This is a genomic window from Dickeya sp. ws52, from assembly GCF_007210685.1.
GTDB lineage: Bacteria > Pseudomonadota > Gammaproteobacteria > Enterobacterales > Enterobacteriaceae > Dickeya > Dickeya chrysanthemi.
Genome location: NZ_SZVX01000017.1, coordinates 57672 through 106002 on the forward strand (window position 1 = coordinate 57672; position 48331 = coordinate 106002).

A 48331-nucleotide genomic window follows, 5' to 3' on the forward strand; every position below is an offset into this window, starting at 1 on the left:
CATGCAGCAAAACATTACCGTGGTCTATGATCCGACCGGAAAGCTGAGCTACAAGCTGGTGGCGGAAAAAGCGGAACACTACAATGCAGAGCAAGTGAGCTGGTTTACTCAACCGGTAGCGACCATGTTCAATGAACAAGCGATCGCGACCTGGTCGGTGCGCGCTGATCGCGCCAAGCTAACCAAAGACCGTATGCTTTATCTGTATGGTCACGTTGAGGTCAATAGTCTGACCAATGATTCGCAACTGGAGCGAATTAAAACGGATAATGCGCAGATTAATCTGGTTACGCAGGATGTGACCTCGGATGACGAAGTCACCCTGTACGGTGTCAACTTTACTTCTAACGGACTGAAAATGCGCGGGAACCTGCGCAGCAAAACCGCCGAGCTGATCGATAAGGTAAAATCCTATTATGAAATCCAACCAAAAAATTAATGTCTTACACAGCATTCTGATCGCCAGCTCGCTTTTTGCCGTCAGCATTCCGGCACTGGCGTTGACCGGAGACACCGAGCAACCCATCCACATTACCTCCGACCAGCAAGCGCTGGACATGCAGGGCAATGTGGTGACGTTCACCGGCAACGTCCTCGTCACGCAGGGTTCAATAAAAGCACAAGCCGACAAGGTGGTCGTCACCCGTCCTAACGGCCAGCAAGGTCATGAAGTGATCGAAGGCTATGGTAACCCGGCCACCTTCTACCAAATGCAGGACAACGGTAAGCCGGTGAAAGGCCATGCCCAGAAAATGCGTTACGAGATGGATAAGCAACTGGTCATCCTGACCGGCGATGCTTACCTGGAGCAACTGGACAGCAACGTCAAGGGCGACCGCATTACTTATCTGGTGCAGCAGCAACAGATGGAAGCCTTCAGTGATAAGGGTAAACGCGTCACGACCGTGCTGGTTCCGACACAGTTGCAGGACAAAGGCACGCAGAATGGTGCCAAGCCGGCCGGCAAACCCGCCAAACAACAGTGAGTAATGTGCTAATCCATGGCAACACTAATCGCCGAAAATCTGGCCAAGGCGTATAAAGGCCGCAAAGTGGTGGAAAACGTCAGCCTGAATGTCAATTCGGGCGAAATCGTTGGGTTGCTCGGGCCCAACGGCGCCGGCAAGACAACCACCTTCTACATGGTTGTCGGTATCGTCCCGCGCGACGAAGGCCGCATCGTCATCGACGATGAGGACATCAGCTTGCTGCCGCTGCATGATCGCGCCCGCCGCGGTATCGGCTATCTGCCGCAGGAAGCGTCGATTTTCCGGCGACTCAGCGTGTACGACAACCTGATGGCGGTGCTGGAAGTCAGAAAAGATCTGACCCGGGAACAGCAGCAGGATCGCGCCAACGAACTGATGGAAGAGTTTCATATTGTTCACCTGCGCAATAGTCTGGGACAATCGCTGTCCGGCGGTGAACGTCGTCGGGTGGAGATCGCCCGGGCGCTGGCTGCCAACCCCAAATTCATCCTGCTGGACGAACCCTTTGCCGGGGTAGATCCTATCTCGGTTATCGATATCAAAAAAATCATTGAACATCTGCGCGATAGCGGGCTGGGGGTACTGATTACCGACCATAATGTCCGCGAAACGCTCGATGTCTGTGAGCGTGCTTATATCGTTAGTCAGGGCCAGCTTATTGCCCACGGCTCTCCGATGGATATACTGGCGAATGAGCAGGTAAAACGAGTCTATCTGGGCGAAGGCTTCCGACTCTGATAACGTCATGTATTAGGTTGATAATTCAAAAGGAAGTTAACCCACGTTATGAAGCAAGGTTTGCAACTCAGGCTCAGCCAGCAACTGGCTATGACACCGCAGTTACAGCAGGCCATCCGCCTGCTGCAGTTGTCCACGCTTGAACTCCAGCAGGAAATCCAACAGGCGCTGGAAAGCAACCCGTTGCTGGAGCAGGCCGATATTCATGACGAAGTGGAAACCCAGGAAAGCAGCGACAGCGAAACGCTGGACACCCGCGAGGCGCTGGAGCAAAAAGAGATGCCCGACGAGTTGCCGCTCGACGCCGCCTGGGATGAAATCTACACCGCCGGTACGCCTTCCGGCACCAGCACCGACTACCGTGACGAAGAGCTGCCGGTCTATCAGGGTGAAACCACTCAGACACTACAGGATTACCTGATGTGGCAGGTGGAGCTGACGCCGTTTTCCGATACCGACGCCGCCATCGCCACGTCCATCGTGGATGCGGTGGACAGCACCGGTTACCTGACGGTGTCGCTGGACGATATCCGCGAGAGTATCGGTAATGACGAGGTGACGCTGGAAGAGGTGGAAGCGGTGCTCAAACGCGTACAGCGTTTTGACCCTGTCGGCGTGGCCGCCCGCGATTTACGCGAATGCCTGCTGGTACAGCTGTCCCAGTTCGACAGCGGCATTTCCCGTCTGGCTGAAGCCAAGCTTATCGTCAGCGAATACCTTGATCTGCTCGCCAACCATGACTTCCGCACCCTCATTCGTACCAGCCGCCTCAAAGAAGAGGTATTGAAAGAAGCGCTGGCGCTGATTCAATCGCTCGATCCGCGCCCAGGTCAGTCGATCAATACCGGCGAATCCGAGTATGTGATTCCGGACGTACTGGTACGCAAGATACAGGGACACTGGACGGTGGAGCTCAATACCGACAGCGTACCCCGGTTGCAGATCAACCAGCAGTACGCCGCCCTCGGCAACAGCGCGCGCAACGACAGCGACGGGCAGTTCATCCGCAGCCATCTGCAGGAAGCCCGCTGGCTCATCAAGAGTCTGGAAAGCCGTAACGATACCCTGCTGAAAGTCACCCGTTGTATTGTGGAACAACAGCAGGCGTTCTTCGAGCACGGAGAGGAATTTATGAAACCCATGGTGCTGGCGGATATCGCTCAGGCCGTGGAGATGCACGAGTCCACCATTTCCCGCGTAACGACCCAGAAATTTCTGCACAGTCCGCGCGGTATTTTTGAGCTGAAGTATTTCTTTTCCAGTCACGTCAACACCGACAACGGCGGCGAGGCATCATCCACCGCCATCCGTGCGCTGGTGAGAAAACTCATTGCAGCGGAAAATCCCGCTAAACCGCTAAGCGACAGCAAACTGACCTCACTGCTTTCCGAACAGGGAATCATTGTGGCTCGCCGCACTGTCGCCAAGTATCGAGAGTCTTTATCTATCCCGCCGTCAAACCAACGCAAACAGCTGGTTTGACCCCTACATGAGAAGGAAGACGATATGCAGCTTAACATTACCGGACACCACGTCGAAATTACGGATGCTCTGCGCGAATTCGTAACCTCAAAATTCGCCAAACTTGAGCAATACTTTGATCGTATCAATCAGGTGTACGTGGTATTGAAAGTGGAAAAGATCCTGCACATTGCAGATGCCACCATCCACGTCAACGGAGGTGAGCTGCATGCCACATCGGAAGCGGGCGATATGTACGCCGCCATCGATCTGCTGATCGATAAGCTGGCGAGACAGTTAAACAAACATAAGGATAAACTGAAACAGCACTGATTTCGCCGTTTCAGGTGCAGGGACAGCGACCAGCCTGCTGCGTGGCGGGCTGGTAACCGAAGGCAACAGTGTCGTTAAGTGAACGTATCATGAACAACGAGCCCGTTATGCAACTTAGCGCCGTCCTCCGTAAGGAGTGCACGCGTAGCGCTGTCCACTGTCAGAGCAAAAAGCGCGCGCTGGAAATCATCAGTGAACTGGCCGCCAGACAGCTCAACTTGCCGCCGCAGAGGGTGTTTGAAGCCATTCTGACCCGTGAGCGCATGGGCAGTACCGGTATCGGCAACGGTATCGCCATTCCGCATGGCAAGCTGGAGGACGACAATACGCTCGGCGCAGTCGGCGTCTTTATCCAGTTGGAACAGCCGATAGCGTTTGACGCCATCGACAACCAACCGGTCGACCTGCTTTTTGCCTTGCTGGTTCCTGCCGAACAATGTAAAACCCATTTACATACCTTATCGCTCGTCGCCAAACGGCTGGCGGATAAAACCGTATGTAAACGCCTGCGCGCAGCGCAAGATGATGATGAGCTGTATCAGATAATGACGCAAGCGGATCTGCCCGACCAACCCTGACGGCTGGCGGCGCCCGTTTTAAGCGCTATCCGGCGTATGAGCGGGAACAGCGCATATAACAACAATATGTCATAACAATACGTGCGACGTCAGGCGCAAGCCTGACAGAATGCCGGCTTAGCCGGGAAAATGAAGTTAGCTAACTGTGGCGGTGGACATTCACCATCCTGCTGCCAGGGGGGAGTCGTCAGATGGTGCTGATGATTGTCAGTGGTCGTTCAGGTTCGGGAAAATCCGTAGCACTGCGCGCGCTGGAAGACATGGGTTTCTATTGTGTAGATAACCTGCCGGTGGTATTGCTGCCCGAACTGGCGCACGCTCTGGCGGAACGGAACATCTCCGCGGCGGTCAGCATAGACGTGCGCAACCTGCCGGAAACGCCGGAAGTGCTGGAACATGCGCTGACCCGCCTGCCTCAAAGCTTTTCGCCCCAACTGCTGTTTTTAGACGCCGATCGCAATACGTTGATCCGGCGCTACAGCGATACCCGGCGTCTGCATCCGCTCTCCAGCAAGAACCTGTCGCTGGAAAGCGCTATTGATGAAGAAAACGATCTGCTCGAACCGCTGCGTTCCCGTGCCGATCTGATCATCGATACCTCGGAAATGTCGGTGCACGAGCTGGCGGAAATGCTGCGTACCCGTTTACTGGGTAAACGCGAACGTGAACTGACCATGGTGTTCGAGTCATTCGGCTACAAACACGGCATCCCGATTGATGCCGACTACGTGTTTGACGTACGTTTCCTGCCAAACCCGCACTGGGACCCGAAATTACGCCCGATGACAGGGCTGGATAAACCGGTGGCGGCATTTCTCGACCGGCATACCGAAGTCCACAATTTCATCTATCAAACCCGCAGCTATCTGGAACTGTGGTTGCCGATGCTGGAAACCAACAACCGTAGCTATCTTACCGTCGCTATCGGCTGTACCGGCGGGAAACACCGTTCCGTTTACATCGCCGAACAACTGGCGGATTACTTTCGCTCCCGTGGCAAAAATGTACAGTCGCGCCACCGTACGCTGGAAAAACGTAAATCATGACCGTCAGGCAGACCGTTGAAGTAAAAAACCGCTTAGGGATGCACGCCCGCCCGGCAATGAAGCTGTTCGAGCTGGTGCAAAGTTTTGACGCTGAGGTATTGCTGCGCAACGAAAGTGGTACTGAAGCCGACGCCAGCAGCGTTATCGCCATGTTAATGCTGGATTCGGCCAAAGGTCGCCATATCGAGGTGGAAGTCACCGGTCCGGATGAAGAGCAAGCGCTGGCGGCGGTCATTCAACTGTTTGAAGCTGGATTTGACGAAGATTAATCCGGCATTTTCTCTCATTCTGGTGCAAGCCGCCGTCTGTGATCCCGGTCTATTCCTGTTTATGCGGTAAGTTTTTATGCGGTAACGTCCCCGCATCCCTGTTACCATCGGATTAACTTATCCCCCGGCCCTTACGGCAGGGGGTTGTTATCTGCTATTGCAAAAACTGGAGAAACATATGGATAAACCGCACCTGACGATTAGCGAGCTGGATGCCGAACGCCTGGATGCGCTGCTGGAGCAACCTGCTTTTGCCGATACAGAGGTAGCGCAGGCTCTGAGCGAGGAACTCGATCGGGCTGATATCGTCCAGCCGATTGAGATTCCGGCCGATGTGGTCACCATGAACAGCAGGGTTCGGTTCCGCGATCTGCTTACGGCGGAAGAACATATTCGCACGTTGGTCTATCCGGCCGGTCTCAAAGACAGCCGGGAGCAAATTTCAGTGATGGCGCCGCTGGGGGCTGCGCTGCTCGGTATGCACGTCGGCAACAGCATTGCCTGGCCGCTGCCGAATGGCGATAAAACGCGAATTGAAGTCATGGAGTTGCTCTACCAACCGGAGGCGGCGGGCGAGTATCACCGCTGACGCGACGGTATCCTCTCATGGCTGCCCAATATCATACCGAGGGCAGCCATGTCGGCGAATGCCGCGAGAGAACGTTATGCGCCGGCGATTTTCATCGACGGCAACAACACCGATCCGCACTGAATATTACTGCGCGTTTCAATGTCATCGCCGACGGTGACCATATTACGCAGCATATCTTTCAGGTTACCGGCGATGGTGATTTCACTCACCGGATACTGAATCTCGCCGTTTTCAACCCAAAAACCCGCCGCGCCGCGTGAATAGTCGCCGGTGACCGCACTCACGCCTTGCCCCATCAGACTGGTGACCAGCAACCCGGTCCCCATTTCCTTGAGCATACCGTCAAAATCCAGCCCGCGCCCGGCAATGCGCCAGTTATGAATCCCGCCCGCATGGCCGGTGCTCTTCATGCCCAGTTTTCGGCTGGCATAGGTGGTCAATAACCAGGTTTGCAGCACACCGTCTTTGACGATATCGCGCTGTGCGGTACGTACGCCTTCGCTATCAAACGGCGTGGACGCCAGCCCTTTACGCAAATGCGGCAACTCCTGAATGGTCAGCCATTCCGGTAGAATCTGCTGACCCAGGCTATCCAGCAGGAAGGTGGATTTTCGGTAAACACTGCTGCCGCTGATGGCGCCGACCAAATGCCCGAATAACCCGGTCGCCACCTCGGCGGCGAACATCACCGGCGCTTCCATAGTGGCTAATTTGCGCGGCGCCAGGCGTGCCAGCGTGCGCCGGGCGCACTCCTCACCGACCCACGACGGCGCTTGCAGGTCGTCGAGCGCACGGCCGATGGTGTAGGCGTAATCGCGCTCCATATCGCCGTTATGCTCGGCAATCACGCTGACCGACATGGAATGGCGGCTGGAGCAGTAGCTCTGCAACATACCGTGGCTATTGCCGAACACCTTGATGCCATAATGGCTGTTAAAACTGCCGCCTTCGGTGTTGGTGATGCGTTTATCGGCTTTCAGCGCCGCCTGTTCAGCAGCGGCGGCCAGCTCGATGCCGCGATCGGCGTCCAGCTCCGCCGGGTGGAATAAATCCAAATCCGGAGCATCAAACGCCAGCAGGTCTTTATCGGCCGGACCGGAATACGGGTCAACCGACGTGTAGCGGGCAATATCCAGCGCCGCCTGTACCGTACGCGCGATGGCGTCCGGGCTCATGTCGGTGGATGACGCGCTGCCTTTGCGCTGTTGATAGTAGACGGTGATGCCGAGTGCGCCGTCACTGTTGAATTCGACGTTTTCAACTTCACCATACCGGGAGCTGACACTTATCCCCGTTGTTTTCGTGACGGCGACTTCCGCCGCATCAGAACCGGCACGGGCCAGCTCCAGCGCCTGCGATACCGCCTGTTCCAGCACTTTACGCTGTTCTGCAACCTGAGTGATTATTGTCATCGATTTGCCATAATGAGTAAGAAAACATTCAGATAATCTATGATGCAACGAATGCCGTCCGCCTGCTATTCGTTACCTTACCTCGGTTTTACCACGAGGTAGCCTGTGATTGAGTCTAACAGGATCGGCGGACAATTTCGCACTCAGCCCATAACCTGATAGGATCAGCCTCTTTTATTGGGGAGCTACCATGAACAAACATCCCGAAGACTGGCAGGACGAGATCCCTGACGCCAGTCAGGACGATGAAGACGAAGAGATAATCTGGGTCAGCAAAAGCGAGATTAAACGCGATGCCGAGGCCCTCAAAGCGTTGGGCACCGAGCTGGTCGAGCTGGGCAAGAACGCGCTGGAACGCATTCCGCTGGACGACGATCTGCGCGCCGCCATTGAACTGGCGCAGCGCATCACCAAAGAAGGCCGCCGCCGCCAGTTGCAGTTGATCGGCAAAATGCTGCGCGCCCGCGACCCGGAACCGATTCAGACCGCGCTGGACAAGCTGCGCAACCGCCATAATCAACAGGTGTCGTTGTTCCACAAACTGGAGCAGTTGCGTGACCGGTTGATAGCCGAAGGCGACGGTGCGGTTCCCGATATTCTTGCGCTGTATCCGCAGGCCGACCGCCAGCAATTGCGCTCGCTGGTGCGTAACGCCCAGAAAGAAAAAGCCGCCAACAAACCGCCCAAATCAGCCCGGCAGATTTTCCAATATCTGCGCGAACTGGCGGAAGCCGAATAATGTCGGTCGGCGCCCGTGAGGCTGTGGCAAACAGCCTCGCCGGCACCTTGTGTAACGGTTTTTATTTGGTTGAAGCCACCAGTGCAGAACCCACATGACAACCTTATTTATGTATTACGTGGGCGGGCGCGCCCAGGGCGCCAATATCGAATTGCATGATATTCAGTTCGCGGCGGTAGAACACCCGCATGACGGGTTCCCTTTTTTAAAAGCCAACTGGTTCGGCGATAAAAACCGGGTTCACGTCGATAGCTACACCCCCTGTCATTGGGCGGACGGCTATGACATCACGCTCAGCCGCCAGCCGTTTCAGGGGAAGGAAAAACTCTGGTTTATCAACATGGGAGGATATCTGCCGCACAACCCGGCAGAGGTGCATCAGTTCGGGCTGTTCGTCGCAGCGGATGCGGAACTCGCGCAACAACGCGCCAAAGCCGTGCTGCTGACCGATGTCTTTCAGCAGCATAAGGATGATCTGCGCGATGTGGACGACTGCCTGCCGCTCACCTTGCTGGACCGCTGGTATATCCATCTAAACGCCAACCCTGCCGGACAGATCCCATCGCCGCAGTGGCAAGGGTATCACCCGCTGTAAGCGGGATCAGTCGCCAAGCGCATGTTTATGACGATGCAACAGTCCTGTCAGGCGGCCAACCGCATTAATGGCTTCATCCGACACCTGATGGTCGCGCAACAGATGCTGATACTCATCCATCTGGGCCAGCAATCGGGCGAAATGGTGGCTGCGGTCGCGGGTAGCGGCAATCACCTGCTCCGCCGTCGCCCGCATCTGGCGATGAAACGCAGACAAAACAGGGCTGACCGGCAGTTCCAGCGTCCGCAAACGCTGATGCATCATGATCAGCGACAACGCCAGCCGGTACTGACTTATTTCACCGGGAAACAGGTTCAGCAACAGAAACAGGTGCTGATACAACGCAGGCAGGTGGTTCTCACGCCGTTGCGTCGCATGGGTCGACAAGGCCGACACCGCGCCGAACACAAAGCGGTTCAGCAGCGTACGGCCGGTTTGTTCACGGGTATTGTCGCGGATCAGCAGAATCACGAGCAAAGCCAGCATACAGCCGATCACCTGCCCAATCGCGTTATCAAGAAACTGAGACAGGTTGAACTTCATCGGATTGCTGAGCACCAGAATGTTGATGGTACTGGCCAACGCGCCCAGCGATCCCAGCCGCCGTTTCTGAACCTCAATGCCGATGACAAACGCCATACCGCCGAGACTCAAACACAGCAGCAGCAGGCTTTGCTGGGTGGACGGCAACACCAGCATAAACATCAACGCCCCCAACGGCAGCGCCACCAAAGAACCAATCAGAAAGTCTTTCGCCGCCATCACCGGATTCGGTAACCGCATCACCAGCGATGTCACTACCGCGATGATCACCATGCATGAACTGCCCGAGGTCCAGCCGGTCCATAACCAGAACAAACAGCCCAGGCCGGTCGCCACCGTGGTACGCACACCATTAATCATCGCATGACGGGTTTCCGCCGAGCTGGCTTTTACCGGTACGTCGGCATCCAGCAACGCAGCTTCGCTCTGACCAATACGCGCATTGGTTTTCACGCCTTTCGACAACAACTGGTAGCGCGCCGCAGCCCCCAGCCAGCTTATCAACGTCGGCGGCAGGCTGCTGCCGTGCGCCGCCGCCAGATGGCGTAACTGCCGCAAACGCCGCTGTACCTCCGCCGGATTGTCCGCCGGGTGCTCCAGCATCACGGCGATCGCCCCTTTAACCGCATCAGGATGCTCCTGTAACGTCAGCCGGATTTCGCACGCCTGAGTGATCATAATCCAGGATTGAGTCAACAACGTGGTTATTCGGCGGCCGGCACCCTGCCAGCGGGATGATTCCATCATCAATACGCTACGCATACCGTTGATAGCATGGGTTTTGCGCACCAGTGCGTTCCACGCGGCATCCAGCGCCTGTTTCGACATGCCGTTCACACAACCTTGCAGCAAGTGATATTGCCCGACCAACAGCTCATCCAGCGCCCGGTCAATATCCTGCTTGACCGAACGCGGCGAGAACAGCAAGTCGGCTAAAATGGCGCAGACGATACCCAGCACAATCTCACTGCAACGCTCAACGGTAAATTGCGGAATACGCAGCGGCGCGCTCTGACTGGTTACGATAATGATCAGCGTCGTGTAGCCCGCCAGCGCAAACACATAGGCGTTTTCCAGTTTGATCAGTGATGAGATCCAGACGCAGACCCCCGCCCACAGGCAACACAGCATCAGCATCACTACCGGTGCCTGCACCGTGGCGATGATAATCACCAGAGCCGCAATGCAGCCGATAAAGGTGCCGATGACCCGCAACATGCCACGGTGACGAATCGCACCGGAGAACGGTTCGCCGCCGGCGGCAAAAGCCGGCGCGGCCGCCACGATCGCGGCGGTCAATGCCGCCCAGCGCGGGGTTTCCAGTTGCAAAAAGAACCCCAGCACCAACGACAGCACGATAGCCGCACTGAGTTTGAAGGCAAACCGCAGGCGCAAAAACGCGGGATTGTTCATCATAAGCCCCTGCTTAGCCGAACTCGCGCAGGCGATGCAGCAGTTGCAATAACGGCGACATCGACTTGGTATTGCGGGTCTGTTCGCCGGTCACCACGACGGTGGCGGTGGTGCCGGCCGGATACTGGTCGCCCCATTGTTGTTCAAGACGAATTTTTACCGGCACCCGCTGAGCCAACCGCACCCACTCCAGATTGGAATCCACCGTTGCCAGACCTTTGTTATCGGCGGTACTGCTGCTGTTGGTGACCCCGGCGGCAATGCTATCGACCGAACCGAACAAAATCGTGTTACTGCCCAACGGGGTGATTTCCACCCGGTAACCGGGCCGTACCTCCGCCAGTTTGGTTTCTTCCATGTAAGCCAGCAGATAGAACGAATCCTTTTTCACCAACGCCACCGCAGTAGCGCCACGGGTAATGTATTCGCCGGCATGGACGTGTAAGTTGGTTATCCAGCCGTCAGCCGGGGCGCGCACCACCGTACGCGCCAGATCGAGTTTCGCCAGCTCCTGCTCCGCCTGCGCCTTTGCCAGTTGGTGTAATGTGGTTTGCAACGCATTGCCGGACTGTTCAATTTCCTCCCGCGACATCGCCTGTACCCCAAGACGCTGACGGCGCGCCGATTCGCGCTTTTTCTCATCGGCCAGCGCCTGATAATAGGCGACATCCGCCTGTGCCTGCTCCAGCGCCTGCTGATAACGCGGCTGATCAATCACGAACAGCACATCGCCCTGTTTCACCGGCTGGTTATCCTGCACTTTGACATCGGTCAACAGGCCGCTGACATCGGGGGCGATCGCCACCACGTCGGCACTGAAGCGGGCGTCGCGCGTCCAGGGGGATTCAGTATAAAACGACCAGACGCGCACCAGCGCCACCACAGCCAGTAGTACCAACAATAACGTCACGGCCATGCGGCTGAATTTCTTGAAAATGACTTTCACAACAGATGTTTTCACAACAACCTCAAAGACCGAAATGGAACAGCGCATAGAACAGGCAGACAAACAGCGCGGTATTAAACAGAGCCGGGTGCCAAACCAGGTCGTAGATACCGGTGGGATGCAGCAGGCGGGTACAGACAAAAAATAGCGCCAGCGTCACCAGCAGCACAAAAAATACCGGTGGAAACGACAGGCCGAATAGCACCATAACCGGGAGTGAATTCATCCTCTTTTCCTTATGTTCTGCGTCACGCTGCTTGTCGTTCGCACCGCTAACCCTGAGTATCGGTGGCGAGAAGGACAGAAAAATACCCTCTCCCGCCGACCAACCGTCGGCAGGTGAAAGACACAGCGTTAACTGAATAATCACGATGGCGGGGGCTGATTTACTGCATCTCGTTCACGGTGTTAAATCAGCGTTTTTAACCCTTCGGAATAACCACGGCGGCAAAGACAGGCAATCAGGCCCGCGCTTTGTGGTCATACAGGCTATATTATGAAACGTTATTATTATGTTATCTACGCAGTGTGATCTAAATCACTTTTAAGCCAGGGTTAATAATGGAACGATTAAAGAGCATGTCGGTCTTCGCCAGAGTGGTGGAATTCGGCTCGTTCACCGCCGCCGCACGTCAGCTGGCTATGAGCGTATCCGCCGTCAGCCAGACGGTGACCCGGCTGGAAGATGAGCTACAGGTGAAACTGCTCAACCGGAGCACCCGCAGCATCGGGCTGACGGAAGCCGGCAGGATTTATTACCACGGCTGTCGCCGTATGCTGCACGAAGCACATGAAGTGCATGAGCAGTTATACGCGTTCAACAACACCCCGACGGGTACGCTGCGCATCGGCAGTTCCTCCACCATGGCGCAAAATGTGCTGGCTACGATGACCACCGACATGCTGAAGGAATATCCGGGTTTGTCGGTCAATCTGGTATGCGGCATTCCGGCACCGGACTTGATTGCCGATGGGCTGGATATCGTCATTCGGGTCGGTGCGCTGCAAGACTCCAGTTTGTACAGCACCCGCCTCGGCTCGATGCCGATGGTGGTATGCGCCGCCAAAAGCTATCTTGCACAGCACAGCGCGCCGGAAAAGCCCGGTGATGTGAGCAACGCGTCCTGGCTGGAGTACAGCGTTCGCCCGGACAGTGAATTCGAGTTGATCGCCCCGGAAGGCATCACCACCCGGTTAACGCCGCAAGGGCGCTTCGTCACCAATGATCCGGTCACACTGATTCGCTGGCTGAAAAACGGCGCCGGTATCGCCTATGTGCCGTTAATGTGGGTATTTGAAGAGATCAAACGCGGTGAAATCGAAATCCTGTTCTCACGCTACCACTCGGACCCACGCCCGGTGTACGCGCTTTATACCCGCCGCGACAACCTGCCGTTAAAGGTACAGGTATGCATCAACTACCTGACCGAGTATTTCAACAAGGTGGCGCTGATTTATCAGGGATACCGGCAGGAACAACCGCAGAGCGAGCAACCGCAGAAATGAATCAGGCCGCACCAGGCGGCCTGATGTTACGATAACGGCAAAACGCTTAAGCGGTGCCGCCCACCGTAATGCTATCCAGCTTCAGGGTCGGCTGGCCGACGCCGACCGGCAGACTTTGCCCTTCCTTGCCGCATACCCCGACGCCCCTATCCAGCGCCAGATCGTTGCCGACCATCGAGATCTGCTGCATGGCTTCAATACCGGAGCCAATCAGCGTCGCGCCTTTCACCGGTTTGGTGACTCGGCCATTCTCGATCAGGTACGCTTCCGAGGTGGAGAACACGAATTTGCCGGAGGTGATATCCACCTGACCGCCGCCAAAGTTCGGCGCGTACAAACCATACTCCACGCTGGCGATAATCTCTTCCGGGGTGGACTTGCCCGCCAGCATATAGGTATTGGTCATCCGCGGCATCGGCAGATGCGCGTAAGACTCGCGGCGGCCGTTGCCGGTCGGCGCAACGCCCATCAACCGGGCATTCAGCTTGTCCTGCATATAACCTTTCAGGATGCCGTTCTCGATCAGCACGTTGTACTGGCCGGGTACGCCTTCGTCGTCTATCGCCAGCGAGCCGCGACGCCCTTCCAGCGTGCCGTCATCCACCACCGTACACAATTCGGACGCCACCAGTTTGCCGACCTGCCCGCTGAACACCGAGGTGCCGCGACGGTTAAAATCACCTTCCAGACCATGCCCGACCGCTTCGTGCAGCAGCACGCCAGGCCAGCCGGCACCCAGCACCACCGGCATTGGCCCGGCCGGTGCCGCGACCGCAGACAAATTCACCAGCGCCATGCGCACGGCTTCTTTAGCCCAGGCTTCCGCCCGCACTTCACCCTCCGCCTGCTGCCAGAAATAATCGTAGCCGGTGCGCGCGCCGCCGCCGCTGGAACCGCGTTCGCGACGACCGTTTTCCTCAACCAAGACACTGACGGACAACCGCACCAGCGGGCGTACATCCGCCGCCAGCGTACCGTCAGTGGCGGCAACCAGAATCAACTCGTACACCCCAGTCAGGCTGGCGGTCACTTCCTGCACGCGAGAATCCGCCGCACGAGCGGTGGCGTCAACCCGTTGCAGCAACGCTATTTTCTCTTCACGGCTCAGGCTATCCAGCGGATTGGCCTGCGGGTAGAGACCGCGGTGCGGCACCTCGCCCAACGTTTTAACCGCACCGTTGCCCTGCTCGCGCACAATGCTGCGGGCCGCCTGCGCGCTTTGCTGCAAGGCATTGAGCGTGATCTGGTCGGCATAGGCAAAACCGGTCTTTTCACCGCTGATGGCGCGGATCCCGACCCCTTGATCGATATGATAAGAACCGTCCTTGATGATGCGGTCTTCCAGCACCCAGGACTCATGATAGCTCGACTGAAAATACAGGTCGGCGTAGTCAAGACGCCGTTCACTCAACGAGCCCAAAATGGACTGAAGATCCTGATGGCTCAGTTTATTGGCTGTGAGTAATTGCTCACTGACAAATGTCAGACTCATAGAATGTCACTCTTATTGTCAATGTCATCAGATAACCAGACCGCCGTTACTGGCCTGCCGCACCGGCGGCATTGGCTTTTTGCGGTTCACGCACTACTTCCTGAATCTTTGGTTGATCCACACTACCGGAAATATGGTAACGAATCAGGGAAATTTTACTCCACAGCGGCCCCAGCACTTTACTGGCGGCAAACACCGCCGCCCCGATAACCGGGTTCACCGCAAAGGCGGTGGCTACGCCGACCGTTGCGGAAATTTCCGGCGCGACGACGGCTTCCATCGAAACGTCGCGTTTTACCAGGTCGATATCGCCCTTCATAGCAATATCCGCTTCCAGGCCATCGACCAGCAAATTATCGGTGTGCAACACCCCGTCTTTTATCCACGCCGTACTGCGAACCGAATCAAAGTAAAAGCCTTTGCCGAACGTATCGCTGAAATCAAACTGTAGCTTACGCAGCAACGCATCGAAACTCACCAGACGCAATAATTGCCCGGCCTGGCCGGTGCCGACGTTAACGATTTCACCTTTGCCGATATCGGTTTTCAAAATGCCGCTCAGGCTCGGGATATGCGGTGCCCACGGCGAGCCGCGCCAGTACAAGTCATAATCAATCTTGAACGCACCGGCACGCAACGGCGTCGCCAGCCCCAGCCAGTCGGCGTTGTCGCTCAGGCTGTTGCCCGACAACTGGCCTTTTATCGCCGTACGGGTGCCTTCGCCGCTCTCCTGCCAGCTGCCGTCCAGCGTTAATTTGGCTTTGCCGTTATCAACCACCCCATTGGCCAGCACCAGCTTATTCGGCTCGGGTTGCAGCGATCCCTTCACCTGACCGATGTTTTGCCCCATCAGCCAGCATTCCCGGCAATCAAACTGCAACGCCGGCCAGTCTTCAAAACGAATACTCGGATCGTTGAGCGGCGATTTTTTCTCTGCCAGCGCCGCCGGGTTGGTCGCATCATCGCCTTGCCACTGCGGATTGTAATACAGATAGCGGACATCGCTACGCCATTGCCCGACGGCGGGGATCAACAAACGGCCATCGATCTCCCGGCCGGCCGCCGTGATTTCGCTGCCGCCGTTCTGGGTACGGCTGGTAAACATCAGATCATGCCACTGTTGACCCAGCACCTTCAGTTCCGGCGTCATCAGCGTTACCCGGTCCGGCCACTGGAAACGACTGGCCGCCGTCTGCTCGGTTACCGTGTGTCGAACACCGGGCAGCAACGCCAGCCAGCGTTCGCCGTCCAGCGACGGCAGCGCCAACGTCAGCGACGAATCATCCGGCAGAGGCGGAAGTTTCGCACCCTCCTGCCAGGCCGCCCGCGCCAATATCACTTTGCTCTCTTTAAGCAGCCATTGACTGTTGAAAGACTGTTTTTTCCCTAACGTGCCGCTCAACGTGAAACCGCGTACATCGCCTTTGGCATTAGCCTGAAGTCCCAACGCCGCGCCGCCCGCCTTATTTAGCGGTGAAGGTAAGTAACTGCTTACTTCCTTCAAATCACCCTGGAAGTTAACTTCATAGCTGGATGACCCACGGTGAGGCAGCGTCACTTGCACCGAGCTCTGCCAACCGGCATTGCCTTTCAACGCCGCCGCAACGGGTTTAGGTAGCCACGGCAAACGGGATACGGCCCAACTTCCCTGCAGCCCCACATCAACCAGAAACGCGTTTTCCTGTTCCTGAGTCGAGAAGTTGAACGTGAGGGGCTGTTCCAGCCAACGCGCCTGCAACGTTTGGCTGACGAGGTTGCCGTTATCGTAGTGAAATTGTCCGCTGACTGCCTGGAGCGAGGCATCCAATGGTTTGATAAACAAAGAATTATTATTTAGCGCCACATCACCGCTGGCTTTTACCATCCCACCATTGAGCGGGATATCCAGATGCAGATTACCCTGAACCTCTCCGCCAATCTGGATCTGTCTGAGCGCGCCGCCTATCGAGTTTTTCATCGGCGTTTGTTCGAAGTAATCGCTCACTTCTTTGCCGCTACCGCTGATGTCGCCATCGATCAGCAGCTTCTCTTTGCTGTAGTCTGGGATCACCGCATTGATATTGCGCCCTTCGGCATCGCCCAGCATCACCTGCGGCGCCAGCATCCACAGGCCGTTGTTAAGGAAATTCAGCGTAATATCCAGGTTATCCAGCGCCGGCCAGCCGGGCTGGAACTCAAAGCGAGATTTTTCCAGCGGCACCCAGACCTGAAATTGCCCTTCCTGATGCTCGAACGGGAACTGAGCCGGGTTACCGGCAAACACCAGCGTGGCATTATCCACCTGGCCCGACTTGATGGCGCCGGTCAGATAATCCACCAGATTTTTGCCCATAAAGGGTTCAGGATAGTAACGCCAGGCGTCGGCGGCATCGCCGAGCCGAATCCCGGCCAAAATATCCAGCCGGGGTTCCCCCTGAACAGGATGACGATAGCGGAAATCACCGTTGGCCCACAACGAACGGGAGCGCACATCCAGCCCTTGCCCCCACAGTTCCCAACCCTGCGCATTATTGCGCCATTCCAGCGTAGCGTCGGCCTGACGAATATCCAGCGGCGCACGGAACATGTCCTGATACGGCAACGTACTCTGCGCCAGATTTACCCGCGTCCGCCCGCGCGTCAGGCTACCGGTTGCCTCGCCGGATACATGATTCGCGCCCGGCAGCCGTTGCCAGTTTTGCCAGCCGACATCCTGCCAGTTCACCTGAAAACGGGTCAGATCCGGCTGCTGCAAGGGGATATCCAGCGCCAGCGTGGTCAGTTGCCCCTGCGGCTGCAATGCCTGCCAACGGGTTTTTAGTTCCGGCGTGGTGGTGCTGAGCAACGGCAGCAGCGGCCCCAGCCGTTCCAGCGCCAGGTGACGGCCGCGAATGCGTAGCTCGGCCGGACGGTCCGGCCCCAACAGTTGGCTATCCGCCGGCAACCACAGGGCGGACAATTGTCCTTTCGGCCAGTCGACGCCGTCGGTGGACAAATTCAGCGACGGTACATCCAATTGCCAGCCGTTTTGATAACGGCTGGCGTGCAGCGTCATGCCGTTGACTCCCAGCCGGTGCAACGTCGCGCCGTCGCGCCAGCTGGCATCGCCCTGACTGAGCAGCAGATCGCCGCCGTACATATCGCCTTCCCGCACCTGCAACCAGGCCGCCAGGCTGAAATTGGCGCTCTCAAGCCCGGTGTTGCTGCGGATCCAGCGGCCCAGCCACGGTTTCATGTCGATATTGTCGGCCTGCAAATACACCATGCCGTTATTCAGCCAGCCTTGTTCATCACGTAAATCCATACGCAACTGCACCACGCCGTGCTGACCGGTAAAACTCGACAGGCTAATTTGTCCTTCCGCCCGGTGCCGATTTTTGCTGTTTAACCAGGTCAACTGGGGGACGTGCAATTCGGCCTGGGCGCCCGATGGGGTCAGAAAACGGATGCGGCTATTACGCAGATCGAAGTGATCGAACTGACGCAGGAACAGCGAGCCGAACTGATCCGGCTCCCAACTGCGGGTGCGCTGCCTTTCGGGGTCGATCGGCTTTTTGATGTCTAATTGCAGGTGATAAAACGTAAGATCGCGGAACTTCCACTTCAGATGCAGCAACGACTGCCAGACATCCAGCGCGACTGAAATGCGTTCGGATTGCCACTCGGCATCCGGGTGATGAATACGCAGGTTGGTGATATCCAGCGTCGGTCCAAAGGGTTCCCAACTACCGCTGAGGCTATCCACCTCCATCGGCAGGCCGGTAACGGACTGCGCCCAGGCCACGATCTGTGGCCGGAAAGTATCCAGCGTCGGCAGCACCATTCTCAGGCCGCTGACCAACAGCGCAGCCAGAATAACCAAAATGGCACACGTCGCTGCTGCTATTCCGGGCAATCGCTTTATGCCGGGCAGTCGCCTCACACCTGTCTCCTCATTGTTCGTCACCGGCGACGAGCGAAAACCTTAACAGAGAAAGCCCGTCGGCCGACATCCGGCGATGGGCGGCATGACGTTACATCATGACCACATCAAACTGTTCCTGACTGTACAGCGGTTCGATCTGCACCTTAACCTGCTTGCCGACGAAAATCTCCACCTCCGCCAGCGCGTGCGACTCGTCGCTTTTCAATGCTTCGCCCACCGCCGGCGATGCGTAGACCAGGAAACGATCGGAGTCATAAGCGTGGTGAACTCGCACGATTTCACGCATGATTTCATAGCACACGGTTTCCACGGTCTTCACCGACCCGCGGCCGCGACAGGTTGGGCACTCGCTGCATAACACGTGTTCTATGCTCTCACGGGTACGCTTGCGCGTCATCTCCACCAGTCCCAATTGAGAGAAGCCGCTGATGCCGGTTTTGACCCGATCTTTGCTTAACGCCTGTTCCAGCGAATGCAGTACGCGACGGCGGTGATCCTCATTCGCCATATCGATGAAATCGATGATGATGATGCCGCCCAGATTGCGCAAACGCAGCTGACGGGCAATCGCCTGCGTCGCTTCGATGTTGGTATTAAAAATGGTTTCGTCCAGATTACGATGGCCGACAAACGCACCGGTGTTGATATCGATGGTGGTCATCGCTTCCGTCTGATCGATAATCAGATAGCCGCCGGATTTCAGTTCAACTTTGCGATCCAGCGCCCGCTGAATTTCGTTTTCCACGTCGTACAGGTCGAAAATCGGCTGTTTGCCGCTGTAATGCTCCAGCTTACTGGTCATTTCAGGGATGTATTCGGCGGTGAACTCCAGCAGAGAATCGTACGTCAGCTTCGAATCAACACGAATGCGATCCAGCGACGCGCCGGCAAAATCCCGCAAAATACGGTGCGCCAGCGCCAACTCGCCATACAGTTTGCACTTGGTCTGGTTGCGCTTTTTGCGCTCCATCACCTTGGTCCACAAGCGCTTAAGAAAGGCGGCGTCCTGCGCCAACTCTTCTTCTCCCACACCTTCGGCCGCAGTACGGATGATGAAGCCGCCTTGCTCGTCGCAATAGTCGGCCACCGTTTTTTTCAGGCGCTCACGCTCAGCTTCGCTTTCAATACGTTGCGAAACCCCGACGTGCGAGGCGCCGGGCATGAAAACCAGATAACGCGACGGCAGCGTGATATCGGTGGTCAGACGTGCACCCTTGGTGCCAAGCGGGTCTTTCACCACCTGCACCATCAGGTCCTGCCCTTGACGCACCAGCTCGGCGATATCGCGCACGTGAAAGTTTTTCTGCTCGTCGCCCGCCACGCACTCGGTATGCGGCATGATATCGGACGCGTGCAGAAACGCCGCTTTGTCCAGGCCGATATCAACGAACGCCGCCTGCATTCCCGGCAGCACACGGCTGACGCGGCCTTTATAGATATTGCCGACAATTCCGCGCCGGGCTTCACGTTCAATATGAATTTCCTGCAAAATGCCGCCGTCGATATAGGCAACACGCGTCTCTGAAGGGGTAATATTTACCAGCAATTCAGCGGTCATGGGTTCCTCGTTCTTTACGCTGTGCAGAAAAATGTGTGAACAATTCAAGCGTTTCCACCAGTGGCAACCCTACCACGGCGTGATAACTCCCGAAAATCGATTTAACGAAACATCCGCCTTTTCCCTGAATACCGTAAGCGCCGGCTTTATCCATCGGCTCGCCGCTGGCGATATACGCTGTAATATCATCATCGGAAAGGGGCCGGAACTGCACCTCGGTCACCACTCGTGCCGATACGCTCTCGCGGCGGTCGGCCAGCGTCACCGCCGTCATCACCTGATGCCGGTGGCCTGATAATGCGCGCAGAATGCGAACGGCATCGTCTTCATCGCGCGGTTTTTCCAGTACCTGGCCGTTCAGCACCACAATGGTATCCGCCCCCAGCACCGGCAGATCCATCGTTGCCGCCGCGACGCCGGCCGATGCTTTGTCATGCGCCAGACGGCTGACATACTGCTCCGGCGATTCGCCCGGCTGACGCTGCTCCACGACATCAATCTTCACGACATCGAACGACAGCTCCAGCAGGGTTAACAGTTCACGACGGCGGGGCGACGCTGACGCCAGATACAGATCGATCATCACATTTCTCTTATCATATTCTTGTTATTGAACGGCAAACTGGCGGCGAATCTTGCGCATCAGCAGGAACAGCCACGGCCATAGCACGCCGTCGACAACACTATTCCAGAAAATTTCCGGCCGTAAAGAGACATTGATCACCAGGAACTCTGCCCAAAACACCAGTAAATCCAATACCAGCGACAGCAACATGACGATCAGCGCCTGCTGCCACAACGCCATATTACGGAACAACTGGAATTTGAACGCCACCAGATAGGCGACAATACTCAGCCCCAACGCCCGAACCCCCAGCGTAGAACCGAGAATCAGGTCGGTGATCATCCCCAACACAAACCCGGTGCCGACATTAACCCGGTGCGGCAGCGCCATCACCCAGTAAATCAGGATCAAGGTCAGCCAGGAGGGGCGATACATATAAAGCTCATCCGGCCAGGGCATGATTTGCAGCACCATCGCCGCCAAAAAAGAGAGCCAGATAATCCAGTGACCGTGTCGGTGATAGCTGTTCATCGGCTACCTCCCGGCGCAGCGGGTGACGTTCCCTGCGGTGACGGCGCCGTCTGATTCATAGCCGGCGATGTCGTATTGCGAGGCGTCGCCGTATTGGCAGGCTTAGACTGCGCCGCACCATTCGTTTTCGGTGGAGTGGCTTTTGCCGGAGCCGCTTTAGCCGGCGGGCCGACGAAATCAGGCGACGATGTATTGGCCGAGGCAGGAGCAGGCGGCCCCATTTCCTCCGGCGACGGCAGTACGTGCGGCATCATTTGCATCAGGCGCTCATTCGCCACCCGATGTACCTCGTCCTGCGGTAACGCGGTACGGGAATTACTGTCCACGCCCCACATCAACAGCAGATAGCGTAAACGCTGCAGCTCGGCGGTAGGGCGAGCCTGAATAACGGTGTAGGCGCGCTGGGTATCCACTTTTACCGACGAGACGACCGCTACCGGATACCCTTCAGGGAAACGCCCGCCCAGACCGGACGTAACCAGCACATCGCCGACCCGGATATCCGTATTGTTAGGCAAGTGCTCCAGTTGTAAATCTTCGGTGCAGCCGTTGCCGGCGGCAATCACACGGATGTCGTTACGCAGCACCTGAATCGGCAGCGCATGAGAGGCATCGCAAATCAACAGCACACGGCTGGTAAACTGCCCCACCGCGACAACCTGCCCCACCACGCCTTTATCGCTGATGACCGGTTGTCCTTCGTACACGCCGTTGACGTTGCCTTTGTCGATCACCACCTGATCGCTGTACGGGTCGGACCCGGAGGACAGCACCTGTGTGACCATCTTCTGCTCTTCCTGACGCAACGGCGAGCCCAGCAGTTCACGCAGACGGGCGTTTTCCTGACGGAATTGCCCCAACAGCAACAGATCGCTGTTTTTCAGCAACAGTTCCTGACGCAAAGCGGTATTTTCCCGTTCCAGTTGCTCGCGGGAAGTCAGATTGGCGGACAGGTTATCCAGCATGGCGCGCGGGCCATTCGCCAGAAAATAGAAAGGGCTGACGGCGGTATCCATGTACGTTCTGATTTTGACGAACGTACCGAGCCGACTGTCAGCAAAAATAATGACAATTGCGGTAATGACAGCAAGAAAAAGGCGCAGTTGCAGGGAAGGGCCCCGGCTAAAAATCGGCTTCATAAAATTGCGTATTCCTCGACAATAAAAAGGGGGCTACCACGCGGGATGAATCCAACAGATTTTCATCCATGCGATCGGTCCCCCTCTTTGTTCTGGCTGGATTATTCTTCGCTGAACAAATCGCCGCCATGCATGTCGATCATTTCCAACGCTTTACCGCCGCCACGTGCTACGCAAGTCAACGGATCTTCGGCCACCACAACCGGAATACCGGTTTCTTCCATCAGCAGGCGATCAAGGTTGCGCAACAGTGCGCCACCGCCGGTCAACACCATGCCGCGCTCAGAAATATCGGACGCCAGTTCCGGCGGACACTGCTCCAGTGCCACCATCACGGCGCTGACGATACCGGTCAGCGGTTCCTGCAACGCTTCCAGAATCTCATTGGAATTGAGATTGAAACCGCGCGGCACACCTTCCGCCAGATTACGACCGCGCACTTCGATTTCGCGCACTTCATCGCCTGGATAGGCAGAACCGATTTCATGCTTGATACGCTCGGCGGTCGCTTCACCGATCAACGAGCCATAGTTACGACGCACATAATTGATGATGGCTTCGTCAAAACGGTCGCCGCCGATACGTACGGAAGAGGAGTACACCACGCCGTTCAGCGAGATAACCGCCACTTCGGTCGTACCACCACCGATATCCACCACCATGGAGCCGGTTGCTTCAGATACCGGCAGGCCGGCACCGATCGCAGCCGCCATCGGTTCCTCGATCAGGAACACTTCGCGGGCGCCTGCACCCTGAGCAGACTCACGGATAGCACGGCGTTCAACCTGGGTCGCGCCGACCGGCACACACACCAGCACACGCGGACTCGGGCGCATAAAGCTGTTGCTGTGTACCTGCTTGATAAAATGCTGCAACATTTTTTCAGTGACGAAGAAGTCGGCGATCACGCCGTCTTTCATCGGGCGAATGGCGGCGATATTACCCGGCGTACGGCCCAACATCTGTTTGGCTTCATGACCCACGGCGGCCACGCTTTTCGGGGAACCGGCACGATCCTGGCGAATAGCCACCACGGAAGGCTCATTCAGTACAATGCCTTGTCCTTTTACGTAAATCAGGGTATTGGCGGTACCCAGGTCGATGGACAAGTCGTTGGAAAACATGCCACGAAATTTCTTAAACATAACTAAAGGATAATCCTGCAAGCTGGGGGCGGAAATGAAATCCGCTTACTGTACCAACCACACGCAACAGCGACAAGGCGCTAACCGGCTCTGCTACGGTGAAAAAATGATGTTTGCGCAAATTACCATGATAATGAATGCCTGCAGAACAGCGATCCTTCTGGCAGCGACAGGGATTGTTGCGAGTTGTCCCCGAAAATTGCGCGAACCACCGACATAAAATCTAACATTTTCGTGCGCGCCATACCGTTCAGCAAACCGGCCAGCTACGCCATGGCGCCGATATTCTACGCTAGTTTGTTTGGATTTTGACATCAAACATACGTGCGCGGTGAATATTTTTTCAGCGTGTTGCTTACCGGTTCGGAGGCGGCGAACAGATCCCCCTGGCCGCCGCAAACGCCTTTGTCCAGCAATGTCTGCCATTCTTCTCGCGTTCGCACGCCCGAGGCGAACACCTGAGCGTGCGTGCCCTTACAGGCTTCGGTCAGGCTGCTGACAAACAGCTGATTCTCCGGTCGCTTATCCAGACTACGCACCAATCCTGGGTGGAGTTTGATCACCTCCACATGCAGCGACTTGATATAGGCGGTGCTGACCAGCGTCAGCCCGGCCTGCGTCACCGCCAGCCGACAACCTAAGCCGGTAATCATGGCCAGAATCGGACGCAAACGGCCGATATATTGACACACATCGGCCTCTGCAAGCTCAAACAACAATCGCTGACGCTGTTTTTTCGGACACTGGAGCAGTGTTTCACGCAACCAGCGCAGGAACGGCCGTTGCAGCAGCGAATCCACCGTGATGGGGAAAGCCAGCACCGAATCCTGCCAGCTGACGGTGAGAGCGATCACCCGAGTGATCAACTGGCGGTCATAACCGGATGTCAGGCCGAGCTGACGCACCAGCGGCATGTACTCCGCCTCCAGCAATTCTTGGGTACCATCATAAATTCGGCTAAACATTTCCCGATGGTGCACCTCGCCATCGCAGGTAATCGCCGGTTTCTGATACAAGCGCGGCCCGCCGCGCAACAGGGTGTGTTCCAGCAGTGTGCGCCATTTAACGCTGCCGCGCCCTTTCTCCGGCACCCACCGGTCATAAACGCACCAGCCGTTACCGCCCTGCAATACCGCGTTACGGGTGGCGTCTTCCACGCTTTCCATCACCTGTTCGGTGGTCTGCCCGCTGTGATACGCGCAAATACCGATGTGCAGAATATCTTCCCGATCGATGAGCGGCGTCATCGGCAGAATGTCGATGGCTTTCACCAGTTGGCTGGCGATACTGTCCGCTTCTTTCAGCGTCCGATGCGGCAACAGCACCGTAAAATCACTGTGGTAGTAACGAGCCAACAGCGCGGAGGGATAGCGCAGGACAAACGTAGACAGCAGGCTGATCAGCGTATTGCGATATTCTTCAAGCACACCGCCGTAGCCATGCGTTTCCTGCAAGGTATCGAAGTCCGGCAGGCGGATCATCATCACCACGCCATGCGTGCCGACGTCTTCCGGGTCTTCCAATTGTGTGGCGAGCTGATTTTCGAAAAACAGCCGATTATTCAGACCGGTTTGCGCATCCTGGGCCGCGAATGAGCGAATGAGGGTATCGACCCGACTACGAGCCTCACGCGCCTCGACCAGATCCAACAGCAACTGATCAAGAGCGCCGCTGGCCATGGCCGGCCATTCGTGTACCGAACCATGCATCACGGTATCGCGTTCACCCGCTAAAATCCGTCGGGCCCGTTTCTCCAGTTGCTCCTGCCCTGCCATCTGACGCCGAACCCAGCGCACGCCATGAAAAACGCCGACGGCGCTCATCAGTATCGCCAGCACCATCGAAAACATGGCCTTGAGATAGCGCGGTACGCCAAAAAACGGGTCGGCATAGGTGACATTGACCCGCACATCAGTGTGATGCAGCAGCGATAACGCGGTGTGACGATAAAACAGCGCCCGTTCATCCGCGTCGGACAACATTTCCGGCAAACGTAAGAAAAAGAGGCGTTCATGATTATCGCGGATTTCCAGTTCCACAATGCCGGCGGCTTTCATCACCGCCGGTAACCAGAACTGGATATTGTCGGGCGGCTGTACCAACAGCGCCTGATCGATACTCGCCGCCACCGCCCTGAGCTGATGCTCCATCCGTTGCTGGCTGTAACACACAAAACTGAAAATGCTGCTGACCAACATCAGCACCACGGCCAATGTCGTCAGCAACGTCATTACGATTGATATTCTGGCAGTCAACCCCATCCCTGCGCCTAACTCCGTATCAAAGAATTGAAAAATGCTTTCATGAGATACTTTGTGTGTTCTTTGCGATTTATCAGTTCGCATACTACCTGTTACAAATATAGTCCTTAAATGATTTACCTCTATTTTTGTCCCCGATAAGGAGGATTTTTATGCGCGCATTAGTGCTCGGGCAACAAGATAACCGGACTGTAGCCGACATCAACACCATCGAACCATCACAATTACCTGATGGCGATGTCACTGTCGATGTGAATTGGTCCGGTATCAACTATAAAGATGCACTCGCCATCACCGGCAAAGGAAAAATCATTCGTCAATTTCCGATGGTGCCGGGCATCGATTTCGCCGGCACCGTGCGCCATAGCGACCACCCCGACTTCAAGACCGGGCAGCCCGTGGTGCTGACCGGATGGGGCGTGGGTGAAACTCATTGGGGCGGACTGGCGGAACAGGCGCGAGTCCGGGCTGACTGGCTGGTGCCGTTGCCGCAAGGGTTGACGCCACGTCAGGCGATGATCATCGGTACCGCCGGGTTTACCGCCATGCTGTGCGTAATGGCGCTGGAAGAAGGCGGCGTAACGCCTGCAAGCGGCGAGGTGGTCGTTAGCGGCGCCAGCGGCGGCGTCGGCAGTACCGCCATTGCACTCTTACACGCGCTGGGGTATCAGGTAACGGCTGTCAGCGGCCGGGCGGATAACAGCGCCTATTTGCAACAACTTGGCGCTCATCAGGTGCTGGATCGCCGGGAATTTGCCGCTGCCGGTCGTCCGCTGGAAAAACAACGCTGGGCAGGCGCTATCGACACAGTGGGCGATCAGGTACTGGCGACGCTGCTGGCCCAAATGCATTACGGCGCGACCGTCGCCGCTTGTGGGCTGGCAGGCGGCGTCGCTCTGCCAACCACGGTCATGCCATTTATCCTGCGCAACGTACGCCTTCAAGGCGTGGATTCGGTGATGACGCCGCGCGCCCGGCGTGAGGAAGCCTGGCATCGCCTGGCGGCACTGCTGCCTTCCGCTTTCTATGAACAGGTCGCACAGGAAATTACGCTGGAGCAGGTTCCCGCCGCCGCCGCCGCACTGCTGGAAAACCGGGTGACCGGCCGTACGCTGGTACGCATCGGCACCGCAGATTGATACCTCCGTCAGAACAGGTCGATAACGACCTGTTCCTCCTTCTTTTTGGTAACACCCGGTAAAAAAAGAACGATTCCCCGGCACATTATTTCACCGCATACTGATGACAACGCCATCAAGACCAAAGCGTGTATTCAACCCGAATCCCCCAGCCTGACACCAATAATCAAAAGCGGGAGTTCACCATGTCCAGACATCGCAAACTGACCGACGCCGACGTGACGCCGGAATCACTGTTCCATCAGCGCCGCACCGTTCTCAAGGCGCTGGGTCTTACCGCCGCCACACTGAGCCTGCCGTCCGGCGCCCGCGCCGACCTGCTCAACTGGTTCAAGGGAAAGCCGGCCCCTGTTGCCCCACCCGGTAAACCGCTGACGTACAGTCAGCCGCCGCAGTGGCACCCTGATCTGGCGTTAACGCCGGAAGACAAGGTCACCGGTTATAACAATTTCTACGAATTTGGTCTGGATAAAGCCGACCCTGCCGCTAACGCGGGCGGCCTCAAGACCGAAGGCTGGAAGGTGCGGATTGACGGTGAGGTCGCCAAGCCCATCACGCTGGACATCGACGACATTCGGCGCCGTTTCCCGCTGGAAGAACGCATCTACCGCTTTCGCTGCGTCGAAGCCTGGTCGATGGTGGTGCCGTGGGTCGGGTTCGAACTGGCGCAATTGATAAAACTGGCCGAACCGACCGGTAGTGCGCGTTACGTCGCTTTCCAGACCTTGTATGACCCGGCGCAAATGCCCGGCCAGAAAGACGGTTTTATCGGCGGCGGCCTGGGTTACCCCTATGTCGAAGGGCTGCGTCTGGATGAAGCCATGCACCCGCTGACCTTGCTGGCGGTCGGTGTTTACGGCAAAACCTTGCCGCCGCAAAACGGCGCGCCGATACGGCTGGTTACGCCGTGGAAATACGGTTTCAAGAACATCAAATCCATCGTGCATATCACCCTGACGCGACAACAGCCGCCCTCCACCTGGAATCTGACCGCGCCCAACGAGTACGGGTTCTACGCCAATGTGAACCCAAACGTTGATCATCCACGCTGGTCACAGGCCAGCGAACGGGTCATCGGCGCCGGTGGATTGCTGAATGTGCAACGCCAGCCGACGCTCTTGTTCAACGGTTACGCCGATCAGGTGGCGTCGTTGTATCAGGGACTGGATTTACGGGCCAACTTCTAACCGTCTTTAGGCATGTAACCGGCCCAAGGCATTTCATGACGACACCTCAGGGGTATTCATCCATGCACAGGAAAGCGACGGTATGCGTCTAACGTCACGACACATCGCGGTGCTGAAAACGGTGCTTCATCTGGCGGCGTTCCTGCCGTTGATTTGGCTGGTCTTCGCGGTTAATCAGGGCGAGTTCAGCGCCGATCCGGCCAAAGATATCCAGCATTTTACCGGCAGAATGGCGCTGAAGCTGCTGCTGGCGACACTGATGGTGACGCCGCTGGCGCGCTACGGCAAACAACCGTTGCTGATTCGCTGCCGACGGCTACTGGGGCTATGGTGTTTTGCCTGGGCCAGCCTGCACCTGCTCAGTTATACCTTGCTAGAGTTGGGGGTTAATCACCTCGATTTGCTGGGAAAAGAGATTCTCCTGCGCCCTTACCTGACACTCGGGATGGTAAGCTGGCTGATACTGCTGGCGCTGACATTCACTTCTACGCAGTCCGCGCAGCGAAAACTGGGGACAGGCTGGCAAACACTGCACAATCTGATTTATCTGGTCGCGATCTTCGCGCCGGTTCATTACCTGTGGTCGGTAAAATCGCTGTCGCCATTGCCGATCATTTACGCTTTAGTTGCCGTCATATTGCTGCTTTTTCGCTACCAGAAGCTGCGTCGATGGCGTCGTTAATCCGCCATTTCGACACGCGCCGAACGGCCTTTTCAGCAATATTTCGTAAAATTTTGTCAATAACGCCGCGGGTAACTCCGCAGATAAGACCAGTATTTGGCTGCTAACTGCTACGATATGGCTATAATGTTCAAACCGCGCGGATGAAAAGGGACATTTTCGCTCCGCAAAGGGTGACAAACGGATAGCTTCGCGTTATGTTGTGCGCCACTGAGCCAATCGAGGGAGATAGCAGCACAATGGCAGACAAGTTTCACATTTTGCTCCTTAACGGTCCAAACCTGAATCTGCTGGGAACCCGTGAGCCGGAGAAATACGGCCATACGACGCTGGCAGAGATCGTGAGCCGGCTGGAACAAGATGCGACAGCGCTGAACGTGCGGCTTTCCCACCTGCAGTCGAATGCGGAACATGAGCTGATTGACCGTATCCATCAGGCCAGAGGAAATACCGATTTCATTCTGATTAACCCGGCAGCGTTTACCCACACCAGCGTGGCGTTGCGGGATGCTCTGTTGGCGGTCTCCATCCCGTTTATCGAAATCCACCTGAGTAACGTGTACGCACGTGAACCTTTCCGTCATCACTCTTATCTGTCTGATGTATCAGTTGGGGTGATCTGCGGTCTGGGGGCAGATGGATACCATTATGGTTTACAGACGGCGGTAAAACGCCTGTCAACATCCAATTAACCATTTCCAATTAACAAGAGTACGGAACCACATTCATGGATATTCGTAAAATCAAGAAACTGATCGAACTGGTTGAAGAATCCGGCATCGCCGAACTGGAAATCTCCGAAGGCGAAGAGTCGGTACGCATCAGTCGTGCTCCGGCACCGGGCACTTACCCGATGATGCAACAAGCCTATGCACCGATGCCGCAGGTAGCGCCAGTTGCCGCCCCGGCCGCCGCACCAGCCGCCGCTGCTGAAGCCGCCGCACCGGCCGCCATCAGTGGTCATGTGGTGCGTTCGCCGATGGTCGGTACCTTCTACCGCACGCCGAGCCCGGATGCCAAACCGTTCGTGGAAATCGGCCAGCAGGTGAAAGTGGGTGATACTCTGTGCATCGTTGAAGCAATGAAAATGATGAACCAGATCGAAGCGGACAAAGCAGGCGTGGTGAAAGCCATTCTGGTTGAAAGCGGCCAGCCGGTCGAATTTGACGAGCCACTGGTTGTCATCGAATAACGAGGCTTACCATGCTAGATAAAATTGTCATCGCCAACCGCGGTGAAATTGCATTGCGCATTTTGCGTGCCTGCAAAGAGCTGGGCATCAAAACCGTTGCGGTGCACTCCACGGCGGACCGCGACCTGAAACACGTATTGCTGGCGGACGAAACCGTGTGTATCGGTCCGGCTCCGTCGCCAAAAAGCTATCTGAATATCCCGGCTATCATCGCTGCGGCGGAAATCACCGGTGCGGTGGCCATCCACCCCGGTTACGGTTTCCTGTCTGAAAACGCTGACTTCGCCGAGCAGGTTGAACGTTCCGGTTTTATCTTCATCGGCCCGCGCGCCGACACCATCCGTCTGATGGGCGACAAAGTGTCTGCCATCAGCGCCATGAAGAAAGCCGGCGTGCCCTGCGTACCCGGTTCTGACGGCCCGCTGGGCGACGACATGGATAAGAACCGCGCCATCGGCAAGCGCATCGGTTATCCGGTCATTATCAAAGCTTCCGGCGGCGGCGGCGGTCGCGGTATGCGCGTCGTACGTAGCGAAAAAGAGCTGGAACAATCCATCGCGATGACCCGCGCAGAAGCCAAAGCGGCGTTCAACAACGATATGGTCTACATGGAAAAATATCTGGAAAACCCACGCCATGTGGAAATCCAGGTATTGGCCGACGGTCAGGGCAACGCCATTTATCTGGCGGAGCGTGACTGTTCCATGCAGCGCCGCCACCAAAAAGTGGTGGAAGAAGCGCCGGCACCGGGCATCACCGCCGATCTGCGGCGTTATATCGGTGAACGTTGCGCCAAAGCGTGCGTAGACATCAACTACCGCGGTGCGGGCACGTTCGAATTCCTGTTCGAGAATGGCGAGTTCTATTTCATTGAAATGAACACCCGTATTCAGGTAGAACACCCGGTAACCGAAATGATCACCGGTGTTGACCTGATCAAAGAGCAGTTGCGTATCGCTGCCGGTCAGCCGCTGTCCATCAAGCAGGAAGAAGTGAAAGTACGCGGTCACGCGGTGGAATGCCGTATCAACGCCGAAGACCCGAACAACTTCATGCCGAGCCCAGGCAAGATCACCCGCTTCCACGCGCCAGGCGGTTTTGGCGTTCGTTGGGAATCGCACATTTATGCCGGTTATACCGTACCGCCGCATTACGATTCCATGATCGGCAAACTGATCACTTACGGGGAAAGCCGCGACATCGCCATTTCCCGCATGAAGAATGCGTTGGCTGAGCTGATCATTGATGGCATCAAGACCAATGTGGAATTGCAGATGCGCATCATGTCCGACGAAAACTTCCAGCATGGTGGCACCAACATCCACTATCTGGAGAAGAAACTCGGCCTGCAGTAATCTTCCGCACCGATGAAACGGGTCGGCCCATGCCGGCCCGTTTTTATTTCTGCGCTATTCGCCGCTTTCTGGTTCGATATCTCGATTTTTCGCTGGGCAATTGGCTGACATGCCGTAAAATCCCCTGTTTTGTGTCATCTATACACATTACAAGCGCCATAAACGCTGATTCCTGCTGGATTTAGGGGGAAATCATGGATAAACGCTTTTTGCAGGCCCACCGCGAAGCCCGCTGGTCACTGATGTTGACGCTGGCTTATCTGGCGGCCTGGATGCTCTTTGCCTATCTACCCGACAACCGTCCCGGCCTGACCGGTTTGCCGCACTGGTTCGAACTGGCCTGTCTGTTGCTGCCGCTATTGTTCATCGGCTTGTGCTGGCTGATGGTGCGCGTCATCTTCCGCGATATTTCACTGGAGAATCACGATGCAGAGTGATGTCATCCTGCCGTTGATGGCTTATCTGTTACTGGTGTTTGGTCTGTCGGTCTATGCCTGGCGGCATCGCCAGCAGGGTAACTTTCTCACCGAGTACTTTATCGGCAACCGTTCGATGGGCGGCTTTGTACTGGCCATGACGTTAATCGGCACGTATGTCAGCGCCAGCTCGTTTATCGGCGGCCCCGGCGCGGCCTATAGATACGGGCTGGGCTGGGTACTGTTATCAATGATTCAGGTGCCGACGATGCTGTTGTCGTTGAGCATTCTCGGTAAGAAATTCGCGATTCTGGCACGCCGTTACAACGCCATTACCCTCAATGACATGCTGTACGCCCGCTACGGCAGCCGTTTGCTGGTGTGGTTTGCCAGCCTGAGCCTGCTGGTAGCGTTTATCGGCGCGATGGCGGTGCAGTTCATCGGCGGCGCGCGGCTGTTGGAAACGGTGGCGCATGTGCCTTATAACGTCGGGCTGCTGATTTTCGGTATTACCATCTTGCTCTATACCGCATTCGGCGGCTTTCGCGCCAGCGTACTGAACGATGCGCTGCAAGGCATCGTGATGCTGATCGGCACCGTGCTGCTGCTGGCAGGCGTTATCTACGCGGCAGGCGGGCTATCGTCCGCCGTCGACAAACTGGCGCAGATCAACCCGGCGCTGGTCGATCCGCACGGCAGCAATCAGATCCTGTCCGCACCGTTCATGGCCTCATTCTGGGTACTGGTGTGTTTCGGCGTGATCGGCCTGCCCAATACCGCCGTGCGCTGCATTTCCTACCGTGACAGCAAAGCGCTGCACCGCGGCATCTTGATCGGGACGATTGTCATCAGCGTGCTGATGCTGGGTATGCATCTGGCCGGGGCGCTAGGGCGCGCCATTCTGCCTAACCTGACCATTCCGGATCAGGTGTTGCCGGAACTGATGCTAACCGTGCTGCCGCCGCTGGCCGCCGGGATCTTCCTGGCGGCACCGACTGCCGCCATCATGTCGAACATTAACGCTCATTTACTTCAGGCTTCCGCCACGATCGTGAAAGATCTCTACCTGAGCGTCTATCCTCAGAAAATAAGCGATGAGCGCTACATCCGGCATTTATCCAGTTTTACCACCCTGCTGCTCGGCCTGCTGGTGCTGCTGGCGTCATGGCGACCGCCGGAAATGATCATCTGGTTGAACCTGCTGGCGTTCGGCGGGCTGGAAGCGGTGTTCCTGTGGCCATTGGTACTCGGCCTCTATTGGGAACGCGCCAACGCCGCCGGCGCGCTGAGCTCGATGTTCAGCGGCGCCGTCAGCTACACCCTGCTCGCCAGCTTCAATCTCCAACTGGCCGGCTTTCATCCGATTGTGCCATCGCTGCTGTTAAGCCTGGTGGCGTTTATTCTGGGTAACCGCTTAGGGCGTCAGCCTGCATCAGCGGTTGCTGCATCTTCATCACTTTGAGGTCAGAGGCTGCTATGCCGTGGATTCAACTGAAAATTAATACCTCCGGCGCACATGCGGAGCAATTAGGCGACGCGCTGTCTGAAAGCGGTGCCGTCTCGGTCACGTTTCAGGACACGCATGACACGCCGGTGTTCGAACCCCTGCCGGGCGAAACCCGTTTGTGGGGCGATACCGACGTGATTGGCCTGTACGACGCCGAAACCGATATGGCCGAGGTCGTTGCCATACTGGAGCAGGAACCGCTGCTCGGTGCCGGTTTCCCACACAAAATCGAGCAGTTGGAAGACAAAGACTGGGAGCGGGAATGGATGGAAAACTTCCATCCGATGCAGTTCGGCAAGCGGCTGTGGATTTGCCCAAGCTGGCGTGACGTACCGGACCCGAACGCGGTCAACGTGATGCTGGACCCCGGCCTGGCATTCGGCACCGGCACCCACCCCACCACCTCGCTGTGCCTGCAATGGCTCGACGGGTTGGATCTGGACGGCAAAACCGTCATCGATTTCGGCTGCGGCTCCGGCATTCTGGCGATCGCCGCCCTGAAACTCGGCGCCGCCCATGCTATCGGCATCGATATCGACCCGCAGGCGATTCAGGCCAGTCGCGATAATGCCCAGCGCAACGGCGTGTCTGAACGTCTGGAGCTGTATCTGCCGAAGGATCAACCCAACGATCTGTCTGCCGATGTGGTGGTGGCCAATATTCTGGCCGGCCCGCTGCGCGAGCTGGCGCCGCTGATCAGCGTGCTGCCAAAAACCGGCGGCCATCTCGGCCTGTCCGGCATTCTGGCTTCACAGGCGCAGAGTGTGGCGCAAGCCTATGCAGAGCGATTCCAGCTCGACCCGGTGGCGGAAAAAGAAGAGTGGTGCCGTATTACCGGTATCCGTAAACCGGCCTGACCCGCCGCGTTAACCTGTCGACGCATCACGCGTCGGCAGGCGTCTGATGCGGATATTTCGTTGGACAAACCGACTACTGTTACCATCAATCACTATTTCTATGCGGTGAAACAGCATATTCAGGCGGATGTTTAATTTCCCCGGCATGTACACAAAATCGGCAGCGCAGGAATAACACTCTGTAAACAAAGGGAAAATAAAAACCGCGCAGAAGCAATGCAGCATTTCCTTGATCTGTTCCGCTCAATTGCTCAAAGTTTGGCCTTTCCTATCGCGTAAAAAATGCGTAATATACGCGCCCTTGCAGGCACAGTATGGTCACTCTTTGTCTATGCGCATTGGACAATTTCAGCTTCCTAATCGTTTGATTGCCGCCCCGATGGCGGGCGTAAGCGATCGCCCTTTCCGGGCTCTCTGTTACGCGATGGGCGCTGGAATGACGGTTTCCGAGATGCTCTCTTCCAATCCGGAAGTGTGGCGTTCGGACAAGTCGCGGTTGCGCATGGTACATAGCGATGAGCCCGGTATCCGAGCGGTACAGATAGCCGGCGGCGATCCGGATGAAATGGCGGAAGCCGCCAGAATCAACGCGGAAAACGGCGCACAGGTCATCGACATCAACATGGGATGCCCGGCCAAAAAGGTGAACCGCAAGATGGCCGGTTCGGCGCTGTTGCAGTACCCGGAGTTGGTGAAACAGATCCTGACGGCGGTGGTGAAAGCGGTAGACGTACCGGTGACGCTAAAAATCCGTACCGGCTGGGCGCCGGAGCACCGTAACTGTGTAGAGATTGCCCAATTGGCTGAAGATTGTGGTATTCAGGCGCTGACCGTTCATGGACGCACGCGTGCGTGTCTGTTCAATGGCGAAGCGGAATACGACAGCATTCGGACAGTTAAGCAGAGTGTTTCCATTCCCGTTATTGCGAATGGCGACATTACTGACCCGCGCAAAGCCAGAGCGGTTCTTGATTACACCGGGGCTGATGCCCTGATGATAGGACGAGCCGCTCAGGGAAGACCCTGGATCTTTCGGGAAATCCAGCATTATCTGGACACAGGGGAGTTGCTGCCGCCCCTGCCACTGGCAGAGGTCAAGCGCTTGTTGATCGGGCATATACGGGAATTGCACGACTTTTATGGTCCAGGCAAGGGATTTCGTATAGCACGTAAGCACGTGTCCTGGTATCTCCAGGAGCACGCCCCAAACGACCAGTTTAGGCGCACATTCAACGCCATAGAGGACGCCGGCGAACAGCTGGAGGCGTTGAAGGCATATTTTGAAAATCTTGCGTAAACAGAAAAAGAGCTGACAGAACTATGTTCGAACAACGCGTGAATTCTGACGTACTGACCGTTTCCACTGTAAACTCTCAGGCTCAGGTAACCCAAAAACCCCTGCGCGACTCGGTTAAACAGGCACTGAAGAACTATTTCGCTCAACTGAATGGTCAGGACGTGAATGACCTGTATGAGCTGGTACTGGCTGAAGTAGAGCAGCCGCTGTTGGACATGGTGATGCAGTACACCCGCGGCAACCAGACCCGCGCCGCCCTGATGATGGGCATCAACCGCGGTACGCTGCGTAAGAAACTGAAAAAATACGGCATGAACTGATAACCATCAGTCATCCACGAAATACAAAAGGCGCGATACCGATTTGGATCGCGCCTTTTTACTTATTACCCTTTTTACTTATTACCCTTCGATTTTCTACCCCGCCAGGCTGGATTACCCGATCGTTAGCGATTCCCAGCCGTTTGTGGATACCCGCGCCGACAAGCTTAAGCCAGCGATGCCATATCGATAACAAACCGGTATTTCACGTCGCTTTTCAACATACGTTCATAGGCCACGTTGATGTTCTGAATATCGATCATTTCCACGTCGGAAGTGATGCCATGCTCGCCGCAGAAATCGAGCATTTCCTGCGTTTCAGCGATGCCGCCGATGCATGAACCCGCGACCGACCGCCGCCCCAGAATCATCGAAACAGTGTTGAGCATCGGGTTGATATCACCCAACAACCCCACAAACACTAAGGTGCCGTCTACCGTCAGCGTCGGCATGTAAGGATTGATGTCATGCTCGTAGGGCACAGTGTCGATGATCAAGTCGAACTGCCCTTTGACCGTCGCCATCTGCGACGCCTCAGTCGACAACACAATGCGGTCGGCTCCTAAACGCCGGGCGTCGGCCTCTTTGCCGGGAGAACGAGTGAATAGCGTCACTTCCGCACCGAGCGCGTGAGCCAGCTTAATCGCCATATGGCCCAGACCACCCAGCCCGACCACCGCCACCTTGCTGCCTTTACCGACGTTCCAGTGACGCAGCGGCGACCAAGTGGTAATCCCGGCGCACAACAGCGGCGCCGCCGATTTCAGATCCATCGATGTGGGAATACTCAGCACGAAATCCTGTGAGACGACGATTTGCTGGGAATAGCCGCCATAAGTCGGCTGGTGATCATGACGATCGACCCCATTATAGGTCTGCACGCTGCCTTCTTCACAGTATTGCTCCAGTCCCTGCTGGCACGGCTGGCACTCACGACACGAATCCACCATACAACCGATACCCACCAGATCGTCAGGTTTGAATTTGGTGACCTGATTGCCAACGGCAGTAACTCGCCCAATAATTTCATGGCCGGGAACCAACGGATAATGGCTAAATCCCCAGTCATTACGGGCCTGATGTAGGTCGGAGTGACAAACACCGCAATAGAGAATATCCACCACGACATCGTCCGGGCGTGGCGTGCGGCGGGTAAAGTGGAACGGTGCTAATGGCGCGGCTGACGACTGTGCAGCATACCCCAGTACTTTCATGGTCATAGTTGACTCCTTGCCTTATTCAACGTGTGAAGACAATTCCTGATAGGTCTCTTGCCGGGCCGGGCGAAACAGAATGTCGTTAGTAGCGACATCGTCATGTCGGCAGATGGCAAGTGCCGCGTCCCAGGCAAACGACGCTGTAGGAATAGCATAGTCGCCCTCGCGCAACTTGACGCCCCGCCTGTCAGGTTCGGTAATACGTTGCGCCAGCTCGCACCCCGCCACGCCGGGCTTCACCCACAACCATATCGAGATTTGCTGCATTATTTCGGATATTGCTCATCACTGACGTGCTCCAGCCATTCGACGACGCTGCCGTCAAGCGACTCGGCAATCGCGATATGCGTCATCGCAGTTTCTGCCGTTGCGCCGTGCCAATGTTTCACCCCTTCAGGGATCCAGACGATATCCCCCGGATTGATTTCATTAACCTCTTTTCCCCACTCCTGAACCCAGCCGCGCCCCTGAATCACAATCAGCGTTTGCCCCAGCGGATGGGTGTGCCAAGCGGTACGCGCACCGGGTTCAAAGGTGACGGTCGCGCCGCCTACACGGGCTGGCTCCGTCGCCTGAAACGGTGCGTCAATGCGTACCTGACCGGTAAACCACGCTTGCGGGCCCTGCCGGGAAGGCTGCGAGCCATTACGAATGATCTTCATTTTTTTCCTCTACTTCCGGCCTGATTGCCGGCATTAACCTCAACCGAGCGATGGGATATGGCATAAAACCTGTGCGCCATAGGTCGCGCTATCAGTATGGTTGGCGCCAGCCAACATCGCCCATTGCCGGTGTCCTCACCGGTGCAAAACGCTGATAAAAACCTATCGCGCCTGATAACCGGTGACTAGACGAGGAAATCCGCATGGAGCTATGAGTTAAATTCATATATTTATTCAGTATAGTGTCACGCGTCGTGCCGGTGGGGAGGAAAGTCAGTGCTTAAAGAAAATTTCAGCGATCTTATTTCGTTTCGTATGGTTGCGCAGGAAAAGAGCTTTACTCGGGCGGCCGCAAAGCTGGGTATCTCCCAGTCGGCGCTGAGCCATGCCATGCGCAGCCTGGAAGAGCGGTTGGGCGTTCGCCTGTTAACACGTACCACGCGCAGCGTGTCGTTAACCGAAGCCGGCGAGCGCCTGCTCGGCAACATTTCACCATCGCTAAACGAGCTTGAATACGCATTGGAAGATTTGGGGGAGATGCGCGATAAACCGGCGGGCAACATTCGTTTGACGGCCGGAGAGCACGCAGTGAATTTTGTCCTTTGGCCGGTATTGAAACCCTTTCTCAGCCAGTATCCGGATATCCATCTGGAAATTACCGTCGACAATACGCTGACGGATATTGTCCACGAGCGCTTTGACGCCGGTGTGCGATTGGGCGAACAGGTCGCCAAAGACATGATTGCCGTGCGCATCGGCCCGGATATGCGTATGGCCGTAGTGGGTTCGCCGACGTATTTCGCCCACCACCCGCGACCCGACACGCCGCAGTCACTGCAACAGCACCGCTGCATCAACATGCGCCTTCCCACATTGGGGGGACTATTCGCCTGGGAATTTTCCAGAGACGGGCGGGAAATCCGCGTGCGGGTCGATGGGCAACTGACATTCAACAACCTCCAGCACCGTATCGATGCGGCACTGTCCGGGTTGGGGCTGGCTTACGTCCCGGAAGACACTATCCGGTCGGCGGTGGCGGAAGGGCGTCTTATTCAGGTACTGGAGGCGTGGTGTGAACCATTTCCCGGCTATTACCTGTACTATCCCAGCCGGAAACAGCACACCGCCGCCTTTTCTCTGTTTATCGACGCGCTGCGCTATCGCGGCTGACTACGGGTGCACGCGGCGCATCAGCCCTGCCGTCAAGATGATGCCCAACGCGCAGACACCAATCAACCCGCCCATCGGCCAGGGCGTGCCGTCTGCCAGCCAGCCCAGCACGGAAGCGCTGATAATGCCCGAACCATATTGCATCGCACCAATCAACGATGAGCACGCGCCGACACGCCCGGTCGCGTCCGCCAGCGCGCCGGCAATCGCATTGGCGACAATAAAGCCATTCATGGCGGCATACAGTAAAAAAGGCACGACCAACCCCGCAATCCCGAACCAGTCTGTCCATGCGTTGATCGCCATGAGCACCCCCGCCAACGCGGCCAGACGGCTTCCCAGATGGAACAACCGCTCGCTGCCCCAGGACAACACCAGCCGCCGGTTAAAAAAGTTGGCCAGCATAACGCCGATGATATTAACGCCAAATAGCAGCCCATAAGCCTGAGATGGCACCTGATAATAGTCGATGTAGACAAACGGCGTACCGGCGATGAACACGTAAAAACCGCCGTAATAACATGTGCTGGCAATGGCATACCCCATAATCCGTTTATGGCGTAGCAGCGGAAGGTAAGCTTTAAAAACCTCAGCCAGCGGTACGGTGGAGCGCGCCGCCACCGGCAAAGTTTCCGGCAACACAACCGTGGCGATCACCGCCACGCCTCCCATGGCCGCCATTACCCAGAAAATGGCCTGCCAGTTGGCGTACGCCAGAATCTGCCCGCCCAGCAACGGCCCGCACAACGGCGCCACTGCCATGAACATAATCAGGGTCGATAACATCTGTGCGGCCTGTTCCCGTGAATAGAGATCCCGCACCATCGCCCTCGCCAACACCGGCCCGGCACACGCTCCCAGCGCTTGTATCGCCCGCCAGGCAATCAGTTCTCCTGCCGTTGTGGATAACGCACACCCCGCCGACCCCAGCGCGAAAATCGCCAAGCCAACGAAGATGGGCACACGCCGCCCGAAACGATCGCCTATCGGCCCCCAAAACAACTGCCCTACGCTGAAACCAACCAGAAACCCGGACAGGGTTAACTCAATACCACCATGCGGCATCCGCAATTGCTGGCTGATGGTCGGCATAGCGGGCAAGTATAAATCGGTGGCGATGGACGCAAACGACATCAGTGTGCTGAGAATGATCAAAATGCGTACATCGCGCCGGTAATGCGGCGTCAGCGCCTCACCAGACATTAACGTTGTTTTATTATTCATTAATCAAAAAATCCGGCCAGGGTGATCTTTGCCAATAATGGCTGTGTCAGTTCACGACCAAAACCGGTACTCACTCCGGTAATCAACCAAATTCGCTGCGACATGTTCTTTTCTCCATCAGGTCTTGATGGGCGATAATGTAAGTAGCCGCCGGAATGAATACTATAGAGAGGAAATGCTTGTACTTATGAATGTGACTCATGAATATACTTACAGCACCCGAAGCCGGGAGTGAAACGCGGCGGGCAAACCGCCTCGTTCACTTAATCGATAGCACGACAATCGTTGCGCGTTGCCCGTTGTACTCAGGTAATATCCAACTCCACCCACACGGCGGCATGATCCGAAGCGCCGGTATCCCAGGAAGTGACGGTCGGGAACGGCGTCACCGGTTCTGCGCCCTCTTTAGCGGCGATCTTATCAATGTTATAGATACCGCGTCGTTCGATGCCGCAGGTGACCTTCGCGCGATGTAGCGGCGTAGATATGAAGATATAGTCCAGTTGGTTTAATCGCTCCTGCGGTTTTCCGCCGGAGAAATAATAGGTATAACGCGCCGTTTCCGGCAGGTTAGGATCAATCACCGGGTGTAAATCCGGTATGGAAAACAACGGCGTCAGGCTGTGCCAGGGATTAGCGGCATCCTCGTTCAGATCCCCCATTACCACGACATACTCCTGCTGCAAATTGTACCCGCGCACAATCTCGGCAACGCGCTCCGCCTGAGCGAGCCGACGTTTGGCCGCCCGCTCGCGCTCTTCATCGTTACGGCCGTTCTGGCTTTTGAAGTGATTACACAGCACATGCACCGGCTGCGGCAGGCCGACGTCTATCGTCACCTCCAGGCAATCGCGGCTGAACAGCGGAGTAAACGACGCGCTCGCATCAAAAATATGGGTACGCAACTGGGTAATGCGATGACGAGTGAGGCAGGCAACATCAATACCGCGCGGATCGTTCGGGCTATCGATCATGACATACTGAGCAAACGCGTGATCCGCCAGAATCTGCTGATTGAAATCACGCAGCACCGCCATATTCTCCACCTCGACTGCGCACAGAATATCGGCTTTCAGCGCCTTGATGACCAACCCGGTATTTTGCCGCTGCTGATCGCCAAAGGGTTCGGCACGAAAAACCAGCTCGCCCAGCCAGTCACGTCGCCCACGGCAACTCTTGTTAATCCGAAATCCGGTCTTGCCCGCTTCGTTTTTCCAGCTTCCCAGCGAGCCGCCGTCAACCCGCAAGTCGATATACGGCTGGAGATTGCTGGTCAGGGTAAAAACCCGGTCTTTCAGGACATCGTCATACTTATCATCATCCAGCAGCGTTTGTAACTGGCGAACCTTCTCCAGTAATTCACTGCTTTGTTGCGGGTCAGGCAGGTTAAGAATCGCAGTACGGTGAAACAAGTTTTCAACGTTATAGCTGGCAAGTCTGAGCTTCATGGCTCCTCCTCAGGCGACAGGCTATGGCGGGAAATAACCAGTTACGGGACACCCCCTAGTCTGGCTACCGATTGTTACCACCGTATATCACACTGTCCCGCGATGCTCATTGGTAAAAAATACCGACGCTCACTATATTCATAGCAGATATAAGCCATGTCGTTATGGACTTGGCAAACATCATGACATCACGTAAATTCGCAGCATTTCTGACTCACAACGGCAACAGCCATCTCTGGCAGGAACAATGATGAAAAAATCTCGCTTAGCATTACTGACCGGCGCCTTACTGGTTACCAGCGTACTGGCTCATGCACAGGACGATCTCAGCGCCATCAAGGCGGCCGGTGTGATTAAATTCGGCACTGAAGGCACTTACGCGCCTTATACCTACCATGATGCCTCCGGCAAACTGGTCGGGTTCGATGTAGATGTCGGCCGCGCGGTGGCGGAAAAACTGGGTGTGAAAGCTGAGTTCGTCGAAGGCCGTTGGGACGGGTTGATCGCCGGCGTAGACGCCAAACGCTACGATGCCGTCATCAACCAGGTGGGCGTAACCAAAGAGCGTCAGGCAAAGTATGACTTTTCCAACCCGTATATCGATGCCAAATCGGTATTGATCGTACGCAGCGATAACACCAGCATCAAATCGTTCAACGACCTGAAAGGCCACAAATCCGCTCAGAGCCTGACCAGCAACTACTCCAAGCTGGCTACCAGCTACGGTGCGGAGATCGTGCCGACCGACGGCTTCAACCAGTCGCTGGAACTGGTGCTGAGCGGCCGTGCCGAAGCCACCCTGAACGATAACCTGTCGTTCCTGGACTTCAAAAAACACAAACCTGACGCCAAGGTAAAAGTGGTCGCTACCGCTGAAAGCGGCGATCCGTCGGCCATTCTGGTACGCAAGAACCAGCCGCAACTGGTTGAAGCGCTGAATAAAGCGTTGGATCAAATCAAAGCCGACGGCACCTATAAGACGATTTCTGTGCGATACTTTGGACAAGACGTTTCCAAATAATGCATTGATATCGGAGCTATTGTAGATATGCCATCATGGCTACAACTTATGGCAGACTCCTTCTGGAGTCTGCTTTCTGCCGGACTGACCTTCACCGTTCCTCTCGCGATTCTTTCCTTTGCCCTTGGGCTGATGCTCGGCGTACTGGTGGCGTTATTGCGCCTGTATGGCCCCAAACCGCTGAAAAAGATCTGCGACTTTTACGTGTGGGTGATTCGCGGTACACCGTTGCTGGTCCAGCTATTTCTGATTTTCTATGGCTTGCCTAACGCCGGCATTACGCTGGATGCCTTCCCGGCGGCACTGATTGGATTTAGCCTGAATGTCGGTGCGTACAGCTCGGAAATCGTACGCGGCGCTATTCTTTCCGTCCCGAAAGGCCAGTGGAACGCCGCCTATTCGCTCGGCATGAGCGGCGCGCAGGCTATTCGCTGGGTGATCGTTCCGCAATCCGTTTTTGTCTCGCTGCCGCCGCTGGCGAATACCTTTATTTCACTGGTCAAGGACACCTCGCTGGCCGCCGTCATCACCGTGCCTGAAATGTTTCTGGCGGCGCAACGCATCGTATCGGTCACTTATGAACCACTGATCCTGTACATCGAAGCCGCACTCATCTACCTGATGTTCAGCACCGTGCTGAGCAAACTACAGGCGCGACTGGAAAAATACTACCAGCGCCACACGGTACATTGATAACCGATCGATAGGCCAGATAACCGGCAGGCAGACGAGTCCGAATGGTCTGCCTTCTTATATTCCTTCCGGATTAATCCCCCTGAAAGCCCTGCTGTACCGCCGTTATTGGCTTTACGAGCCTGCTACTGGTTACCGGAACGCGATTACCGGAACGCGCTGCACTAAAACAGATAGCGCCGCCGCTGGCCATTGCTCTCCTTGAGGCAGCATCAACCCATTAACCGCTGTTTTTTGCCTAAGTTGCACCAGATTGGATCATTAAAATAACAATGCCGCCATTTTGGTGCACCCTATGCCTTGGCTTTATCCCGCTATACCCCTCATTTATCTCGATTTACTACGCAAGCGATTTAGTTTCCTGCCTGTATCACTGTGATCACAAGCTGGCATCGTTTTTGCTTTCTTAACATGACGGTGTCCGGCATACAGCGTCGGAGTCACCCATCGACAGACAGAGCAGGCGCGGCCATGACTGCGCCAACACACAACAGCACATTACTATTACATTAGGCACATACGATGATTATGAAAAAAGTGATTATGTCTACGCTGGTTGCCAGCGCTTCACTGTTTGCCTTCATCAACCAGGCACACGCGGGCGCAACCCTTGATGCCATTCAAAAGAAAGGGTTCGTGCAGTGCGGTATCAGCGATGGACTTCCTGGTTTCTCGTATGCCGATGCCAACGGCAAATACTCCGGTATCGACGTTGACGTCTGCCGTGGTGTCGCTGCAGCCATTTTTGGCGATGCCAATAAAGTCAAATACACCCCGCTGACCGCCAAAGAGCGTTTCACCGCTCTGCAATCCGGCGAAGTGGACCTGCTGTCCCGTAACACTACCTGGACATCCTCCCGCGATGGCGGCATGGGCCTGCTGTTCACAGGCGTGACCTACTACGACGGTATCGGCTTCCTGACTCATAACAAAGCCGGGCTGAAAAGCGCCAAAGAGCTGGACGGCGCAACCGTTTGTATCCAGGCCGGCACCGACACCGAGCTGAACGTAGCCGACTACTTCAAAACCCACAACATGAAGTACACCCCGGTGACCTTCGACCGCTCCGACGAAAGCGCTAAAGCGCTGGACTCCGGCCGCTGCGATACATTGGCTTCCGACCAGTCTCAGCTGTATGCCCTGCGCATCAAGCTGGGCAAACCGGCCGATTTCGTGGTTCTGCCGGAGGTTATCTCTAAAGAACCGCTGGGCCCGGTGGTACGCCGCGGTGACGAAGATTGGTTCGCGATTGTCCGCTGGACACTGTTTGCCATGCTGAATGCCGAAGAAATGGGCATCACCTCTCAGAACGTCGATCAGATGGCAGCCAAACCAACCACCCCAGACATGGCGCACCTGTTGGGTAAAGAAGGCAACTTCGGTAAAGATCTGAAACTGCCAGCTGACTGGGCGTTCAAAATCGTCAAACAGGTAGGCAACTACGGCGAAGTATTTGAGCGCAACGTCGGTCAGGGCAGCGAGCTGAAAATCAAACGTGGCCTGAACGAACTGTGGAATAAAGGCGGCATCCAGTACGCTCCTACCGTTCGCTAATCCCTGATGCTAAAACGGGCACGCGCTGCGAACCAGCCGTGCCCTTGCTTTATCTGTCACTGAGGCTCCAACATGCTGCAACGCCCAACCGTGAAAGGTGATTTATCACTGACTAATCCAGCGGTGCGCGCCTGGTTGTACCAAATTCTGGCGGTCGTTATCGTTGTGACTACCGTCGGCTACCTGCTGCACAACACGGTAACGAATCTGGCACAGCGCGGGATTACGTCAGGCTTTGCCTTTCTGAATAACAGTGCCGGTTTCGGTATTGTTCAACACCTGATTGACTATGAACAAGGCGATACTTACGCCCGCGTTTTTGTCGTCGGCTTGCTGAACACGCTACTGGTGTCGGCTATCTGTATTATCTGCGCCTCGCTGCTGGGGTTTATTGTCGGTCTGTCCCGGCTGTCTGATAACTGGCTGCTGCGTAAGCTATCAACAATTTACATCGAAACGTTTCGTAATATTCCGCCGTTACTACAAATCTTCTTCTGGTATTTCGCGGTATTACGCAACCTACCCGGTCCTCGTCAGGCTGTGAACGCGTTCGATACCTTTTTCCTCAGTAACCGGGGGTTATATATTCCGGCCGCCGAGTTCGGCCCGGGAGCGCTGCCGTCTTTCCTCGTGCTGCTCATTTCGCTGGGATGTGCCGTCGCGCTGCATCGCCGCAATAAACGCTACCATGAATTAACCGGTCAGCAACGTCGTTATTGGCCTATTCCTCTGGTCATGCTGATAGTCCTGTTGGGGCTGTCTCATTTGATCTTTGGCCAGGCACTGCATGGGGATTTTCCGGTACTGAAAGGGTTTAACTTTAACGGCGGCCTGGTACTGATCCCCGAACTGGCCGCGCTGGCGCTGGCATTATCGGTATATACCTCGTCGTTTATCGCCGAGATCATTCGTTCCGGTATCCAATCCGTCTCCCATGGACAACATGAAGCGGCGTTGTCGTTGGGCCTGCCCAAGCCGGTTACGCTGCGTAAGGTTATTCTGCCGCAGGCACTGCGCGTGATTATTCCGCCATTGACCAGCCAGTACCTAAACGTGGTGAAAAACTCTTCACTGGCCGCCGCAATTGGCTATCCCGATATGGTGTCGCTATTTGCAGGCACGGTGCTGAATCAGACCGGTCAAGCGATTGAAACCATCGCCATCACCATGTCGGTCTACCTGATTATCAGCCTGCTGATCTCATTACTGATGAACATCTATAACCGGAAAATCGCCTTAATTGAGCGTTAAAGGAACAGGATGACTATGACGACACACACTCCATCCCATCCGACGCCCATTAACGATGCCATCACCTGGGCGCGGCGAAACCTGTTCTCCAGCATATCCAACAGCATCTTAACGTTGGTTTGCTTATGGCTACTGTGGACGCTGATCCCACCACTGCTGAATTGGGCCATCATCAAAGCCAGTTGGATAGGCTCAACACGATCGGATTGCACCAGTGACGGTGCGTGCTGGGTATTCGTTCATGCCCGTTTCGAACAATTCATGTATGGGTTGTATCCACGGGAAGAACTCTGGCGCATCAACTTCGCACTGGTGCTGGCACTGATCAGCATCCTGCCGATGTTCTGGCGCAATCTGCCGCGTCGCGGCCGTTATATCGCCATCTGGTGCATCGTCTATCCGTTGATCGCCTGGTGGTTGCTGTTCGGTGGCTTTGGCGGTCTGACTCGCGTAGAAACACGCCAGTGGGGCGGACTGACGCTAACCATCATTATCGCGGCTATCGGCATCGCCGGTGCGTTGCCGTTGGGGATCTTGCTGGCGCTGGGGCGCCGCTCCAACATGCCGGTACTGCGTGCGCTATGCGTGATTTTCATCGAGTTCTGGCGTGGCGTACCGCTGATTACAGTGTTGTTTATGTCCTCCGTGATGTTGCCGCTGTTCCTGACGGAAGGCACCAATATCGACAAGCTGCTACGCGCCTTGGTTGGGGTCATCCTGTTCCAGTCAGCGTATGTCGCAGAAGTGGTGCGCGGCGGCTTGCAAGCATTGCCAAAAGGGCAGTATGAAGCGGCGCAGTCTCTGGCTCTGGGTTACTGGCGTATGCAAGGACTGGTGATTCTGCCTCAGGCGCTGAAAATGGTGATCCCCGGTCTGGTCAACACCATTATCGCCCTGTTCAAGGACACCAGTCTGGTGATCATCATCGGTCTGTTCGACCTGTTCAGCAGTATTCAGCAGGCAACGGTTGACCCGGCCTGGCTAGGCATGTCCACAGAAGGCTATGTCTTCGCCGCCATTATCTATTGGATCTTCTGCTTTAGCATGTCGCGCTATAGCCAGCATTTAGAAAAACGTTTTGATACTGGACATAAGTCCCATTGAGGTTATCCATGAACCAGGACACATTAGCATCTTCTTCCGACTACATGATCACGCTGGAAAATGTGAATAAGTGGTATGGGCAGTTCCATGTACTGAAAGACATCAACCTGCTCGTTAAGCAAGGCGAGCGTATTGTGTTATGTGGGCCGTCAGGCTCCGGTAAATCAACCACGATCCGCTGTATCAATCACCTGGAAGAACATCAGCAAGGTCGTATCGTGGTTGATGGCATTGAGCTTAATCATGACAGCCGCAACATTGAAAAAATCAGAACCGAAGTTGGTATGGTGTTCCAGCACTTCAACCTGTTCCCGCATCTTACGGTTTTGCAAAACTGCACGCTGGCGCCGAGCTGGGTGCGCAACATGCCGAAAAAAGAAGCGGAAGCATTGGCAATGCATTATCTGGAGCGAATCCGTATCGCCGCCCACGCCCACAAATACCCTGGCCAGCTTTCCGGTGGTCAGCAGCAGCGTGTCGCGATTGCCCGCTCACTGTGCATGAAGCCGAAAATTATGTTGTTTGACGAACCGACATCGGCGTTGGATCCAGAGATGGTGAAAGAAGTGCTGGATACCATGCTGGGTCTGGCAGAAGATGGTATGACCATGCTGTGTGTAACCCATGAAATGGGTTTCGCCCGTACTGTTGCCAACCGGGTGATCTTTATGGATCAGGGTGAGATCGTCGAACAGGCGCCGCCGGATATCTTCTTCAGCAGCCCACGCTCAGAGCGTACACAAACGTTTCTGGCGCAAATTCTTCATTAAACACTGCCTACAACGCTCCAGGCCCGCCCACTATGTGCGGGCTTTTTTTATACCTTCACTTTGCACATTAGAATCAGCACGCCCCCCTTCTGTAGGCAGCAACTTCTCACTGAAGATGTTTTCATCCACACAAGACAAAACAACAGGGACAGGGAGGGGACATATGTGAGAGATGAAGGCAATGAATGTGGAAGCAGAGGCCGGATTGGAGAAGCATCGAAGCAGCTTTCCCACGGACCCGATCAGAGTAACCGGGACATAACCGCAGAAGTGATTATCCGGTGGATAGAATAGATGATTGCCCGGTGAATTAACGTTGCCGCCAGAGCTATGCCATAAAAACGCAGCGCTAATATAACAACGCGTATCCACACGCAGGGCCGCAGAGTACCGTCACCCACCGTGCCACCAAAAAACAAAAGGCCCGATCTTTCGACCGAGCCCTTCGCTCTGTTTGATGCCTGGCAGTTCCCTACTCTCGCATGGGGAGACCCCACACTACCATCGGCG

At 56.0% G+C, this 48331-nt stretch carries 47 protein-coding genes (1 of these 47 running past the window's edge); 30 read left to right on the forward strand and 17 right to left on the reverse strand.

Annotated elements, in window-relative coordinates:
* The 9 genes from lptC to rnk form a co-directional block, all read left to right on the forward strand.
* On the forward strand, positions 1 to 439 hold the 3' portion of the coding sequence (gene lptC / locus FDP13_RS16135) for an LPS export ABC transporter periplasmic protein LptC (RefSeq protein WP_015848118.1). It extends 131 nt beyond the left edge of the window; only the last 439 of its 570 coding nucleotides appear in the window; its start codon lies off the left edge, out of view; its stop codon occupies positions 437 to 439.
* Positions 417 to 986 (forward strand): lipopolysaccharide ABC transporter substrate-binding protein LptA, encoded by a 570-nt coding sequence (lptA, locus tag FDP13_RS16140; protein ID WP_015848119.1) that lies wholly within the window; start codon positions 417 to 419, stop codon positions 984 to 986. The genes lptC and lptA overlap by 23 nt, the downstream gene beginning before the upstream one ends.
* Positions 987 to 1001: 15 nt before the next feature.
* Positions 1002 to 1727 (forward strand): LPS export ABC transporter ATP-binding protein, encoded by a 726-nt coding sequence (gene lptB / locus FDP13_RS16145; protein ID WP_015848120.1) that lies wholly within the window; start codon positions 1002 to 1004, stop codon positions 1725 to 1727.
* A 48-nt stretch (positions 1728 to 1775) separates the two neighbouring features.
* Entirely contained in the window at positions 1776 to 3209 is a 1434-nt protein-coding gene (gene rpoN, locus FDP13_RS16150; protein ID WP_033577503.1) for an RNA polymerase factor sigma-54, read from the forward strand.
* Positions 3210 to 3233: 24 nt separating this feature from the next.
* Entirely contained in the window at positions 3234 to 3521 is a 288-nt protein-coding gene (hpf, locus tag FDP13_RS16155; RefSeq protein WP_033577504.1) for a ribosome hibernation promoting factor, read from the forward strand.
* 89 nt (positions 3522 to 3610) lie between these two features.
* A complete protein-coding gene (gene ptsN, locus FDP13_RS16160; RefSeq protein WP_015848123.1) occupies positions 3611 to 4099 on the forward strand; it encodes a PTS IIA-like nitrogen regulatory protein PtsN in 489 nt (162 codons plus the stop codon).
* 191 nt (positions 4100 to 4290) lie between these two features.
* Positions 4291 to 5145 carry an RNase adapter RapZ gene (rapZ, locus tag FDP13_RS16165; RefSeq protein WP_015848124.1) on the forward strand — a complete coding sequence of 285 codons (855 nt, stop codon included), beginning with the start codon at positions 4291 to 4293 and terminating at the stop codon, positions 5143 to 5145.
* Complete coding sequence (gene npr / locus FDP13_RS16170; protein WP_015848125.1) at positions 5142 to 5414, forward strand: PTS phosphocarrier protein NPr; 273 nt, start codon at positions 5142 to 5144, stop codon at positions 5412 to 5414. Before rapZ ends, npr begins: the two co-directional genes overlap by 4 nt.
* A gap of 178 nt (positions 5415 to 5592) precedes the next feature.
* Entirely contained in the window at positions 5593 to 6003 is a 411-nt protein-coding gene (gene rnk, locus FDP13_RS16175) for a nucleoside diphosphate kinase regulator (protein ID WP_015848126.1), read from the forward strand.
* A gap of 74 nt (positions 6004 to 6077) precedes the next feature.
* Here the strand turns inward: rnk and pmbA are convergent, their stop codons facing one another.
* On the reverse strand, positions 6078 to 7418 hold the full coding sequence (gene pmbA, locus FDP13_RS16180; protein ID WP_027713363.1) for a metalloprotease PmbA: 1341 nt from the start codon (positions 7416 to 7418) through the stop codon (positions 6078 to 6080).
* A 190-nt stretch (positions 7419 to 7608) separates the two neighbouring features.
* Between pmbA and yjgA the strand changes: the two genes are divergently transcribed.
* On the forward strand, positions 7609 to 8157 hold the full coding sequence (gene yjgA, locus FDP13_RS16185) for a ribosome biogenesis factor YjgA (protein ID WP_012883027.1): 549 nt from the start codon (positions 7609 to 7611) through the stop codon (positions 8155 to 8157).
* Between the two features lie 94 nt (positions 8158 to 8251).
* Positions 8252 to 8752 (forward strand): DUF1543 domain-containing protein, encoded by a 501-nt coding sequence (locus FDP13_RS16190; RefSeq protein WP_027713364.1) that lies wholly within the window; start codon positions 8252 to 8254, stop codon positions 8750 to 8752.
* Between the two features lie 6 nt (positions 8753 to 8758).
* On the opposite strand, the gene aaeB is transcribed toward FDP13_RS16190, so the two are convergent.
* Genes aaeB through aaeX form a run of 3 tightly spaced genes read right to left on the reverse strand, consistent with a single transcriptional unit; the run spans position 8759 to position 11880 of the window.
* On the reverse strand, positions 8759 to 10708 hold the full coding sequence (gene aaeB / locus FDP13_RS16195) for a p-hydroxybenzoic acid efflux pump subunit AaeB (RefSeq protein ID WP_033577505.1): 1950 nt from the start codon (positions 10706 to 10708) through the stop codon (positions 8759 to 8761).
* A 13-nt stretch (positions 10709 to 10721) separates the two neighbouring features.
* Positions 10722 to 11702, reverse strand: coding sequence for a p-hydroxybenzoic acid efflux pump subunit AaeA (gene aaeA / locus FDP13_RS16200; RefSeq protein WP_081979817.1), 981 nt, complete (start codon positions 11700 to 11702; stop codon positions 10722 to 10724).
* Complete coding sequence (aaeX, locus tag FDP13_RS16205) at positions 11677 to 11880, reverse strand: p-hydroxybenzoic acid efflux pump operon protein AaeX (protein WP_015848132.1); 204 nt, start codon at positions 11878 to 11880, stop codon at positions 11677 to 11679. Before aaeX ends, aaeA begins: the two co-directional genes overlap by 26 nt.
* 335 nt (positions 11881 to 12215) lie before the next feature.
* Between aaeX and aaeR the strand changes: the two genes are divergently transcribed.
* The gene (gene aaeR, locus FDP13_RS16210; protein WP_015848133.1) at positions 12216 to 13160 is read left to right on the forward strand and encodes an HTH-type transcriptional activator AaeR; all 945 of its coding nucleotides are present in this window, start codon (positions 12216 to 12218) and stop codon (positions 13158 to 13160) included.
* A gap of 46 nt (positions 13161 to 13206) precedes the next feature.
* Here the strand turns inward: aaeR and tldD are convergent, their stop codons facing one another.
* The 8 genes from tldD to csrD form a co-directional block, all read right to left on the reverse strand.
* The gene (gene tldD, locus FDP13_RS16215) at positions 13207 to 14652 is read right to left on the reverse strand and encodes a metalloprotease TldD (protein WP_033577507.1); all 1446 of its coding nucleotides are present in this window, start codon (positions 14650 to 14652) and stop codon (positions 13207 to 13209) included.
* Positions 14653 to 14698: 46 nt separating this feature from the next.
* A complete protein-coding gene (gene yhdP, locus FDP13_RS16220) occupies positions 14699 to 18535 on the reverse strand; it encodes an AsmA2 domain-containing protein YhdP (RefSeq protein ID WP_143839910.1) in 3837 nt (1278 codons plus the stop codon).
* Positions 18536 to 18644: 109 nt separating this feature from the next.
* Positions 18645 to 20114 (reverse strand): ribonuclease G, encoded by a 1470-nt coding sequence (gene rng / locus FDP13_RS16225; protein WP_015848136.1) that lies wholly within the window; start codon positions 20112 to 20114, stop codon positions 18645 to 18647.
* The gene (locus FDP13_RS16230) at positions 20104 to 20697 is read right to left on the reverse strand and encodes a nucleoside triphosphate pyrophosphatase (RefSeq protein ID WP_033577508.1); all 594 of its coding nucleotides are present in this window, start codon (positions 20695 to 20697) and stop codon (positions 20104 to 20106) included. The genes rng and FDP13_RS16230 overlap by 11 nt, the downstream gene beginning before the upstream one ends.
* A 24-nt stretch (positions 20698 to 20721) precedes the next feature.
* Positions 20722 to 21210, reverse strand: coding sequence for a rod shape-determining protein MreD (mreD, locus tag FDP13_RS16235; protein ID WP_033577509.1), 489 nt, complete (start codon positions 21208 to 21210; stop codon positions 20722 to 20724).
* Positions 21207 to 22349 carry a rod shape-determining protein MreC gene (mreC, locus tag FDP13_RS16240; protein ID WP_143839899.1) on the reverse strand — a complete coding sequence of 381 codons (1143 nt, stop codon included), beginning with the start codon at positions 22347 to 22349 and terminating at the stop codon, positions 21207 to 21209. The genes mreD and mreC overlap by 4 nt, the downstream gene beginning before the upstream one ends.
* Before the next feature lie 101 nt (positions 22350 to 22450).
* Positions 22451 to 23494, reverse strand: coding sequence for a rod shape-determining protein MreB (mreB, locus tag FDP13_RS16245; RefSeq protein WP_012883014.1), 1044 nt, complete (start codon positions 23492 to 23494; stop codon positions 22451 to 22453).
* A gap of 314 nt (positions 23495 to 23808) precedes the next feature.
* Entirely contained in the window at positions 23809 to 25755 is a 1947-nt protein-coding gene (gene csrD, locus FDP13_RS16250; protein WP_015848140.1) for an RNase E specificity factor CsrD, read from the reverse strand.
* Positions 25756 to 25907: 152 nt separating this feature from the next.
* Between csrD and FDP13_RS16255 the strand changes: the two genes are divergently transcribed.
* The 11 genes from FDP13_RS16255 to fis all read left to right on the forward strand — a co-directional run bounded on the left by FDP13_RS16255 (position 25908) and on the right by fis (position 35707).
* Positions 25908 to 26894: an MDR family oxidoreductase gene (locus tag FDP13_RS16255; protein WP_040002818.1), complete on the forward strand. Its 987-nt coding sequence runs from the start codon at positions 25908 to 25910 to the stop codon at positions 26892 to 26894.
* Between the two features lie 185 nt (positions 26895 to 27079).
* The gene (gene msrP, locus FDP13_RS16260) at positions 27080 to 28081 is read left to right on the forward strand and encodes a protein-methionine-sulfoxide reductase catalytic subunit MsrP (protein WP_143839900.1); all 1002 of its coding nucleotides are present in this window, start codon (positions 27080 to 27082) and stop codon (positions 28079 to 28081) included.
* 82 nt (positions 28082 to 28163) lie between these two features.
* Positions 28164 to 28763: a protein-methionine-sulfoxide reductase heme-binding subunit MsrQ gene (msrQ, locus tag FDP13_RS16265; RefSeq protein WP_015848143.1), complete on the forward strand. Its 600-nt coding sequence runs from the start codon at positions 28164 to 28166 to the stop codon at positions 28761 to 28763.
* Between the two features lie 239 nt (positions 28764 to 29002).
* A complete protein-coding gene (aroQ, locus tag FDP13_RS16270; protein ID WP_015848144.1) occupies positions 29003 to 29455 on the forward strand; it encodes a type II 3-dehydroquinate dehydratase in 453 nt (150 codons plus the stop codon).
* Between the two features lie 35 nt (positions 29456 to 29490).
* Positions 29491 to 29955, forward strand: coding sequence for an acetyl-CoA carboxylase biotin carboxyl carrier protein (accB, locus tag FDP13_RS16275; RefSeq protein ID WP_027713376.1), 465 nt, complete (start codon positions 29491 to 29493; stop codon positions 29953 to 29955).
* An 11-nt stretch (positions 29956 to 29966) separates the two neighbouring features.
* Positions 29967 to 31310: an acetyl-CoA carboxylase biotin carboxylase subunit gene (accC, locus tag FDP13_RS16280; RefSeq protein WP_027713377.1), complete on the forward strand. Its 1344-nt coding sequence runs from the start codon at positions 29967 to 29969 to the stop codon at positions 31308 to 31310.
* A 194-nt stretch (positions 31311 to 31504) separates the two neighbouring features.
* Positions 31505 to 31747 (forward strand): YhdT family protein, encoded by a 243-nt coding sequence (locus tag FDP13_RS16285; protein ID WP_143839901.1) that lies wholly within the window; start codon positions 31505 to 31507, stop codon positions 31745 to 31747.
* On the forward strand, positions 31737 to 33188 hold the full coding sequence (gene panF, locus FDP13_RS16290; RefSeq protein WP_143839902.1) for a sodium/pantothenate symporter: 1452 nt from the start codon (positions 31737 to 31739) through the stop codon (positions 33186 to 33188). The genes FDP13_RS16285 and panF overlap by 11 nt, the downstream gene beginning before the upstream one ends.
* 14 nt (positions 33189 to 33202) lie before the next feature.
* Positions 33203 to 34090 (forward strand): 50S ribosomal protein L11 methyltransferase, encoded by an 888-nt coding sequence (prmA, locus tag FDP13_RS16295; RefSeq protein WP_015848149.1) that lies wholly within the window; start codon positions 33203 to 33205, stop codon positions 34088 to 34090.
* Between the two features lie 331 nt (positions 34091 to 34421).
* Positions 34422 to 35387, forward strand: coding sequence for a tRNA dihydrouridine synthase DusB (gene dusB / locus FDP13_RS16300; protein ID WP_015848150.1), 966 nt, complete (start codon positions 34422 to 34424; stop codon positions 35385 to 35387).
* Between the two features lie 23 nt (positions 35388 to 35410).
* Positions 35411 to 35707 carry a DNA-binding transcriptional regulator Fis gene (gene fis, locus FDP13_RS16305; protein WP_012883002.1) on the forward strand — a complete coding sequence of 99 codons (297 nt, stop codon included), beginning with the start codon at positions 35411 to 35413 and terminating at the stop codon, positions 35705 to 35707.
* A gap of 167 nt (positions 35708 to 35874) precedes the next feature.
* On the opposite strand, the gene FDP13_RS16310 is transcribed toward fis, so the two are convergent.
* The 3 genes from FDP13_RS16310 to FDP13_RS16320 are packed head-to-tail and all read right to left on the reverse strand — an operon-like array spanning position 35875 to position 37586.
* Positions 35875 to 36927 (reverse strand): NAD(P)-dependent alcohol dehydrogenase, encoded by a 1053-nt coding sequence (locus FDP13_RS16310; RefSeq protein WP_015848151.1) that lies wholly within the window; start codon positions 36925 to 36927, stop codon positions 35875 to 35877.
* Between the two features lie 15 nt (positions 36928 to 36942).
* Positions 36943 to 37191 carry a hypothetical protein gene (locus tag FDP13_RS16315; RefSeq protein WP_143839903.1) on the reverse strand — a complete coding sequence of 83 codons (249 nt, stop codon included), beginning with the start codon at positions 37189 to 37191 and terminating at the stop codon, positions 36943 to 36945.
* A complete protein-coding gene (locus FDP13_RS16320) occupies positions 37191 to 37586 on the reverse strand; it encodes a cupin domain-containing protein (protein WP_015848153.1) in 396 nt (131 codons plus the stop codon). Before FDP13_RS16320 ends, FDP13_RS16315 begins: the two co-directional genes overlap by 1 nt.
* Before the next feature lie 276 nt (positions 37587 to 37862).
* Between FDP13_RS16320 and FDP13_RS16325 the strand changes: the two genes are divergently transcribed.
* Positions 37863 to 38756, forward strand: coding sequence for a LysR family transcriptional regulator (locus FDP13_RS16325; protein WP_143839904.1), 894 nt, complete (start codon positions 37863 to 37865; stop codon positions 38754 to 38756).
* On the opposite strand, the gene FDP13_RS16330 is transcribed toward FDP13_RS16325, so the two are convergent.
* Both FDP13_RS16330 and FDP13_RS16335 read right to left on the reverse strand, forming a co-directional pair.
* A complete protein-coding gene (locus FDP13_RS16330) occupies positions 38757 to 39980 on the reverse strand; it encodes a multidrug effflux MFS transporter (RefSeq protein WP_143839905.1) in 1224 nt (407 codons plus the stop codon).
* 305 nt (positions 39981 to 40285) lie between these two features.
* Positions 40286 to 41428 (reverse strand): endonuclease/exonuclease/phosphatase family protein, encoded by a 1143-nt coding sequence (locus FDP13_RS16335; protein WP_143839906.1) that lies wholly within the window; start codon positions 41426 to 41428, stop codon positions 40286 to 40288.
* Between the two features lie 250 nt (positions 41429 to 41678).
* Here FDP13_RS16335 and FDP13_RS16340 point away from each other — a divergent pair, with 250 nt between their 5' ends.
* From FDP13_RS16340 to FDP13_RS16365, 6 genes are all read left to right on the forward strand, one after another.
* Positions 41679 to 42449, forward strand: a complete 771-nt coding sequence (locus tag FDP13_RS16340) for an amino acid ABC transporter substrate-binding protein (RefSeq protein WP_143839907.1) — start codon at positions 41679 to 41681, stop codon at positions 42447 to 42449.
* A gap of 27 nt (positions 42450 to 42476) precedes the next feature.
* Positions 42477 to 43142, forward strand: a complete 666-nt coding sequence (locus FDP13_RS16345) for an amino acid ABC transporter permease (RefSeq protein WP_027713399.1) — start codon at positions 42477 to 42479, stop codon at positions 43140 to 43142.
* Positions 43143 to 43670: 528 nt separating this feature from the next.
* Positions 43671 to 44696 (forward strand): amino acid ABC transporter substrate-binding protein, encoded by a 1026-nt coding sequence (locus FDP13_RS16350; protein ID WP_027713400.1) that lies wholly within the window; start codon positions 43671 to 43673, stop codon positions 44694 to 44696.
* 72 nt (positions 44697 to 44768) lie between these two features.
* Positions 44769 to 45947: an amino acid ABC transporter permease gene (locus tag FDP13_RS16355; protein WP_015848161.1), complete on the forward strand. Its 1179-nt coding sequence runs from the start codon at positions 44769 to 44771 to the stop codon at positions 45945 to 45947.
* 9 nt (positions 45948 to 45956) lie between these two features.
* Positions 45957 to 47051, forward strand: a complete 1095-nt coding sequence (locus FDP13_RS16360; RefSeq protein ID WP_199886346.1) for an amino acid ABC transporter permease — start codon at positions 45957 to 45959, stop codon at positions 47049 to 47051.
* An 8-nt stretch (positions 47052 to 47059) separates the two neighbouring features.
* On the forward strand, positions 47060 to 47821 hold the full coding sequence (locus tag FDP13_RS16365; protein ID WP_143839909.1) for an amino acid ABC transporter ATP-binding protein: 762 nt from the start codon (positions 47060 to 47062) through the stop codon (positions 47819 to 47821).
* Positions 47822 to 48331 lie beyond the last annotated feature (510 nt).

Excerpts from the sequence above, each read along its gene's own strand:
- lptA (WP_015848119.1), top strand. The coding sequence starts at position 417 with ATGAAATCCAACCAAAAAATTAATGTCTTACACAGCATTCTGATCGCC.
- lptB (WP_015848120.1), top strand. The coding sequence starts at position 1,002 with ATGGCAACACTAATCGCCGAAAATCTGGCCAAGGCGTATAAAGGCCGC.
- rpoN (WP_033577503.1), top strand. The coding sequence starts at position 1,776 with ATGAAGCAAGGTTTGCAACTCAGGCTCAGCCAGCAACTGGCTATGACA.
- hpf (WP_033577504.1), top strand. The coding sequence starts at position 3,234 with ATGCAGCTTAACATTACCGGACACCACGTCGAAATTACGGATGCTCTG.
- ptsN (WP_015848123.1), top strand. The coding sequence starts at position 3,611 with ATGAACAACGAGCCCGTTATGCAACTTAGCGCCGTCCTCCGTAAGGAG.
- rapZ (WP_015848124.1), top strand. The coding sequence starts at position 4,291 with ATGGTGCTGATGATTGTCAGTGGTCGTTCAGGTTCGGGAAAATCCGTA.
- npr (WP_015848125.1), top strand. The coding sequence starts at position 5,142 with ATGACCGTCAGGCAGACCGTTGAAGTAAAAAACCGCTTAGGGATGCAC.
- rnk (WP_015848126.1), top strand. The coding sequence starts at position 5,593 with ATGGATAAACCGCACCTGACGATTAGCGAGCTGGATGCCGAACGCCTG.
- pmbA (WP_027713363.1), bottom strand. The coding sequence starts at position 7,418 with ATGACAATAATCACTCAGGTTGCAGAACAGCGTAAAGTGCTGGAACAG.
- yjgA (WP_012883027.1), top strand. The coding sequence starts at position 7,609 with ATGAACAAACATCCCGAAGACTGGCAGGACGAGATCCCTGACGCCAGT.
- FDP13_RS16190 (WP_027713364.1), top strand. The coding sequence starts at position 8,252 with ATGACAACCTTATTTATGTATTACGTGGGCGGGCGCGCCCAGGGCGCC.
- aaeB (WP_033577505.1), bottom strand. The coding sequence starts at position 10,708 with ATGAACAATCCCGCGTTTTTGCGCCTGCGGTTTGCCTTCAAACTCAGT.
- aaeA (WP_081979817.1), bottom strand. The coding sequence starts at position 11,702 with ATGCGCTGTTCCATTTCGGTCTTTGAGGTTGTTGTGAAAACATCTGTT.
- aaeX (WP_015848132.1), bottom strand. The coding sequence starts at position 11,880 with ATGAATTCACTCCCGGTTATGGTGCTATTCGGCCTGTCGTTTCCACCG.
- aaeR (WP_015848133.1), top strand. The coding sequence starts at position 12,216 with ATGGAACGATTAAAGAGCATGTCGGTCTTCGCCAGAGTGGTGGAATTC.
- tldD (WP_033577507.1), bottom strand. The coding sequence starts at position 14,652 with ATGAGTCTGACATTTGTCAGTGAGCAATTACTCACAGCCAATAAACTG.
- rng (WP_015848136.1), bottom strand. The coding sequence starts at position 20,114 with ATGACCGCTGAATTGCTGGTAAATATTACCCCTTCAGAGACGCGTGTT.
- FDP13_RS16230 (WP_033577508.1), bottom strand. The coding sequence starts at position 20,697 with ATGATCGATCTGTATCTGGCGTCAGCGTCGCCCCGCCGTCGTGAACTG.
- mreD (WP_033577509.1), bottom strand. The coding sequence starts at position 21,210 with ATGAACAGCTATCACCGACACGGTCACTGGATTATCTGGCTCTCTTTT.
- mreC (WP_143839899.1), bottom strand. The coding sequence starts at position 22,349 with ATGAAGCCGATTTTTAGCCGGGGCCCTTCCCTGCAACTGCGCCTTTTT.
- mreB (WP_012883014.1), bottom strand. The coding sequence starts at position 23,494 with ATGTTTAAGAAATTTCGTGGCATGTTTTCCAACGACTTGTCCATCGAC.
- csrD (WP_015848140.1), bottom strand. The coding sequence starts at position 25,755 with ATGGGGTTGACTGCCAGAATATCAATCGTAATGACGTTGCTGACGACA.
- FDP13_RS16255 (WP_040002818.1), top strand. The coding sequence starts at position 25,908 with ATGCGCGCATTAGTGCTCGGGCAACAAGATAACCGGACTGTAGCCGAC.
- msrP (WP_143839900.1), top strand. The coding sequence starts at position 27,080 with ATGTCCAGACATCGCAAACTGACCGACGCCGACGTGACGCCGGAATCA.
- msrQ (WP_015848143.1), top strand. The coding sequence starts at position 28,164 with ATGCGTCTAACGTCACGACACATCGCGGTGCTGAAAACGGTGCTTCAT.
- aroQ (WP_015848144.1), top strand. The coding sequence starts at position 29,003 with ATGGCAGACAAGTTTCACATTTTGCTCCTTAACGGTCCAAACCTGAAT.
- accB (WP_027713376.1), top strand. The coding sequence starts at position 29,491 with ATGGATATTCGTAAAATCAAGAAACTGATCGAACTGGTTGAAGAATCC.
- accC (WP_027713377.1), top strand. The coding sequence starts at position 29,967 with ATGCTAGATAAAATTGTCATCGCCAACCGCGGTGAAATTGCATTGCGC.
- FDP13_RS16285 (WP_143839901.1), top strand. The coding sequence starts at position 31,505 with ATGGATAAACGCTTTTTGCAGGCCCACCGCGAAGCCCGCTGGTCACTG.
- panF (WP_143839902.1), top strand. The coding sequence starts at position 31,737 with ATGCAGAGTGATGTCATCCTGCCGTTGATGGCTTATCTGTTACTGGTG.
- prmA (WP_015848149.1), top strand. The coding sequence starts at position 33,203 with ATGCCGTGGATTCAACTGAAAATTAATACCTCCGGCGCACATGCGGAG.
- dusB (WP_015848150.1), top strand. The coding sequence starts at position 34,422 with ATGCGCATTGGACAATTTCAGCTTCCTAATCGTTTGATTGCCGCCCCG.
- fis (WP_012883002.1), top strand. The coding sequence starts at position 35,411 with ATGTTCGAACAACGCGTGAATTCTGACGTACTGACCGTTTCCACTGTA.
- FDP13_RS16310 (WP_015848151.1), bottom strand. The coding sequence starts at position 36,927 with ATGACCATGAAAGTACTGGGGTATGCTGCACAGTCGTCAGCCGCGCCA.
- FDP13_RS16315 (WP_143839903.1), bottom strand. The coding sequence starts at position 37,191 with ATGCAGCAAATCTCGATATGGTTGTGGGTGAAGCCCGGCGTGGCGGGG.
- FDP13_RS16320 (WP_015848153.1), bottom strand. The coding sequence starts at position 37,586 with ATGAAGATCATTCGTAATGGCTCGCAGCCTTCCCGGCAGGGCCCGCAA.
- FDP13_RS16330 (WP_143839905.1), bottom strand. The coding sequence starts at position 39,980 with ATGAATAATAAAACAACGTTAATGTCTGGTGAGGCGCTGACGCCGCAT.
- FDP13_RS16335 (WP_143839906.1), bottom strand. The coding sequence starts at position 41,428 with ATGAAGCTCAGACTTGCCAGCTATAACGTTGAAAACTTGTTTCACCGT.
- FDP13_RS16340 (WP_143839907.1), top strand. The coding sequence starts at position 41,679 with ATGAAAAAATCTCGCTTAGCATTACTGACCGGCGCCTTACTGGTTACC.
- FDP13_RS16345 (WP_027713399.1), top strand. The coding sequence starts at position 42,477 with ATGCCATCATGGCTACAACTTATGGCAGACTCCTTCTGGAGTCTGCTT.
- FDP13_RS16350 (WP_027713400.1), top strand. The coding sequence starts at position 43,671 with ATGAAAAAAGTGATTATGTCTACGCTGGTTGCCAGCGCTTCACTGTTT.
- FDP13_RS16355 (WP_015848161.1), top strand. The coding sequence starts at position 44,769 with ATGCTGCAACGCCCAACCGTGAAAGGTGATTTATCACTGACTAATCCA.
- FDP13_RS16360 (WP_199886346.1), top strand. The coding sequence starts at position 45,957 with ATGACTATGACGACACACACTCCATCCCATCCGACGCCCATTAACGAT.
- FDP13_RS16365 (WP_143839909.1), top strand. The coding sequence starts at position 47,060 with ATGAACCAGGACACATTAGCATCTTCTTCCGACTACATGATCACGCTG.